Source organism: Pseudoalteromonas sp. G5_S1_14_S5, from assembly GCF_054968605.1.
On the sequence record NZ_JBQKUM010000004.1, the window covers coordinates 57,672 to 106,617 of the forward strand.

Consider the following 48,946-nt stretch of genomic DNA (forward strand, 5'->3'; position numbering starts at 1 on the left):
TCGATAAAGCAATTGAAGTCGTTAAAGAAGCCGGTGTTCCCTTTCAAGTCGGTGCGATGGAAACGACCATGAAAGGCGAACTCAATCAATTACTCGATATCATCAAAAATGCTGAGCAGGCTTGTTACGATGCTGGTGCCATAGAGGTCATCACAAACATAAAGATTCATAGCAAAACCGCCGCTGCCGATGATACATTTTACACGTATCATCGTGGTGTGACGAAAGCGAATCATATGTTTGTGTAAGAAAGTTCTGTTAAAGAAAGACTCTACATAGTCAGTGATGTTATTGAAAAGGCACGTCGGAAAGGTGAGACAGTATCTCCATGCGCTCTTCTTCTGACATGGTATGCCAGTCACGCGCGCTTTCCTCGGGGTCATCTGTCGCCCCCAATCGCTTTCTATCCAAAGCTTTAACTGGTTTCTTGTTGAGTTTAACGTCCTTTTTATTCATACCGACACCACTCCTCTGGTACAAAGGTACCTATCTTAATATTACACCCCAACCATTATGTAAAGTAATAGTTACTGCGGAGTTAGATAAAATCTTAATACTTCCTCTTTAGCCGAAAAGATCTCTTTGGGGACTTGTACTTACCTCTTCTTCTACCGGCTGACCAACTAAGTTGTTTTGCTTCATTATTTTTCTTCTGTAACGCTGACGACATAGCTTGATGACGTGTAATTGCTCTGCGGGAGTCATCGACATCCAACTAAAACGTTCGTCTCTTTTTCTCATACACCCATTGCAATAACCTTTGTCATCGCTAGAGCAAACTCCAACGCAAGGGCTTGGAACTTGGAAAAACTCTAACTGCTCCACCACGCCTCCTTACACATCCAAAATTACGCTTACTATCTCAAAAATAAGCGATTGATTTGTCGCCACGCCTACGAAAACCATACTAACCTATGACTTTACACTGACACATATAGTGTTTTGTAAACTATACTTTTAACCCATAAAGTTACAGGTTTTCGGTAACTTCGTTTTTTCCACTGGAGCCATATAATATGAAGTTTAGTTCAAAAAAGTTACTAGCAGTAGCCGCTTTACCTATGATGCTAGCAGCATGCACAACAACGGGTGATATCGCGATGCAAGTAACACCAAGCGATCTACAGCACCATAATTGGGAACTTGCGCAAATTGATGGCAAGAACATTGAGAAAAGCGAACACCAAGCGGCACCTCGTCTAGAAATCGGTGAAGAGATGACTGCAAATGGCGTAGCTGGATGTAACAACTTCTTTGGCCAAGGTGAACTGAAAGACGGTCAATTCCGCATTAAGCAAATGGGCATGACTATGAAAATGTGTCACGGCTCAGCAATGGACATCGAGCAATCAGTTTCTGCTACTCTAAGTGAGTGGAGCGATGTAACCCTAACCAAAGATACGCTAGTACTTAAAAACGATGTACACACGCTAACGTATACAATTCGTGACTGGGTAAACTAAGCTTTCATCAACATTAAATACCGAAAAGGAGCCTTCATAGCTCCTTTTTATTATCTGCTTCAAAGCTGAATCTACTCAAAACGACTCTTCATACCAGCTTTTCATGTCAAGCTCCGATAAATCATAAAAAACTTCATTTAGATGCAATTAATTCGCAGCTTTAACGGTCTGTTGCTAGGATGGCAAAAGCCCAGAGTCTGTTGAATGGCACATATAGCTGCGCATTGAACAAAACTCAACCAAGAACTTCCGGCATCTTCTCAAGTAATTGATTGAATTTACTGTTGAATTAGAATTTATTTGAGAAACAGATAGAATAACTATTAAGCCATGTTGATCTTTCGTTAGTCACGAAAGGTCAACACGCCCTAGGGAATTCGAAAACACAATGCTCTTGCCCGTTCACTACAAAATGGAAAAGTTTATGAACAAGATAGTAAGTTTATTAGGAATCATGGCAACCGTTGCCTACAGCGCAACCATTTATGCTGATGAAGTAACATCCACCGATAGCTGGAATCAAATAGAACAGCAGGCAGAAGGACAAACTGTCTACTTTCACGCTTGGGGCGGAAGCCAAGAGATCAACCGTTACCTACAATGGGCAGGCAAGAAGTTACAAAGTGATTATGGCGTAACGTTAAAACATGTAAAAGTCACAGATATCGCTGAAACAGCGACTCGCCTACTTGCGGAGAAGGCCGCAGGTAAGAATAGCGAAGGCAGTGTCGATATCGTTTGGATCAACGGCGAGAACTTCCGTTCGATGAAAGATAACAAACTGTTGTTTGGCCCATTCACAGAATCCCTTCCTAACTGGAAGTACGTCGATAAGTCTTTACCCATTGATGTCGACTTTTCTGAGCCAACGGAAGGTCTAGAAGCACCTTGGGGCGTTGGGCAATTAGTGTTCATTCATGACCAAGAAACACTGCACAATCCACCACAATCGTTTTCAGAGATGTTGAGCTACGCTCAGGCATTCCCTAACCGTTTGAGCTACCCTCGCCCACCAGAATTTCACGGCACCAGCTTTATTAAGTCTTTACTGATTGAGCTAACCAACAACAGCCCTGAACTCGCAAAGCCGGTTTCAGAAGAGAACTTTCAAGCGATCACTGCACCATTATGGGCTTACTTAGATAAATTCCACAAAGTTGCATGGCGCGGTGGTAAACAATTCCCGGCAGGCACATCAGAAAGTATTCAGCTTTTGGATGACGGACAACTCGACCTCGCGATTACGTTCAATCCAAACTCTGTGTATTCAGCCCAATCAAGTGGCCGTTTAGCGGAAACAACCAAAGCCTATGCGATGGAAAACGGTGCTTTATCTAACATCCACTTCCTTGCGATCCCTTGGAATGCGAATGCTACCGCTGGCGCACAAGTGACCATCAACTTCTTGTTAAGCCCAGAAGCACAATCGCGTAAAGGTGACCTGAATGTTTGGGGTGACCCTTCAGTATTGAGCAGTATGTACCTAACTGGTAGTGCTAAGAATACTCAGCAATTTAAATCGATTGATGAACCACACCCAAGCTGGCAAAACGCACTCGAGAAAGAGTGGCTAAAACGATACGGTAACTAAGCTCGATGCTACGTGCTCTATATTTTGTCGTTATAGTAGTATGCATTATCCCAACAATTCCTGGGGTAGCGGGAGTAGTGGCTTCGTCACTGAGTTATATCCCGCCCCTAGGGTTGATGGAGCCCTCTCTCAACGGTGTTAGCCAAGTATTCCAATGGGAAGGCGCTTGGCACTCTATTGGTTTGAGTCTTTGTTCTGCGATTGCGAGCAGCTACATCGCGTGCTTTCTTACTTTTTGTATTCTCCAAGCTTCATGGGGAAACCGGTTCTGGAGAAAGATCGAACTGACCCTTTCACCTATGCTGGCTATTCCCCACGTGGCTTTCGCCATTGGCTTTGCTTTTCTATTTAGCCCGACAGGTCTCGGAGCGAGAGCTGCACACCATTTGCTGGGTGAATCCGCGACCAGTTCCGATTTAGCGCTGCTCGTAAAAGATCCTTATGCATTGGGCTTGATCATTATGTTGTCACTCAAAGAAGTACCTTTCTTATTGCTTATGAGTATATCGATACTTCAGCAAATTGATGTAGAGCGTATTTCTAAGGTCAGTGCTTCATTGGGCTATAGTCGCTCACAGATATGGTGGAAGTGCATTTTTCCACAATGGTTCACCAAGCTTCGCTTCCCAATGTTGGCGGTGCTCGCCTACAGCTTATCAGTTGTCGATATTGCGCTAATCATTGGCCCAACTAACCCGCCTACTTTTGCCATTTTAGTTTGGCAATGGTTCAACGATCCCGATCTGAACCTACTGCCGAGAGCAGCGGCTGGCGCTATCGTTTTGTTCGGATTAGCGTCGTTGATCATCGCCTTAGCCCGCTTCATTGAATGGGCTGTCTTGAAGTTCTTTAGAGCTTGGCAATATTCGGGGCGAACAGGCATTAAACTACCTGGAAAAACCGTATTCACAGCTTTGGCAGCACTATCACTCGCAATCATTCCTTTGATGATGATTTGGAGCGTGGCTCAACGTTGGCGATTCCCTGACTTACTTCCGAGTCGCTACAGCATGCGCTTTTGGGAATTTGAATGGGATGGCATCATGAGTATCATTGGTCAAAGCTTATGGATTGGTCTGATCGCTGCTTCAGTTGCGCTGGTCCTTGCACTGATTGCTCATGAGTACCGAATCAAATACAAGTGGCAAGTACCTGGTTTTGTTATCGCGATTCCGATGTTGATCCCACAGCTATCGGTATTATTCGGTATGCAGGTCACCACGCTGTATGTAGGAAGCAACGCCTATGAATTCTGGGTGATTTGGGCACACGTATTCTTCGCCTTCCCATTTGTCTACTTATCGTTAGATGGATCATGGAAAAGCTTCAACGATGGGCTCATTAAAGCATCACTCAGCTTGGGTAAATCACCATTTCAAAGCTGGTACTCCATCAAACTGCCTATATTGTTGCCAGCTATTGCCTTTGCGTGGGCCGTTGGTATCAGCGTGAGTTTGGCTCAATACTTACCAACATTGATGCTAGGCGCAGGGCGAATTAGTACCATCACGACAGAAGCTGTCGCCCTAACGAGCGGTTTCGACCGTAGAGTGACCGCCATTTATGCAATTTGGCAGGCCTTGTTGCCTCTGTTCTTCTTCTCTTTAGCGATATTAGTCAGCCGACTTCAACTCAGATATCGCCGTCTTACTTTCAAAGGTTTCTTAAGTAATGAGTCTGTACCTCAACGACCTCGCCATCCGTAAAACCGATGGCGACTCGCTGTTTTCAGCGCTGAATGTAACATTAGAATCGGGCCAGATACTGGCATTGATGGGACCGAGCGGTTGTGGTAAATCCACCTTATTGGACGCCATCGCAGGCCACTTGAATGAAGAGTTTTCTTATTCTGGAAGCGTTGTTTTGAATGATATTCAACTGGACAATCTCCCATCACATCAACGTGAGGTCGGTATTCTTTTTCAAGATGACCTATTGTTCCCTCACCTAAAAGTATGGGAAAACTTGGCATTCTCACTACCCAATTCGATTAAAGGCTCTGCTCGCCAACAGCAAGCCACTGCAGCGTTAAAGGACATTGAACTGACACACTTAGCAGAGTCTTTTCCTGATCAGATTTCTGGTGGTCAACGAGCGAGAATCAGTTTAACTCGTATGTTATTGGCGAAGCCTAAATTGGCTCTACTTGACGAACCGTTCAGTAAGTTAGACCAAGAGCTCAGAGCACAATTTCGAGAATGGGTCTTTGAGCAATTAACCAAAGCCGATATCCCAACCCTGATGGTGACGCACGACGAAGCGGATGTGCCTCAAGGGGCTCAAGTGCTCTCTTGGCCATGGAGAAGCAACCATGCTGGATAAATACTCTATAAAGGTCATCAAGTGGCCATTAAACCAATCTGCCAAAGTACTGAATCGAGTCGGTATTACCGCCAATCAAACCACCCTATTCGGTTTTTTGGTCGGCTGTTTAGCGTTTCCGACGTTGGCGCTTGAGCAATATGAGTTGGCGTTAGGTTTCATCATCTTCAACAGAGTTTGTGATGGACTTGATGGCGCCTTAGCCCGAATCCAAGGCATCAGTGATGCGGGCGGCTTTCTCGATATCAGTTTAGATTTCCTTTTCTATTCACTGATCCCTTTTGGTTTTGTGATTGCCAATCCAGAACACAACGCCATTGCCGGTGCATTTTTGATCTTCTCTTTTATCGGCACAGGCAGTAGCTTTTTGGCGTTTGCAGTCATGGCGGGCAAACGAGGTATTGAGAATCCAGTGTACAAGTACAAGTCTCTCTACTACATGTCTGGCCTAACCGAAGGGACAGAGACCATCGCCTGTTTCATTGCCTTTTGTATTTGGCCACAACACTTTTCTGTTATCGCCTATACCTTTGGTGCTGCGTGTTGGCTCACCACGTTTATGCGTATCTATTTTGGGTTCCAAACTCTTAAGATCCAGCAGGAAAGTTAGTGGTCTAACGACACCAACAAGATACAAAAACGCCACTCAATATGAGTGGCGTTTTCTTTTCTAATGCTGACGTTAGATTAAGCATCAGCAGGTGTGTTAATTCTAAACCTCAGTACTTTGAGGCTTGAATCAAGATCGACATCAACAAACTCAGGTGGGTTGTCTAAGCGTTCAATAAACTCAACGTTTGGCGCTTCTTCTGCCATCGTCTCGATAAGGAAGTTAGGTGACACTGCAGGTGAGTTCACACATGCGATCACTTCACCGCCTTCCGTTAGAAGCTCTGGCAAACGACGTAAGATCTTTTTGTAGTCTTTAGTTAGGGCGAAGCTGCCTTTTTGGAACGAAGGTGGGTCAATGATCACCAACTCATAAGGACCGCCCTTCTTGATTTTTCCCCACGACTTAAAGATGTCGTAACCAAGGAAATTCACCGAGCGCATGTCATGCTCGTTCAAACGGTGGTTATCACGCCCCTTGTTCAGTGAGCCACGCGACATATCAACGTTCAAGCATTGACGAGCGCCACCCGCAATTGCAGCCACAGAGAAGCCACAAGTGTATGCGAACAAATTAAGTACGTTCTTACCCTTTGCAATGCCTTGCACCCATTGACGGCCATTACGCATGTCTAGGAACAGACCAAAGTTCTGGTTACGGCCAATGTCTAACTGATACTTAAGTCCATGCTCAACAACCACTGGAGAGTCGTTAAGCTCACCCCATAGCACTTCCGAAGGTGCGCCTTCAGCATAACGGTGTTGAAGCACAATACTTGTACCTTGTTTGGTTTGCCAAATATCTTTGTTAGTCAGCGCTAGCAAACCGTCTTTAAGCGATGACAAAAACGCGTCATCAACCTCTTTAAACACATTGACCAATAATTGGCCACCGACCCAATCACATGTGATCTGTTCCAGGCCAGGCCAAAACTTACCGCGGCCATGAAAAATACGACGTAGCTCGTTAGGTACTTCGTTTAGCTGTTGTTCGATATGTTCAAAAAATACCGGTAAAGCAGATGCTTCCATTATTTCACTCACTTAGTGTTTAGCTTTGGCCACGCGAGTGACCAAGGTTCAAGCCAACCGTCCAAACCGTTAGATACGCTCTCTTGGTTCCACTTCTCGCCTAAAGAGTCTAGTCTCCTTGGGTCACAGACAAATTGGTAGGCTTGTGATTGATAAGTAAATCGAATCGCGAAGGCATGCAGATAACCTCTGTCGGCCTCACTCGATGGATTATAAATTGGGTCACCAACGATAGCTGAGCCTATCGACTTCATCGCCACGCGGATCTGGTGCGTACGCCCTGTATAGGGTTTGCATAAAAGAAGTCGCTCACCGGGTTCAGCCGCTGCTGATAAAAATTGAGTTATTGCTGGGTTTTCTTTGGTTGTTAAGAGTTTCCAGCTAGATCGTCGAGATCGCTCCATATCCCCAGAAATCAAACCCTGTTTTTTCTTCGGCTTCTTAGAGCCAACCGCCAAGTAGTACTTCTCCACTTCGCGCTTAGCAAATAGCTGTGAAAGCTCACTCGATGCTGATGCACTCTTGGCTAATAACAGAATGCCTGAAGTCATTTTATCGAGACGATGAACGAGATACAGCTTAGGCTCATTGATTGCCTTAGCCACTTCTTGAAGCAGCATGGTATCGCCATCGTCTTTGTGGACGCTGACTCCAGGGTGCTTATTGATGAGTAAAAAATCAGAGTGATTGAGAAGAATATCGAACATGTAAAGGCTAGCTCCGTTATATAGGGTGGAGTATACCGTGTCTGAATCCAGATTCCAGCCACGAAAAAGCCCAACTCACTCAATAAAGGTTGAATCGTTGGGCTTGTTCCTCGTTGTCTGCATTCAGGAGGGAGTTTTTACCCCCTATGAATAGGATCTAAGCGAGCTTGAACTTACCAACCAAAGCTTCTAGCTCCGCAACTTTACCGTTCAAACCTGAAGTATTTTCTGAGCTACGCGTTACCAGTTGCAAGAAATGCTCCGAGATATCGCTGATCGCCGTGATATCTGAAGCAATTTCTTTGGTCACAGCGGTCTGCTCTTCTGCTGCGGTAGCAATTGAGTTAACCATACTTTGTACATTGCCTGCGCCGCTCACAATCGCTTCTAGATCAGAAACAGCACCAGAACTTTGATCAACACCAATTTCGACCAAACGGCCGTTATCTTAGGTATAAATCACCGCTTCTTGAGTACCAGACTGAATCGATTGAATAATACCAGACACTTCTTGTCTCGCTTTGGTTACTCTCTCTACCACTATTCACACTTCAACAGTAAGATCATGCCCAAAATCGCGTACACGTGCCAGTTCACTCGCCTTAACGAAATCACTCTTATTAGTGTGAAAGTCATTCAGTGCGTTATCATCCAGAACGATTGCACCAAGCGCATATCGGTATACATCACACGCTTAATCAATCAGTACAAAACAGCTAACAGTGCTCGGACATCGTCCATTCTTATTTCTTCTGCGCTTTTGTGGGCATCAATGACTTCAAACCAGACGATGGTAACTAAGGTAACAAGCACCGCCAAAATTGAGCCAAACCCGGCATAAAGCTTTTTTCTGACAGGATAGTTTCACACAACACCTCCCTAAATAAACAACGGCCTGTATAGCTTAGCATTTACAGTTAATACGCCAGATGGATAACTTTAGTGAATATTAGTGGTCATTTTTTAGCAATGATTAAGTTGCAGACATAAAAAAACGGGAGCCATTGCTCCCGTTCTTTCGTTACTTAACTAACTTGCGATTATAGCTTCTTAGAGATAAGCGCAGAGCCAGCGATAATACCAATACCTAGTAACATGATTGCACCTTTACCGCTGTCGAAGCCAGAAGAGATACCCATGAACGCAACGATTGCGATAGCTACTGGGATGATGTACTTAACTAGTGCGTACCATAGGCCGAATAGTGGGAAAGATACTTCACCGTCGTTAGTGATTTCTTTCTCTAAGTCTGCACGGTTTAGTCTCCAACCAGCGAAGATACATACCAACATACCGCCAACAGCTAGGAAGATCTTATCTGTTAGTAGGTCGAAGATATCAAATGCACCCGTGTCGAATAGTGTTGGACCAAGGCCACCAAGAGATAGAGAAGCGAAGATACATAGCGCAGCCATTACAACACTTGCAGACAGTACTGCAGTTACACGCTTCATACCTTTCTCATCGATTAAGTAAGAAACCACAACCTCTAGTAGAGAAACAGAAGATGTTAGAGCAGCAACACTTAGACCAATGAAGAACATAAGTGCGAATAGAAGGCCAATTACGCCGCCCATCTCAGCAAATAGCTGAGGAACAACAACGAATACTAGACCAGGACCTGCTGCTGGTTCCATACCGAATGCGAACATTGCTGGGAACATTGCAACACCAGCTAGGATAGCAACACCTGTATCCATTGCTGTAACCATAGCGGTAGTTTGAACTAGGTTTTCTTTCTTCTTAAGGTAAGAACCGTAAGTCAACATGCACCCCATACCTAAAGATAGTGAGAAGAATGCTTGGCCAAGTGCAGCTAGAATTACGTTGCTGTCTACCTTCGAGAAGTCAGGGCTGAATAGGAACTCAAGACCAGCCATAGAACCGGGAAGAGTCAGACCTTTAATCGATACCACGATAAGGATCAGGAATAGCAGTGGCATTAGAACCTTACCCGCTTTCTCGATACCGCCCGAAATACCTTTCATAACGATAACAACGTTAAGAAGTAGGTATAGACCCATCCACATTAGTGGTTGAACTGGGTTAGAGATGAAACCACCGAAGCTGTCACCGATTGCTTCAGGTGCGTCTAGAAGACCACCAGCAATCTTACCGATGTATGCGATAGACCAACCACCTACTACAGGGTAGAAACCCATGATAAGTAGACCACTTACTACGCCAATAACACCAGCGAACGTCCAACGACGGTCAGTTGATTTGAATGCACCTACTGCTGATTTTTGCGTATGACGGCCAATAGCAAATTCAGTCAGCATTACACTGAAACCGATAAAAATTACAAAAAACAGGTAAATTGCAACGAATGCACCACCGCCACTCTCGCCTGCTGTGTATGGGAATTTCCAAATGTTACCTAAGCCAACAGCAGAACCTGCTGCAGCCATTACGAATCCTAACTTCGAACCCCAGGTATCACGGGGTGTTGTGGTTGTATTACTAGTAGCCACGTTTACTCCAAAATTTGTGTTGTGTGATGTTGTGTTTTGCTTTGGGTGGCGTCTTTAAAAGATAAGGTGTACAAACGGTTTTACACACCTAGAAGATTTGATTGACGCTCTGTGTATAGCAAGTAAACCAGTTTAAGAATAAAATTGGAAGCCCGAACCGTACATATTTCGTTACCAATGTAAATTTTTATTGTTAAATGCCGCCTTTTTAAACAAAACAATCGTTTTCGTCTTAAGTTAACCAAAACTTAACAACTAAAACCTGTTTATAGCTTTTGCTCTAATTTGTAAATAGTTGATTCCTTAAATTCCCATATCCAAAAAATAGCATTACTATCTAAGTGTCTCTTTTTTCGAGTATTCAATGTGGAAAAGCTCTACCATTTTTTAACTTTAGCCTCTGTCGTCTTGTACTGGGTCCTTGTAGCCGGTGTAACACTGCGTGTTGTACTAAAACGACGCTCTGTCAGCGTTTCTCTCGCCTGGCTTATGGTTATCTACATTCTCCCAATTGTAGGTGTGGCTTGTTACTTCCTTTTTGGTGAACTGAACCTTGGTAGAACAAGGGCTGAGCGTGCACATCGCATGTTTACTCCCTTTGGAGATTGGTTCCGTCAATTGAATGATTGCCAACTTCACCAACCGGGGAAAGTCGGCTCCCCTATCCATAAGATTGATGAGCTTTGTAACAATCGAATGGGCATTCCTGCGCTCAGCGGAAACACTCTATCCCTGCAATCTTCACCAAACGAGATCCTACACGCTATCATCGAAGATATAGAAAATGCCCAAACCAGTATTAAGATGGTTTTCTATATTTGGCACCCAGGCGGCCTAACAGATTCAGTGGCCTCAGCTCTGATTCGCGCAGCAAAACGTGGCGTAGATGTTAAAGTTTTGCTCGATTCTGCGGGTAGCCCGCGCTTTTTCAAAAGCCATTGGCTACCAATGATGAAAGATGCCGGTGTGCAGGTTGTACAAGCTCTGGAAGTAAGCCCGTGGCGTATTTTCTTGCGACGCCTTGATCTAAGGCAGCACCGTAAGATCATCGTGATTGATGAGACTATTGCCTACACAGGCTCAATGAATATGGTTGACCCTGCTCATTTCAAACAAAGCTCAGGAGTTGGTCAGTGGATTGATGTCATGGTCCGTGTGACAGGCCCAACCGTTAACGTGCTCTCTGCAATCCATGGTTGGGACTGGGAAGTAGAAACTGGAGATCGCATTCTGCCTGAACTGCCTGAATGTTCTGTTGAAGAAGCGGTGACGCATCATCCCGTACAAGTTGTGCCGTCAGGCCCAGGTATGCCGGAGTATTTGATCCTGCAGGTTCTGACTATTGCGATCAATCAGGCTAACCATACCGTACGTATTACGACCCCTTACTTTGTGCCGAGTGCGGACTTATTAGAAACGCTTAAGATGACGGCTCAACGTGGTGTCAACGTAGAACTCATCATTCCCCATAACAATGATTCGTTGATGGTAAAATGGGCCTCTCGCGCTTTCTATACCGAATTGCTCGAAGCCGGCGTTAAGATTTACGAATTCTATGGTGGTCTTCTTCATACCAAGTCGGTAGTCATCGATGAAGAGTTCTGCTTGATTGGAACGGTTAATATCGACATGCGCAGTTTATGGCTCAACTTTGAAGTGACGCTAGCGGTGGATGAAGTACATTTCACTCAGAAACTCTCTAAACTGCAGAAATCTTACATCGATTCATCCCACTCAGTTGACTTAGAGCAATGGGAGCAAAGAAGTTTACGCAACCGCTTCTTTGAAAGACTGTTCTATCTGTTCAATCCTCTTCTGTAATTTAATCGGTAAGATGTAATAGCTCACTGTTTCCCCATCGATCATTTTTAATCTTTCACTCTTTACTGAGTGAAAGATTAAAAATCTCAAGAAAAGCGTAAAAATCCCCGCTCCGCTCTTGCTTTGAACACTCTTGGCATGTTTTAAATAGGACATAACCGACTGATAAGGAATTCACAACATGTCCGAAAACAAAACCACTAAACTGATCACAGCCGGTCGTGATAAGAAGTGGACCAATGGTGTTGTTAACCCACCAGTACAACGCGCTTCAACTGTCGTATTTAACTCAGTAGAAGAGAAGCGTAAAGCGACGATTAACCGCGCTAACAAGACCCTTTTTTACGGACGTCGTGGAACCAACACCCATTTTGCCTTCCAAGATGCGATGGTTGAAGTGGAAGGCGGCGCAGGCTGTGCACTCTTCCCTTGTGGAACGGCAGCTATCTCCAATGCGATCCTTTCTTTTGTAGAAACAGGCGACCATATTCTGATGGTTGACACTTGCTACGAGCCAACTCGCGATTTCTGTGACACCATCATGAAAAAGATGGGCGTAGAAACCACCTACTACGAACCAACAATTGGCGAAGGCATCAAAGAGCTTATCAAGCCAAACACTAAGGTGTTATTTACCGAGTCGCCGGGTTCAATCACCATGGAAATTCAAGATGTCCCTACACTCGCGCGCATTGCTCACGAGCATGACATCATCGTGATGTTAGACAACACGTGGGCTGCTGGTGTTAATTTTTCTCCATTTGATTTTGGTGTTGATATCTCGATTCAAGCGGCGACTAAATACATCGTCGGTCACTCTGATGTAATGTTAGGAACTGCAGTCGCTAATGAAAAGTGCTGGGATCAACTAAGAGAGCAAAGCTACTTAATGGGCCAATGTGTTTCACCAGATGACGCTTACCTTGGCCTACGTGGCATTCGTACCTTAGATGTAAGACTACGCCAACATGCAGAAAGCAGCTTAAAAGTCGCGAAGTGGTTAGAAACTCGGCCTGAAGTAGACCACGTTCGGCACCCTGCTCTTGAATCATGCCCTGGTCATGAGTTTTTTAAACGAGACTTCACCGGTGGTAATGGCCTGTTCTCGTTTGTGCTAAAGAGTTCGAATACACAAGCAACTACAGCACTGCTTGATGGTATGAAACACTTCAGTATGGGTTACTCATGGGGTGGATTTGAGAGCTTAATTCTAGCGAACGAGCCGAGCAACTTTAACAGCCTAAGAACGGTAGCAAATCCAAACTTCGACGGCACTTTAATTCGTGTACATATCGGCTTAGAAGATGTTGATGATTTGATTGCAGATCTAGAGGCAGGATTAGATCGCTACAGCGCTCTGGTTTAACTAGAACTGTATATTCAACATACAAAAAAGGCAGGGTACTCCTGCCTTTTTCTGTTCTGTGCATCAGTAGCCTATAACTCCACAACTGACGCAAAGTGCTTTAAAGTTCATTTATTGAACTTTAAAGCATGTCCAATTAAAGATTTCAGAGCGGTTCTCATTAAACAGATACAGGGACTGCTCCTTCTCCAAAATCGAGTAATCAATGGTCACTCCTTTGTAATCACTGTATTCCTGATTAATGATCGGATCATGAAATGGAGTTGCGGTTCTTACGTCAATAATGCTCAACGACAAATGATCACCGTCCAAACCATAGTAACCAGAATAAAGGTTTTCCATTGTGCCTTCGGTACCGTCTTTCTCAGTGATCGTCACAAACTCTCTCATGCTATAAGTTTGGTCAGACTGAAAAGTAAAGATTATTCGCTCATAAAGTGATTGGTACGGTTGATATGCCTGAGATAAGAAATCCGTTTTTAGTGTTTTACAATGCCATCGAGTACCTGCCAGTATGTTCTGGTCTAGAAAAAAGCTCATCGATGCAATTGCCAATAAAATGAGTAAACCAATTAATCGCAAAAGTAGCCCCTCTTTTCCATATAGGCAGCAAACGAGTCAAAAGACGTTTCTACATTGAAAATTGTCGCCCCGTAATTGAGAGCCTCGCCATCCTTCTTTTGAACTAACATGTACAAAGCATCGCTCTCTGGTTGGTCGACAGATGGATAAATACGAACAAACACATCCACATTACAGTGGCTAGGTATCACACTGGTCAGCTTTTCTGTTATCACTGGTAGCGAATAAGAATCTCCTTGAACAATATGGAAAAAGTAGTGGTTAGTATTGTCTGTGTAACTATCTCGATATTCCGACTTATCAATAAAGTAAGGCGTTGGCTTGTAGTAACTTTGGAGTAGATTGAACGCAGTAACGAGAACACAAATAAGTGCGAATGTATAGCCCGCTATTACCGCGTGCTTATTGCTAGTGATATTTGATAAACCAAGTGCAACCGAACCGTGCGCTTGATTTGAAGTTATAGAGTCCGAAGTGATAGTTGAAGAATTCTTTACAGGCTCTTGGCTTGATGTTGATTCTCTTTCTGCTGGTGCAATTAGCTCTTCTTGAATAGTAGACTTTGTTGCTATAGCCGCTGCAGATGCAGACTGGGCTTCACCAACATCTGCTTGTGGCACAGCTTGGTTGTTTAAGCTTATCTTTTTCGACTCGTCGATTTCAAGGGAATAGCCGGTTTTACTGACAGTGCGGATCGTTGCGCAGCCACAGGTTACCCTGGATAATGTTTTTCTGATCTTTGAAATTACATTGGTAAGCGCTTGTTCCGAGACAATCACATTGCCCCAGCATCTATCAAATATCAGACCTCGTTCGATGCACTCGCCCACATTTTCAAGCAAGAGAAGGAATACCTTGCCTTCTAGTGGCGAGATAGTTTCTACGTGTCCATCTTCACGCACAAACTGCCTAAGCAAAGGATCATAACTAGCATCACATATTTGGTAGTTTTGTTGTTTCACTATCGTTTTCTATCTTTAAACTCGGTCACATATAATATTAAATAGTTTATAAATGGCTAGTGCTTTTTTGTCATTTATAAGTAACTATTTTCGCGATAATAAATAACCTACCTGTGGGGACAGCACACCATATGGTCATTAACCATACCGGTAGCTTGCATGAACGCATAACAGATTGTTTCACCTACAAACTTGAAGCCTCGATTTTTTAAAAACTTACTCATTGCTTTAGATTGCTCAGTAGAAGCAGGGACTTGTGACATCTCTGTCCACTGATTTTCGACCACCTTGTTATCGACAAATTGCCATAAGGCATTAGATAAAGAGCCGAACTCTTTTTGAAGTTTCAGCGCTGCACGAGCATTGTTGTATACGGAAGCAATCTTGCTCTTATGCTTTACCACATCATAGTTTTCAATGATATTGGCTACATTGTCTTCATTGAGTTCTGCTAATTTGTGTAAGTCGTAGTTCTCAAATGCCGCACGATAGCCCTCTCGTTTTTTTAGTATCGTAATCCAACTAAGACCCGCTTGAGCTCCCTCTAGTGTGATGAATTCAAACAGCACCTGATCATCATAGACGGGGACGCCCCATTCAGTATCGTGGTATACCCTTTCAAGTTCATGCTTAAGTGCCCATGCACAAGTTCTCTCAGTAGCATTCGCTTTCATTTCGATAATCTCACTTAAATATAGTACATAAAAATAATGCCCCAGTTAGGGGCATTATTTCAAAGGTAAATTGACGTTATGCTACGTCAATTTTATGGAACAGGCGGTACAGTACCGGTACAACGATAAGCGTCAGTACCGTCGCAAAACCCAAACCAAACATAATGGTTACCGCCATTGGCTTGAAGAAGATATCAGGCAATAGCGGAATCATACCAAGAATCGTCGTAATCGCTGCCATACATACCGGGCGAACACGGCTTAGTGCAGCATCAACAACAGCCACATAAGGGGCCTTACCTGACTTCATCTCAATCTCGATTTGGTCAAGCAGTACGATACCGTTCTTCAAAAGCATCCCGGATAGGCTCAAGAAGCCTAACAGAGCCATAAAGCCAAATGGGGTGTTTAAGGCTAACAAGCCAGTCGTCACACCAATTAAAGCTAGAGGTACCGTTAACCACACAATCAGTGGCTCTTTTACTGAGTTAAACAGAAACACAGTGATCAAGAACATAAACAAATAGCCAAGAGGCATGGTTGTAAACAGAGATGCCTGCGCTTTAGCTGATGATTCATATTCTCCTCCCCACTCAAGAGAATAACCTGACGGCATCTTAATCGCTTCAATTTGCGGTTGCAGGCGCTTCTGTAGCGTAGACGCCGTTTCTTCGCCCAGTAGGTCTGGATCCGCCATTACTGTCAGCATACGCTTACGGTTTTTACGGATGATCAGTGGATCTTCCCATTCCAACTCGTAACCTAACGTTACTTGTTGTAGAGGGATGTATTCACTTAGCGCAGGGCTCCAGATCTTCATACCTTCGATGTTACGAATATCAACACGCTCATCTTCCGGTAAACGAGCCACAATTGGCATCAGCGTTGTACCATCACGATACACACCAATCGACTTACCAGAGAAAGACATCGCGAGGAAATCATCAACATCAGACTTGGTGATACCGTAACGACGAGCTTGGCTTTCATTGAACTGAGGCTCTAGCACCTTAGTTCTTTCACGCCAGTCGTGGCGAACGTTAAACGCTCCGCTATCAGCACGCATTACATCCATCACTTGTGCTGCGATTGAACGTAATACCGTTGGATCAGAGCCTACGATACGAGCTTCAATCTTCGCACCACCACCAGGACCTAACTCGATCTGTTTTAGCTTGTAGTCGATCTCAGGGAACTGACCGTTAACATGGTCACGGAAGCGCTTCATTAGCCCTTCAAGCACTTCGTAGCTCTTAACGCGAACCGTTATCTCGCCGTAAGCACTATAACTTTTCTCTGGTGCGTAAGTCAGCATGAAACGTTGCAAGCCCTTACCTGCGGTCGTCGTGATGTGTTCAACTTCGTCCTGTTCAGCTAACCAGCTTTCAAGCACTTTAAGCTTAGTGTTGGTCGCTCGAATATCGGTCCCTTCCGGCATCCAAACATCAACTTGGAACATCGGCGTTGTCGATGACGGGAAGAAAGCTTGTTTTACAAAACCAAAGCCGTAAACACTCGCACCTAGACCAATAACCAGAACAATCATGGTTAGCCACGCACGCTTCATACAGAATTCTAGGAAGTTTTTGTAGACAACAAAAACCATCCCGTTGTACGGGTCTTTGCCTTCATTATCTGCATCGACCTTCTGACCTTTAAAGAAGATATCGGCAAAAAATGGCGTAATTGAGATAGCCGTAAACCAGCTCAACATTAGCGAGATAAGTAGAACCGTGAACAAGGTGCCACAGTACTCACCCGTCGAGTCTTCAGACAAACCGATAGGCGCAAATGCCGTTACCGCGATAACCGTTGCCCCCAGCAATGGCCATTTAGTCTGAGTTACGATATCAGTGGCGGCCTGCATCCTGGTTCGCCCCTTCTGCGTGCCGATCAATATCCCTTCAACCACCACTATGGCGTTATCCACTAGCATCCCCAGTGCGATAACCAATGCACCCAGTGAGATACGTTGTAGGTCGATTTTGAAGTACTGCATGAAAATGAAGGTACCAAACACGGTCAGTAGCAGTATCAAGCCAATCAAAAGACCGGAACGCAGACCCATGAAGAACAGCAGCACCACGATTACGATTGCAACAGCCTGCCCTAAGCTCACCACGAAGCCACTCACTGACTTATCTACTTCTTTAGGTTGGTTATAAACCTCTGAAATGTAGATGCCTACTGGCTGTTGGTATTTCAATTCAGCAAGTCTTCGGTCAAACGCTTCACCCACCGCGACCACGTTTACGCCTTGAGCAAAGGACACCCCCAGGTTAAGCGCTAGTTTGCCATTGTAGCCAATAATGTTAGTCGGTACTTCAACATAACCGCGGGTTACCTCTGCCACATCTTTTAGATAAATAAGGCCTTGAGCGCCACCTTCGGTCAGAATCAAGTCACCCAGTTGCTCTACATTCTGAAATTCGCCCGTAGGATGGATACGAATGTATTCGTCACCAATTCTCACAGCGCCTGCACTGGAAACAATGTTTTGAGTCGATAAAAGATTAAATACCGTGCTCGGCGAAATACCCAAAGAACTGATCCGTTTCATCGAGATTTCGATGAATACTTGTTCTTGCTGCTGACCAGAAACAGAAACTTTACTGACCCCCTCAACCAGTTCCAGCTCACGCCTTAGATAATCAATATAATCCAACAGTTCTTTATAGCTGTAGCCATCACCGGTTACCGCGAGCAAAATACCGTAAACATCACCAAAATCATCAATGACTTGTGGGTCGTTCACACCAGGCGGTAGTGACACTTTCAAGTCATTTACTTTTCGACGAAGTTCATCCCAAATCTGCGGCAGATCGTCTGGGCCATAGTTATTCTTCATCGTTACCGTTACCTGAGACAGGTCTCGGCTGGAGATAGAGTTAACCTCGTCAACATAGGTAAGTTGTTGAATCGCTTTCTCTAGTGGATAGGTTACTTCCTCTTCCACTTGCTGAGGTGTCGCACCTGGGTAAGAGGTGACAACCATCGCATCTTTGATAGTAAAGGCCGGGTCTTCTAGACGACCCAAACCAAAGAAGGCAGACACACCACCAATCAGGAAGATTAACGAGAGCATCCAACTGATAACTTTATTGCGAATAAAATAAGCTGCTACGCCCGTGATCTGATCATCACCTTGTTGAAAGTCATTCTGGGGCTTGTTATTTGCTTCACTCATTGTTCGCCTCCTGAGATAATACTTCCACTGTCATCCCATCTCGCAATCGCGATACGCCCGCTACAACTATATGTTGCCCCATCTCTAATCCTTTGATTATTTGCAACGTTTTCTGGTTGGCTTTACCTAATACCACTTTCTGCTTTGAAACTGTGTTGTCGTCATTAATGACCCAAACGAATGAGTTCTTTCGAGTAAGTTCATCGCCGTCAGCATTGAATACCGCCTCAATAGGCACTAAAACACCAGCTCTCAGTTCTAAACCAATATCTCGACCATGTGAGGTAACGTCGACCGCCATACCATCCAGAATCAGATCGTCTTCGGGCATCGGCAGTGCCAAGGTCACAGTAAAGGTTCCGGTACTCGGATCGGGCTCTGTTGTGAACTCTTTAATGCCTGCTGGGTACTCATTACCGCTTGGAACTCGTACCAAGGCCGTCACATTTTCAAGGATCGTCTCGCTAGGCTGATTAACGTAAATTTGATCAGGTAGCTGAATCACCACCTCAACATCATCAACGCTGTGAATATTCACGATTTGCTGACCCACTTGAATGTTCTCAAATTGATCGACACTGACACGGGAAATGATGCCATCAACGGGAGCTTTGAGCTTAGTGAAAGACAAGCGAAGCTTCGCCAGTTCCAACTCGGCGTATGCGATCTGACGTTGAGCGGCAATCTCATCAAACTGAGACTTCGCGAGTAAGCCCTTTTTCACTAGAGGTTCTGAACGCCTGAACTGGCTGTTCACCACAGTATATCGAGCTTGGGCATTATCGACGTCTAATTGATAGTCTGTAGGATCAAGCTCAGCTATCACATCCCCAGCCTCAACTCGTTCGCCTTCTTTGACATCGAGCCTGTATATCTCGCCCGCCACACGAAAGCTCAGATGTGCTTTTTCTGCCGCATTGGCAACGGCTGGGAAATAGAGTTTGTCATTGAAATCTAATACTGAAATCTCAATCGCTTTAACCAATGGAATGTTCTCAGCTTCTACTTGAGGCTCTTCTCCACAAGCGGTCAGCAAAGCTAAACATGACAGTCCTGTAGCTAATTTGAATGCACTCATGTTATAGCCCCCTTTCCTTGATCCACTCTCGAACCTTAACCCCGGATTCAAGGCCATTCACACCAGACGTTACGATGCGGTCGCCATCGTTTAAGCCCGAGACAATGTGACGTTTTTCATCAATTATAATCGCCACTTTTTCAACGATACCATCACTATTCACTCGCCAAACTGAGACATCATCGCCATCAGTCATCATGGCAGAGGCCGGGATTTTGGTTGCAGCTGCTTGGGCCGACACAAGATTCACGGTACCAGACATGCCTGGCAAGATGCCGATATCGGTTGGTCTTTCCATCACCATGGTCACTTTATATGAACCAGTTTTTGGGTCAGCTTCTGTATCGACCTCTTGGAACGTCAGTACGTAGGAGTTTTCAGGAAACGCATCAAATACCATGGTCGCATCGGTTTCAAACCCAGAAGAAAAACGCGTAATAAGTTGGTCGGGCAATAAGAAAACGACTTTAAGAATCTGATTGGTTTGAATATTCATGACGCCTTCTTTAGCGGCAATGTATTCATGATTTTCAGCTGGAATAATGGAAATGGTGCCATCATAAGGGGCAACTAAAGTGGTGTAGCGAAGATTCGCATTCGCTTGATTAAGCATCGCACGAGCCGAATTGTGGTTCGCTTTCGCTTGGTCGAAATCTTGCTCTGACACTACGCGGTCTTCACGCAGTTTAATCGCACGTTGGTACTGCACATCGGCAAGCTGAAAGTTCGCTTTTGCTTGCTTCTCTAGCAGTTGATATTCATCAGGGTTTAACATGGCGAGTTTATCGCCTTTCGAAACATGCTGCCCAGCAGCCACATCGATGCTCTGTAATAATCCGGGAACGCGGAATGCGAGTAACGCTCTATCACCAGCTTCAGTTGTAGCAGGGAAATTACGCTCAAAAGTATTATTACCGACGGAGACGGTAAAGAGTTTGGCGGGTCTAGATTCAGGTTCAGGTACGGGAGGAAGCTCCTTACCACACCCAGACAACCCAGCTAGGGCCGTCAATAGGACAAGGGAGGCTCGATACATTGGTGATCATCCATATCTATAAATATTTTTATAACATAGAATAATCGCATGCAACTTACCAGTCGGCGTAAGATTTATTTAGATAAAATTATTAAAAAAAATAACGGCTTGGAAAAAATTTTTCTAAACCGTCATCTTATATTTTTTAGGTTTTTCGCTACATGTTCTTGAATTCGCGGTTCACTTTAAACGTATCAGATGTGACATAAGCTTCCATGTTGCGGACACTGGTCTCTAACTTCTGGAAATCACTCTCTAAAGTGTTCAATAGCGACTCTGCAGTTTGCCCTTTTTCCCAAGGCTTTTGCTTGAGCGTGTGCTCTTGTTTAACCTTCATTTGGTCGACATACTGAGGTGGTTGTTTTTCAAGCATAAATGTCAAAGCAATATACGCCAATAACACCAAAAAACTACCACCGAGCAGTGCAGCAGAGATAACCATGATACGAACCAGCCAAACTTCAAGACCGAAATAATTCGCCAACCCTGCACACACGCCAGACAACTGACCGTTAATTGGATCGCGATACAGATCTCTACTCATAGTCTCGTCTCCAGTTAGGTGACTCCGCATCCAGTATTTTTTCTAGCGTTGTTACACGATCTTGCATCGTCTCTGCTTGTGCTGAAAGCTTATGCAGGCGTTGAAGATCCGTTTCCGATAGCCCATTACTGGATTTCTTCTTGCTGCGGTAATGTAAGAATAACCATAGCGGTGCCACGAAGATCAAAAAGACAATCAGTGGACCTGCAATTAGAAATGTGGACATAGACAACTCCTGAATTATTTATCGCGGTTTTCAACTTGCTGCTTCAGTTTCGCTAGCTCTTTTTCAATTTCATCTTGAGCTTGTAGCTCTGCAAATTCTTGGTCTAACGATTTTGCATTGCCTGTCTTCGCGTAAACATCCGCTTCAGCTTCTAATTCATCCACTTTACGCGAGAATTGCTCAAACTTCGCCATTGCTTCACTAGTTTTGCTTGAGTGCAGGTGTTTTTGCACATCACGACGGTTGCTTGCTGCGTTGTTGCGGATCATCAGTGCTTGTTGCTTGGCACGTGTTTCCGCAATCTTAGTTTCAAGCTTACCAATCTCATTCGTTAGTTTCTCAATCGTTTCATGCACTAACGTTTGCTCTGTGTGTAGACTCTTGATGATGTCTTCAAGCTTTTGCTTTTCGATCAGCGCCGCTCTCGCTAGATCTTCACGTTGCTTAGTGAGTGCCAGTGTCGCTTTATTCTGCCAATCAAGAATCTGAGTTTCGATAGCTTCAACTTTACGAGCGAGTTCTTTCTTGTCCGCGATAGCTTTTGCTGAGTTAGTGCGAACCTCTACCAATGTATCTTCCATTTCTTGGATGATCAGGCGAATCATTTTTTCAGGATCTTCAGCCTTGTCTAACAATGCGCTGATGTTTGAATTTACGATGTCTGCAAAGCGAGAAAAAATACCCATGAGGAACTCCTAATTACAATTGAAGGCAAATGCGTTTTAAATCGTTGTGCGACTCATCACCACTTGCTCGCTAATTTACATTTTTTGTTAAACCTGCCATAAGTAATCCAAGTAGCGTGCCAACTTTTAAGACATTAATTATCAGTCACTTACAATATGATGGCGATTCACCTGAACCATGCTATGATGAATTTAACCAAGTATTGGTATTTTTCACCATTACAGCCCTTAGATGACCTCCACCAGCGCTCAGCTACTACAAGGACCCGCTATGCAGCAGAATCTCATTGGTGAATCACCTAGCTTTCTTTCTGTGTTGGACAAAGTTTCTCAACTGGCTCCAATAGAGAGACCTATTCTGATCATTGGCGAACGTGGTACAGGTAAAGAGTTGATTGCACAAAGGCTTCATTACCTCTCAAAGCGTTGGGACAAGCCACTGATCTCGCTAAACTGTTCAACACTGAGCGAAGGCTTAATTGATTCAGAGCTGTTTGGTCATGAGTCAGGCTCCTTTACCGGTTCAAAAGGTCGTCACCATGGCCGATTTGAAAGAGCAGAGGGCGGCACACTATTTCTTGATGAACTCGCGACAACGCCCCTTGCAGTTCAAGAGAAACTATTGCGGGTTATCGAATACGGACAATATGAACGTGTTGGTGGACAAAAAGCACTGAGTGCAAATGTAAGGCTGGTGTGTGCGACCAATGCAGACCTTCCAGAGATGGCATCTAAGGGCAGATTCAGAGCTGACTTATTAGATAGACTCGCTTTTGATGTGATTACTATTCCCCCGCTTCGTGAGCGGAAAGAAGACATCATATTACTGGCCGAATACTACGCTATCAAGATGTGCCGTGAATTAGAGCTTGAGCTATTTGTTGGCTTTGCACCATCAGCCATTGAATCCTTATTGGCAAACTCTTGGCCAGGTAATGTCAGAGAGCTCAAAAACGTCATCGAGCGTGCCATCTACCAACATGGCAATAACCCATATCCTATTGAATCTTTGGTATTTAACCCGTTCAAGCCAGCATGGGACACGAATCAAGAATCCTCTCAAGAAATTGGCAATGCCCCATCCAACAGCCATACTTCTACTGAGAACTCGATATCTTTGCCTCTTGACTACAAAGCATGGCAAGAACAACAAGACATCAAACTACTCAATCAAGCCTTAAAACAGAGTAAGTACAACCAAAAACAAGCCGCCGAATTACTCGGGCTCACCTACAACCAATTAAGAGGAATGGTGAGGAAGTACGCGATTGTCGGACAAGGCAGTGAGAAATAGCCACAGTCATAGGATTATTATTTGGAGCCGAATAAATAAAATGTTAAATTATCCGGATCTTGAAGGCTCCTCTAACGCCTCGTTTAGAAAAGTATTTCTTTTTATGAAAGCACTAATAAGACTATCACTGAGCATCTGCACGCTGAGCTTTTTAGCCGGATGTGGTGAGAGTGTGAATCACGAGCAAATTCGTGAAAAAGGCTTCATTTATTGCGGCCAAGGTAATCCTAGTACCTTCAACCCTCAATTGGTTGATAGTGGAATTACAGCAGAATCGCTGAGCCCTCAAATCTTCGACACGCTGCTCACACTTGATCCTATGACCTATCGACCACAACAGAACTTGGCAACAAGCTGGTCTGTCGATAAATCAGGTACTGAATACACTTTCAAACTGCGCCCTAACGTTGCGTTCCAGACCACAGACTGGTTTACGCCAACCCGTTCTATGAACGCGCAAGATGTGGTTTTTAGTTTCGAACGTATCATTGATAGCTCAAACCCATTCCACTATGTGGGCGGTGGTCTATATCCATGGTTTGCTGGCATCGACCTCAAGAACTTGATTGTCGATATCACGGCAGTGGATGACTTAACCGTTAAATTCAAATTAAGTCGACCAGATAATTCTTTTTTAAATAACATCGCGACCAGTTACGCGGTGATTCACTCTAAAGAGTACGCAAACCAACTCGTGGCTGCTGATGAGAAGAATGACATCGACTCAAAGCCAGTTGGTACAGGCCCATTTTATCTGGATGAATATCAAATCAACGACTTGGTGCGTCTTAAAAAGAACAAGCATTACTGGAAAAGTGATGTGCAAATGGACCAAGTGGTTTTCGATACCTCACAACGAGGAACTGGCACACTCGCTAAGTTGCTGCGCAATGAATGTGATGTATTGATCTCGCCGATTTCTAGCCAGATTCCAATCATTCAAGCACATGAAGAGCTGCAGATATCCGCGACACCAGCGGTGAATGTCTCTTTCATCGCCCTTAATACTGAGCACCCTGCCCTGCGTGATTCTCGTGTACGTAAAGCGCTGAACTTGGCCATCAACCGCCAGAATATTCTTGATTCGGTATACTACGGTACAGGTACCAAGGCTTATACGCTGCTGCCTCCAACATCTTGGGCTCATCAGAAAGACAAAGTTCAAGTACGCTACGACCGAAACTATGCGATAGCCCTTCTCAAAGAAGCCGGCGTAGAGCCAGGATTAGAGCTTTCAATGTGGGTACCGCTAGAACCAAGAGCGTACAACCCAAGCCCGCGTAAGACCGCTGAGCTTATACAAGCTAACTTAGCGGACATCGGCATCGAATTGAAACTTTACACTGACGATCGATTCGACCGTACAAAGCTGTCTTCAATCGCCTCAACAGATCTGCTACTAACAGGTTGGATCGGCAATACTGGTGACCCTGATAACTTCTTGCGTCCGCTACTCTCGTGCAGCTCTGAGCGCGTAGGACTCAACGTATCGATGTGGTGTAATTCAGATTTCGATTTCCTTCTGGATTTAGCCTTAGAGATCAACCAACAAAGGCACCGTGTAAACTTGTATCGCCAAGCCCAAAACATTCTCAACGAGGAAGTACCTGTGATCCCTCTGGCTCACGGAGTGCAGTTCCGCGTTCATGATCGTTCACTAACCGGCTTTAAACAAAGTCCGTTCAATGCCCAACCTTTTGATCAAGTCAGAAGAGAGGTGCACTGATGTTTTGGTATACATTAAGACGTATTAACTTGTTCTTTATCACGCTCGCGATCCTGACGATGGTCGGCTTTTCGTTACTGCGACTCGACCAAACCTCACCGTGGGCGATTCAAGATTTCTGGCCGGGCTGGATAAGCTACGTCACTGAATTGTCGACGCTGAATTTTGGCTTGAGCAAACACGGCACCCCTATCATTGAGGAGCTTGTGGTTGTGTTCCCAGCCACATTAGAACTGTGTTTCTTTGCGTTTGTGTTAGCGCTTTTGATTGGCATCCCCTTTGGGACCATCGCAGGCATGAGACAAGGTAAATTTGTCGACACCACTATCTCGTTCACCTCGATGGCCGGTTACTCAGCACCAATATTCTGGGTCGCACTCTTGATGATCATGGTGTTCTCTCTGCATTTTGAGATGTTCCCTGTTGGCGGTCGATACGATCTACTTTATGAGATTGAACACGTGACAGGCTTTGCGATCATCGATGCCTTTTTTGCTGAAGGTCGCTACCGCGCGCACGCTTTGCAAAGTGTCATCGAGCACATGGCGCTGCCGTGTCTTGTTTTAGCATTGGCACCGACGACTCAGGTTATCCGTTTAATGCGAGCGTCTGTGGCTGAAGTGATGACGCAGAACTACATCCGTGCAGCACGTATTAAAGGTCTATCAACAAGAGAGATCGTGACTCAACACGTATTACGAAATGCGATTCCACCGATTATTCCTAAGGTCGGTGTTCAACTGTCGAGTATGTTAACGCTTGCGATCATTACCGAGTCAATCTTTAACTGGCCGGGGATTGGGCGCTGGTTACTGGACGCTTTATCGAATCAAGATTACGTTTCTATTCAAGCTGGCGTAATAGTGGTGGCAACTCTGGTTTTGACTGCAAATATTCTGTCTGATCTGTTAGGCGCAATGGTCAACCCACTGGTAAGGAAGGAATGGTATGCTAACAAATAACGTCTACCAGGAAGAACAGGTTCCTACCCAGTTTGAGCGTTTCTGGCGTAGCTTCCGCTCTAACAACCTTGCGATGTTTGGCTTGTGGTGTTTGATATTGATCATTCTGGTGACGATCACTTCTCCGTGGTTAGCGCCCCATGATGCACAAGAGCAAACAGGTCATCTTTTAACACCGCCATCTTGGGAGCCAGCAGGTACTGTTGAATACTTCTTAGGTACAGACGATCTAGGTCGAGATATTCTTTCTCGCTTGATCATTGGCTCTCAGCTTACCTTTGGCGCTGCGGTCGTGATTACCTTCATTGCGGCTGTCATTGGCTGTCTCATTGGCGTACTTGCGGGCATGACGCGCGGTTTGCTATCAAGTACTCTAAACCACCTGCTTGATACAGTGATGTCGATTCCGTCTCTGCTACTAGCCATCATCTTTGTAGCATTCCTTGGCTTTGGCGAGTTCAATATCTTGCTAGCCTTGTGTTTGGCATTGATTCCGCGTTTTATTCGCTCTGTCTACATTGCTGTGCATGCCGAGGTGGAGAAAGACTATATCCTTGCTTCTCGTCTTGATGGTGCGAACGACTTCTACCTGCTGTGGAATTCGATTCTTCCAAATATTCTTACTGTGGTGGCACTAGAAATTACGCTGGCGTTATCGGTCGCAATTCTTGATATTACTGCTTTAGGCTTCCTTGGTCTTGGCGCTCAAGCACCAAGCACCGAATGGGGCTCTATCCTCGGTGATTCTGTAGAACTTATTTATCTCGCACCATGGACAGTAACCCTACCAGGCCTAGCCATTATGTTTGCAGTGATTGTGATTAACCTCGTCGGTGAAGGTGTTCGCCAAGCGCTAAATGCAGGAATCGAATAATGCCGTTACTTGATATTCGACATCTAACCATTGAAATTGAGACCCCTCAAGGGATGGTTAAAGCGGTAGATCGAATGAGTATTACCCTCAATGAAGGGGAAATTCGTGGTTTAGTAGGTGAATCAGGCTCTGGTAAAAGCTTGGTTGCTAAAGCGATCGTTGGTGTTTGTAAAGAAAACTGGAAGGTATCCGCTGACCGTATGCGACTGGGGAATATTGACCTGCTTCAACTGACACCGAAAGAGCGCAGACGTGTTATTGCTCGTGACATCGCGATGATTTTCCAAGAACCATCGACGTGTCTTGATCCTTCGGAAAAAGTGGGCAATCAACTGCTCGAAGCCATTCCCTCACACGCCTTTGAAGGTCGGTGGTGGCAACGATTTAAGTGGCGCAAGAAACAAGCCATCGCTCTATTGCACAAAGTCGGCATCAAAGATCACTCGCGTCTAATGGACAGCTACTCTTATGAGCTTACCGATGGTGAGTGTCAAAAGGTGATGATCGCGATGGCGATTGCTGCCAAGCCGAAAGTCTTGATTGCCGATGAACCGACCAACGACTTGGACCCGATTACCCAGTCTCAGATCTTACGATTATTGAGCCGAATGAATCAGCTCCATAATACGACCATCATCCTGATCGGCCATGACTTAACGACCATCACTCAATGGGCGACTCGAATTACTGTTATGTACTGTGGCCAGTCTGTTGAATCTGCGGATACGCAAAAACTGTTGGATGCCCCAAAGCACCCATACACTGTGGCTCTGTTGAAAGCTATGCCAGACTTTAACGACTGGATCCCACACAAAGAGAAGCTTCAATCACTGCCAGGGTCGATTCCTCCACTACAGCATCTTCCTATTGGTTGTCGATTAGGTCCACGTTGCCCTTATGCGCAAAGACAGTGTGTGGAAATCCCACATACCAAGCGAATTAAGAACCATAAGTTTAACTGCCACTTCCCTCTGAATATGGAGAAGAAAAAGAAATCATGAGTGCATTATTAGAAGTCAGTGAATTATCCAAAGACTTTACGACTCGCTCTGGTCTTTTCCGTAAAAAAATTCATCAAGCGGTGAAGCCGGTAAGCTTTACGCTTGAAGCAGGCCAAACGATCGGCTTTATTGGTCAGAACGGCTCTGGGAAATCGACGTTAGCAAGAATGCTAGCAGGCATGGTAGAACCGACTGCTGGTGAAATTCGTGTAAACGGTGAAAAGCTTGAACACAAAGACTACTCAACTCGCTGTAAGTTAATTCGCATGATCTTCCAAGATCCCAACACATCGCTTAACCCGCGCATCCAGATTGGTCGTATTCTGGAAGGCCCTTTAAAGCGAAACACCAACATGACGCCAGAAGCTCGTATGCGCCGTGTAAAGGACACACTATTACGTGTAGGCCTTCTACCAGAGCATGCTTATTTCTACCCTCAGATGCTTGCTGCAGGTCAGAAACAAAGGGTTTGTCTAGCTCGTGCCTTGATACTTCAGCCATCAATCATTGTCGCTGACGAAGCTTTGAACGGTCTTGATATGGCAATGCGTTCTCAGATCATCAACCTGTTCTTAGAACTGCAAGAAGAGATGGGCGTATCCTTCGTCTACGTATCTCAACACCTTGGCATTGTTAAACACATCACCGACAAAATCATTGTGATGCACGAAGGCGATGTGGTTGAGAGCGGGGAAACCGATGAAGTATTAACCAACCCAAGCCACCAAATCACCCAAAGACTGGTTGAGAGCCATTTCTCCAAAGCGCCAAATCACTAAGCTGAAAACACACTATGTTGAGTAAGAGGGAAAGTATGTTACGAACCGCTACAATATTTCCCCTCTTGCTTGTTAGTCTCTCGTTAAAAGTGGTAGCTACGCCGCTTACTTGGTTAGATAGAACCTTCATAGAGGCCGCATTTTATAACGTGGCATTGCAACACGAATATTCCTCAGGGCCTAAACCACTCGCCAAATGGCAGCAATCGATCAAAATTTGGATTGACCATCGTGTCGGTGATCAAGAGCTTCATCAAGCCCCACAGAGCTGCATACACAGCACTTAGCTCAAGTGACCCAACCCCCATCTCACACGTCAATAAAGAGTCTGAAGCGAACGTTAAGTGGATATACACCAGACAAAGCAAGTAGATTTCGGAATCCAAACGCGTACTCAATCTCAAATAGGCGGAGCACTAAAACAGTGCGATTTGCACAGCGGGCTATCGAACTAACACTAAAGGTTAAATTGTGTATGCAAGAATCATTATTCCTGTTGATCAGGCAAGATCAAGAGAAAGGCTTGTCGCCTGTATCGTAAAAGAAGTCAAACAAGTTCTTGGGCTACCCAATGATTTAGATACAACCTACCCTTCCATCTTCAACGATCATACGCCAGAAGATCTACTTTCACCGTTAGATGTGGTGCTACTTCAATTACTCTACGAATCAGAGTTAAAATCTGGAATAACCACAGCACAAGTAAAGCCCATTGTGCGAAAAGTTTAAAAAGGTAACAAGAGGCGGGTGTACTTAAACGAGCACCAAAGGCAGCACAACAAGCACCTTTGTATCAGTTGATTGGATATTAGTACGTGAGATAGTGGTTGTGTTGTTTGGGGAGCGCTGGGGCAGCATACAGAATGAAAGCGTTGCCTAACAGAAGGCAACGCTGAATTATGATGTAACGAGAAGATTAACGCTTAGCAGCCTGTTTCTTCAGCTCAAAGTCGAATTCATCAGGGAACAGGATAACGCCTTCTTCTTGCTCATTAGGGAATATAACCACAGCAAGTTCATCGTCTTCTAGACCGATCGTCCAGCGGCTGTGCCATTTATTTAATGAGATAGACTCAGCCTTACACTCAGCCCAGTCACCTGTCGCCCATGACTCAGCAAACTCTTGGTTTGGCCATACAGGAACGCAGTCTTCGTCTTCTGTGTTTAGCATTACACAACCGTGCTCATCGGTTAAGATCCATACTTCACGGTTTGCTACGATTTCTTTCACACAGTACTTTAGGCGTTGCTCACCCGTGTACTTATTGATTTCAGCGATTCTTTTATCGTCTAGCTGTGTAGTCATCTTAATTTCCTACTTTAGTCAGTAACTTTGCGCTTAAAGTTATTTTATGCGGAGTCCTTTTAACTGCAAATATTATCGATGAAGAAAAGTGCTTACTTCAAAGCAAAACGCCTGCTAACTTAGCAGGCGTTTATTATTAAGTGACTTGATTAAACAAGCTCACCTTGTAGCCAAGGCCAACCTTGCTTCTTACGACTTAATGTATTTTCCATCATTAGCATGCCGTCTTTTTCGTGCTTAACCAATTTCTCAGCCCACTCACCTTTGTAAAGTAGACGAGTTTGAGCAGTAGTGATGTCAGTAAGCATTACAGCAGCGAATGCTAGACCGTCTTTCTCACAACGCTCTTCAAGATCCGCTTCAAGTGCTTCGATCATGCCATCTACTTGCTCAAGAGTTGCAAGTTCAACTTGACCAACAACAACATCGCGACCGTTAAATGGGTAGCCTTTAAGGTCTTTTTCTACTAGCTGTGCAGCAGATAGGCCTTCGATGTTTGTTTTAGCGATTAGAAGTGCTTTGATGAATGCATCAACGTTGTCTACGCCAGCGATTTCAGCAAGTTCAGCAACAGCGTCTTTATCTTTTTGAGTACAAGTTGGAGATGCGAAACCAACAGTGTCTGAAAGGATTGCAGACATCATTAGCTTAGCGATTTGTTGAGAGATAGCGTGACCTTCAATCTTGAACATGTTGAAAAGTACTGTATTAGTACAACCAACAGGCCAGATCCAAGCTTCCATTGGGTTAACTGTCATCACGTCGCCTAGACGGTGGTGATCGACAATACCTAGGATCTCTGCGTCAGCAACATCGTCTGGCGCTTGTGCTAGATCTGAGTAGTCTACTAGCCAGATTTTCTCACCAGCAACAGAAGTACGAAGTTCTGGCATTTCTGCACCAGCAACTTCAAGAATGTGTTGAGTTTCGCGGTTGATCTCGCCTTGGCGAATTGGTGTCGCTTCCTCGCCACGAGCTTTAAGAAGCTCTGTTGCAACTAACGCACTACAAATACTGTCACTATCAGGGTTTTTGTGACCAACAACTAAAATCATGTTTCTTCCTATTACACTAACAATTACGACTCTACCTATAGAGCCTCTCTTTATTAAGCACACTTTACCTTATTTTTTTAGTTTGGTCATGTTTCGTCGATTTTCCCCACCTCAAGAATAGAGAAAAAAACCACGAATGCAATTGATAATTGTTATCATTCGTATATATTAATCATTAGACACCTATTTTTGAGTAACACCTATGGATCGACTAATCTCATTTTTACCAAGCAGTAGCACTGCGAAAACCACTCAGTTTTCACTCTCTTTCAAACGACTGCTTTTGCCGATTTCACTTGCCGCTCTTGTCGCAGCACCGGCTACGCGAGAGCTTACGGTAACCACCTTATCTGACGCATTCTGGGCCGTATCTTGTTATGTTGCTCTAACCTTAGCTGTCTACCACTGGCTAGCACTCTACATCAACAAAGACAACGTATTCAGTAAGTTAGTCCATCAATCCCGCTCTAACCAAGTTGTATTTGCCGCCCTTATGGGTGCGCTGCCCGGTTGTGGTGGTGCTATCGTGGTAACCACACAATTTATCTCGGGTAAGCTCGGTTTCGGTGCTGTTGTCGCTGTGTTGGTTTCCACTATGGGCGATGCGGCCTTTCTTCTTATCGCCAGCGAACCGAAAACAGGTCTCGCTATGATGGCGATGGGTGTCATTGTCGGCACGGCTTCAGGTCGAATCATCAACCTATTCCACGCCGATGACTTTTTACGCCCTAAACAAGTTGAGAATAATGAACCTGTTAGAAGCTGTTCATCGCAATCACAAGACAAAGAAGCCGTTTCTAAAAAAGCGATCAATTTGCAAGGTTACTTGTGGTCAGTATTGATTATCCCAGGCGCTGCGGTTGCCCTACTCGGCTCATTTCAAGTCGATGTCAATCAACTGCTCACTTTACCAGAGATGTCGATGGAATGGCTTGGCGCTATAATATTGATTAGCTCAATGTTTTTGTGGGGTCTTACTCGTGAGATTAAAGACTACAAATCAGCGGTAAGTGAGGACGAAAAGTGTCTAGGCTCTCACCCACTACAAAAAACAGCGCAGGATACGAACTTCGTTACGGCCTGGGTCGTGGTTGCTTTTCTGTTTTTTGAGTTCGGCTCTGTGATAGCAAATGTTGATTTTGCTACGCTATTCTCAAACTGGGGAATTATGCTCCCCCTGGCTGGGGTCCTGATGGGTTTGCTTCCGGGCTGTGGACCACAATTATTGGTCACTAGTCTTTACCTTTCTGGCGCACTTCCTCTATCAGCTCAGGTAGGCAATGCAATTTCAAATGATGGTGATGCCCTGTTCCCTGCCATTGCGATGGCACCTAAAGCCGCACTAGTCGCGACCTTGTACTCAAGTATACCCGCTTTACTCTGTGCATACGGTTATTGGTTTATGCTCGAGATTTAAATCTCGCAGCTCGATAGGTTTCTATTAGGTCGGTACTTGGTATCGACCCTTTTACTTTGTCATCCTAATTACCACTTACAGCAACTCTTAACTATCAACACACTCTAGCCTGGAAGCTTAACTTTCTTTCCTCTATCCATACTCTTCCGGATGCGATCCAAAGGCGTTTAACCATGAATACTTATACGTAATTGTCAAAATCAAAAAAGCCCCTGTGAGCTTGGCTTACAGGGGCTTTAACTTAAACTTGGCTGCTTAAGTAATTTGTTTAAGATGCATCAATAGGTCCGCCAAAAGCAGTAACTGGAGGTGCCTTACCAACAAACTTCTCAAAGTCCACAATACATGTGTGCGCAGAAGTAGCCTGTGCTAGCTCAGAAGAGCCGATATCTTGAGTAAGTGTGTTAGGGTCACCATAAGTACAAATTGCACCTACTTTTTCGTTTAGAGGGCCATACCAAGCACCTTCTTCGATACGGACAACTCCACGTGGGTAGCTGTCAGTAAGTACGGCACCAGCAAGAAGCTGACCACGGTCGTTAAATACACGCACCAAGTCGCCGTCTTTAATGCCTTTTGCTTTTGCATCAACTGGGTTGATGTACACAGGCTCACGACCTTGAACAGCGTAAGTAGCACGGAAATCTTCAGATTCACACATCTGAGAGTGCAGACGCTTGTCCGGGTGGCACGATTGTAGCCAGTACGGGTGTTTGTCAGATCCAGGACCACCGTGTGAACGTTCTGATTTCTCAAACCACATAGGGTGTTCTTGACAGTGTTCGTAACCGTAACGACCGATCTTACGAGAAGTGATCTCGATGAAGCCAGAAGGTGTACCCAGTGGGTTAATTTCTGGGTCTTGGCGAAAGTCAGCGTGACGCACCCAAGGCTTACCTTGACCGAAGTCTAGTACACTCTTTTCCCAGAACTCATTAAACTCTGGCATTTCGAACTTCCCGTCGTTCGCTTTCTTACAATCGTTGTAAAGACTGCTAATCCACTCCATCTCACTCATACCACGAGTGTATTCCTCGCGACGACCAAAGCGTTGAGTAAGTTCGCTCATGATCTGAAAATCAGACTTAGAATGGAATAATGGATCAACCAGGCGATGCATCGCAATCAGACCTTTGCTTGAATAAGATCCGTATACGTCAATATCATTTCGCTCCCACTGCGTACAAGCAGGCAGAACGATATCAGAGAAACGACAAGTTGCTGTCCATGCAAAATCAATAGTGACGACAGTTTGCAGCTTTTGAAACGCTTGCTTCATTCGGTTTCGATCTTGGTGATGGTGCCATGGGTTATTTCCTGAAATAACCATCATTTTGAAACCAGGCAGTTTAACTTTACTCCCGTTGTAATTGATCTCTTTGCCAGGTTCTAGCAAACTGTCGACCCATCTTGCAACCGGTATAGTGCGGCTGTAGCCATTAAAGTTACTATTATCCCATTTAGGTTTCATACCTGTATCTAGGTTTCGAGGAAAACCACCGGGCCCCGCGAAGCCAGTTGAAGGTACACCAATACTTGAGTAGTGATGACCGTAAGAGATGCCACCACCAGGTAGGCCGATTTGACCAACCATTGCTGCCACTACTGCTGCCGCCCAGTATGGCTGCTCACCATGCTCTTGACGTTGGATACACCACCCCATAAGGATTTGTGTACGACCGTTCACTAGCATACGTGCGAATTCACGAATCTTATCCGCTTGCACGCCACAGATAGGTGCAGCCCACTCAGGTGTCTTAACAACTTTATCTTTCGTTTCACCTTGAACGTACTTGATGAAATCTTCGAAACCTAGACAGTAAGTTTCAATGAACTTCTTATCGTACAGGTCTTCGTTGTACAGCACGTGGGCAACAGCAAGCATGAATGCTACGTCTGTTAGCGGGTTAATGTATAAGTGATCGTTCTCTAGGTAACGTTGAGTCTTGTTCTTAACTGGGTCGACAGAAAGAACATTGATCTCGCCTTTCGCTACTTTTTCCTTTAACTGCGCTAGATAGTTGAAAGATTCGTGAGTTTCACAGTTCCAACCTACTTGTAGGTTTTTCACTGGATCGTTTGCCCAAAGAATGATGTTGTCTGAATTCTCTAGGATTTCAGACCAAGACGTACCTTGTGCATAAACTTCAGTTGAACCTAGTACGTAAGGCATGATGGTTTGACCTGCACCAGTTGAGTAGTCACCTACTTTAGTGATGAAGTTACCGTGCATACCTACAGCACGTTGCATGTGTGCAGTACAGTTGTTGAACGCACCAGTTTGGTTCCAACCAGTTTGACCTGCGTGTAAAGCCCATGGACCGTATTCTTTCTGAACACGCTCTAGCTCACGGTAAAACAGGTCTAGTGCCTCATCCCAAGTTACACGGATGAAACGGTTGTTACCGCGCGTCTCAGCGCTGTATTTGTGTTTCTTCAGCCAATCTAGACGAACCATTGGGTAACGAACACGTGATGGGCTGTAAATGATGCCCTTGATGCCGTTCAACATTTCTGTTGGGTTCTGGTCTAGTTCTAGCGGTTTGATCTCTTGAACTTTACCCGCATAGATGTGGGCGCGGAACGCGCCCCAGTGTGACCCTGTTACTTTCCAAGTACCTGTAGACTCAGCTGCGTTTGCGGATGCTGAAGCCAATAAGCTTGGACCGATAACTGACGCTGCACTTGTGGTTGCTACACCTTTAAGAAAACTTCTTCGTGTAATAGCCATTTATTTTTACTCCAATCCGACGCTTATTAGTGGTGACCTTCAGCATAATCTGAAGAGTGTTTCTGTAGGTACTTCAAGATCAGGGCTTCACTATCTGTATCTAGGTTAACGAACGCTAGCATACCGTCGAACATACCTGGCCATGTGTTCGCATCGAAGTGCGCTTCAGCTGGTTGTGTGTGACATACAGAACAGTTAGTTTTATAAGCTTCTTTCGATTTTTCCCATACAGGGTTGATGTCATTCAGCATAGATTCTTTCTTGATCCATACTGTCGCAGCTACTTTCTCCCAAGGAAGACCAGTTAGCTCATCAACTTTCTTCTCACCAGTCGTAACAACGTTCGCGTCTGTTGATGCTTCTTTCATTAGAGATGCTACTGCGATGTTTTTACCGAAGTCTTCTTGAATTACACGACCGAAGCCTTTCGCTTTACGCCAGCCGTCGATTTCAATTTCAACGAAGTCACCTTTGTCTTCAAGAACTTTTACAGTTGATGCTGGGTTTAGTAAACCCGCTTCTTTAGCACCTTTGTCATCAAAGTAGATTGGCAAGTGACGAACACTTACTAGTTGCTGACCTACACCGTAATCAGTGTTTGAGGTCATACCTTCAAGATCACCAACAATACCACCGATGCTATCCATGCCCGCAGGTAAATGGTGGGCGATACCTTTATGACAATCAACACAACTCTGATCTTTCTCTGCTGCTTGTTTCATCTGAATTCGAGCCGTTGGGGACATCTGGTTAAAATCCATCGAGTCATAGTTATGACAGTTTTTACACTCTAAAGATTTATTCGCCGAGAAGCGGTCCCACTCGTGCTTGGCAAGCTCAATGCGGCGTTCTTCGAAAACACCCGGTTCACCATAGTTACCAAATACCTGTGCAAACACTTCTTTTGAAGCTTGCATTTTACGGGCAATCTTATCAGTCCAATTATGAGGTACGTGACAATCAGGGCAAGTAGCTCGAACCCCCGAGTGGTTTTTCCAGTGAACCGTTTCCTGAAGTTCAACGTATACGTTATCACGCATGGTGTGACAGCTGATGCAGAACTTTTCAGTGTTTGTAGCTTCTAGGGCTGTGTTAAAACCACCCCAGAAAATAACACCAGCTATAAATCCACCCATGGTAAGCACACCAAGGCTAATGTGGACGGCTGGGCGAGACATAGTTCGCCACAGTTTAATGATTAACGATTTCATTTTTTACTCTCTTAAACTTTAAATGCTAATGAGGCTTGATAGGAGTTAAGCGCCATGCGCACCAGGAGGACCGAAGAAAAATACCTGAAGTGCCCAGACGATAAACCCATACCCACCTACAAACGCTACACTCAATACTGGAAAGAGAACTACCGCGATAAAGAGGAATGACTTCCACTCTAGCGAGCGTTTTTCGCCCGCTTCAACTTTTTTAACATCACTCATACACTGTGCCTATTTTGTATTTAGTAATTCCGATTAACCCGTTTGCGGAGCTAATTTACTGGGAACATTTTCTTAGCTACCTACTCACGAATATTAAACCATACACAAAGTGTGGTTCAACGAAATCCATACTTTAATTGTTGTTAATCAATACTTTTTTGAGTTCATCCAGTTTTGTTTTCAGTTAAAGAAACATATTAAAAATCATTAACAAATATGAAGAATTAAGTACACCTCAAAAGCATCAAACGCTAACACTTATGAAACTGTGCTGTAACCAAATTTAACGTTCTACTTACTAAGTAGTACCTAACAATACCTAAAATAACCAATATTTTGGGCTGTAATTTTTAAAGCTATTGCGTAACAATTGAAGAAAAAACTGGCGTACTGAAATTCATCATTTGGCACTTTCAGATATGATGTGTGTCCAATAAAAAGGAAGCACTATGCAAGATGTTATCGACATATCTTGGTGGCAGTTACTGCTATTTAGCTCACTTCTCCTCTTACCAATCACCATTAATCACAAACTGAAATTAGGTCTAGGCAAAGAGGCTTCTATTAGTATTGTGCGTATGGCTGTACAGCTCTTTCTGGTAGGGCTTTATCTAGAGTACCTATTTACTCTAAATAGCTTATGGGTCAACTTACTGTGGTTATTTGCCATGATAGTCGTCGGAGCAAGTTCGATTGTCGAAAAATCCAAGCTACCTAAAAAGCTGCTACTTGGCCCAGTTGCTGTTGGTCTTGCTGTAACGTGCGTACCCATTGTTTTGTTTATCTGCTTCTTTATCATCAAGCCGACACCCTTGTTTAGTGCACAATACCTTATCCCCATTGCAGGGATGCTATTAGGTAATAGTTTAAGCAGTAATATAGTGGCATTACAGAACTTGTTTGGCGCTTTCGAAACACAGAAATCAGAATATGAAGCAGCTATAGCTCTAGGAGCCACACCGAGTTACGCAGCCGCACCATTTGTACGCAACGCAATAGGGAAAGCGATGTCACCAATTATGGCGTCGATGGCCACTACAGGCTTAGTCACGCTCCCAGGAATGATGACTGGGCAAATTCTAGGTGGGGCTTCACCAATGATCGCTATTAAATATCAACTGATGATCATGCTGGCTATTTTTGTCATGATGAGTTGCTCTTTGGCACTTGCGTTACACCTATCTTTGAAGACATCACTGACCAAAGAAGGTCGAGTTCTTGCACAAAATCAGGCTTCTAAATAGCCGCTCCCCTACCGTGAGCTCTGGTTACTCACTGAATTTGAGACAGGTTATCCACAGAAACTGTGGATAACCAAATCAATATAGATCCTTTTTTATTCAGTTCACCCTCCCAAAAGATCATTACCTTTGATCCGTGGTTAATTTCAACGAGATATACACATCTGTAAATCGTAGTTACGAAGCCTTCTGCTACTCAAGAAAGAACCCTATGGCATGGTTTTCCACACATAAAAAACGGCCTGCGATGCAGGCCGTCTTTTTAGTGTCGCAGTCAGTTCGGCGCAATCACCGAATTTGAATTAGTCACGCAGATAAATCATCCAATACCACATGCCTACAAAGATACCACCACCGATGATATTACCTAGAGTCACAGGAAGAAGGTTATTGGTCAGAAAGTCCATCATGTTAAGGTCAACATAGTCCGCAGGGTTAGCGCCAGTCATCGTCCAGAACTCAGCAGGAGCGAACATCTTAATACCAACAGCAAGCGGTACTTGGAACATATTCGCAATACAGTGCTCAAAGCCTGATGATACAAACATCGCAACTGGCAAAATCATTACCGCGATTTTATCAGTCAGCGTGCGCCCACTGAAGGTCATCCACACTGCAATACAAACCAACACGTTACACATGATGCCTAGTGCGACAGCTTGGATAAAATCGTGATGCATCTTGTGTTGAGAAATCGCCATCGCGTTCAAACCAACTTGCCCATGATCAAACATGTATTGCTTAGTCAATAGCATACAAGTTACGAGCAATAGTGCCCCAATCAGGTTACCAATATAAACCGTCGCCCAGTTCTTAATCAGTGTTTTCCAAGTGATTTTACCACTTGCACGAGCCACCAAAGTAAGTACTGAACTTGTAAACAGTTCACCACCAGTGACAACAACAAGAATTAAGCCCAAGCTAAATGCTAGACCACCCAATAGGCGAGTGATACCCCATGGCAAATCGCCAGCACCGGTAGTAACGATAGTGTAAAACACAAACGCAATTCCGATATGAATACCAGCTGAAATCGCTAGTAGAAAAGATTTGATTGGATCTTTAGTTGCTTTACCTACGCCAATATCTGCAGCGCGCTCTGCCATTTGTGGCGGTAATAATGAGTCGAATTGGTTTAGATTCATGATGATTTACATTTTGAAACATGTCGTCGGGAGCGCGATAATCCTCTCTTTCATTTCTGAATTCAAGAGCTATTTTTGACTCAAATTCCGCTCAACAACCAAAAATATGCAAAACTCACAATGATATTGAAATTTCATACGACTTTAGTAGTAAAAGCAAAATTGTGATGAATGAAAACCTGTTACCAACAAAAACAAAACACCCATAAATATCAACCAGTTACGATAAGCCAATAAACATATCGTACACTAAAAACATATTTTTAGGGCTTTTGCATCCAGATTTTGACATAGATCAACAGAACGTAAAAAAGCGCTCTCAGGCGCTTTTAACTCAGTCGCAGATTAAGAGATTAGTTGTCCTAAACCGACGGGTCAACCACTTCATCTGATACCGATTCTAACCTGGTATCTTCAAGCTCTGATTCAGTGTTAGTGGGCATCAGTTCAGAATCACTTTCATTAGCAACCTTCCCGCCTGGAGTCTTCAAACTATCCACTAGCTCTTCCAAGCTCTTAATATGTGCCTCACTCTTTGCTACTTGTTCGTCTAGAAGTTGACTACGTTTTGTTGCCTCAGACAATTGTTGCGCCTGTAGCTGGTTTTCTCTTTCTAACTGCGCGAGCTGCCCAGTTAAAGATTCAATCTCAGATTTAAGCATGGCTGTCATATCTGAGCTTTTAAGCTCATTGATACTTGAGACAATCTTCTGAGACTGAAGGCGCAGTACTACGTCACGATAATCTTCTTCATTGATCGCCTGTGAGATGCTTAATAACTGATTCTCAGCATTCAGCACCGATTGTTCGAACTTGTCCCCTTTAACACTCGCAAGTACTTTTACTTCATGAGCAACGCTTCGTACGTGGTCCAACTCAAACTCTGCGGCTTTTGCTGCGTCTTCGATAATGGACTTTTCACGAGGGCTCGCTTTGACCTGATTCTCAGCTAATGCAATTTGTGCAGCGGCCTTAGCAAAGGTCAACGGTACAACATCATCAAAGTCTTCATCTTCTAAATACTCTAATTCGTCTTTGAGCGGTTCGATATATTTCTTGTGTGCGACTTTCACTTCCAACAAGCGTGCATTATTAAGGAACTCAACTTGAGCTTCTTGAGCGTCCTCTAGTTCATCGACTAACACATACTCAAATAGCTCGCTGTATTCTGAATACAATCGTTTGTAACTCGAAGCGAACATAGTGTCAGCACCAAGATCTTTGAGGTACCCCATTTGCACGATCGAATCGGCAAGTACCCTATCCGCCTTTTCCTTAAGTACGAGAATCGCATCATAGTTTGATTTGATTAACGCGATCTTCTCATCGAAGGCTTCAGCATAAGTTAAGCTCGAGAAGATTGAATAACTCTTAGTAAGACGCGTCTCGTCTTTGAGTAAATCGGCATAAATACTTTCCGCGTCTTCCCATGCATCGAGCAGTTCATTGTAATTCTCAGGAGCATAAATAGACAATTGAGTGTGGTCTTCCAACTTTGACTGCCACTCTGTATAGACACCTTGTACAGAATGAAACGAACGGATCTCTACTGCAGATTCATTGTTGTTTGTGGTTTGACTTGCGTCTGTATGCTCTGAGGGTGTGCTTTGACAACCTGAGATTGCAAATAGCATACTAATTACTAACGCTAATTTGTTCGCTCTCACCTGATGCATTTCCTTTTTTGTACCATATTAGCCGAATGCAGTATATTTCTAGTCACACAATATATTACAACCACTTAGCAATAAACATCATTCGCCATTTAAGTGGGCACAAATTGCTCAATGCACCCAAAATAAGTTCACCATACGACAATTAATCATTCAATTTGGTATCAGTTATCAAATCTATTTATTTGCTGTTGTCTGAGCCGAGAATGCGCACTAAGGTGAAGGTAGAGAACGTTATGAATATATAGGTTAATTATGAAGTACACCGCTGAACATATTGCTGATTTAAACCTCCTTCTTCAATTTGATGTAAGTAGCGCGGCTACAGGTATTAAAGTTCATCAAGAGGCTAGCCAAGAAACTCAAGACGCTGTTAAGCGCCTGTTCGAAAAGAACCTTTGTACTCAACCAGACGGCGGTTACCTGACCGATGAAGGTATTGAGATGGCAGAGCGTGCAGACAAGCTACTTCGCGTACTTAAATAAAACGCGACGGTTATAGTAAAAACTCCACTCGCTTCGGCCGTGGAGTTTTTTCATTTTTGACCAAAGGTTTGTTAGGCTTATTAAATCCATAGCTTGTCTTTGTGAGGAACAGATGGCTTCTATATTTATTGTTGGTGCTGGATGGGTAGGCGCAACTTTATCTGAACACCTAGAGAGACATAGTAACCGCGTCGTCGTCACTAAAACGACCCAAGCAGGTGCAGATACGATCAGTAGTGAACGTATTCCCTGCGAAGTATTCAGCTTTGATTCGTCAAACCCAGAGCAAACCGTCGGAAAACTCTATTCTTTATTTCTCGAACACAATTCCGAGATCGTGATAGGTAGCTTCCCCCCTGGTTTTAGAAAAGGCGCAGGAAAAGAGTATGCCGACTATTGGCTGCTACTTACGAAAGCTTGTCAGCAAGCCAATATTAAGAAACTGATTATGGTCAGTTCAACAACGGTGTATCCAACCAAGCCAGGTATCTTATACGAGCAGGATGCATCACTTGCGCTTGCGAACGCTGACAGCGATGACGCTTGCACATTCTCCGATAACGCGCGAATTATGCTTCAAGCTGAACATTCAGTGATGGATTCTGATATTGATTACACCATTCTTCGCTTTAGTGGATTAATTGGTCCTAATCGCCACCCATCGCGCTTTGCCAGTAAACTAAAACAAGTGAGCAACCAAGCCCCTGCGAATATGCTGCACCTTGATGACGCCATTGGCGCGGTTGATTTTGCGATTAACCACCTACATAACGAAATCGCAAATGTGACGACACCAAACACGGTAAGCAAAGCTGAGTTCTACGCTGCCGCTTTAAAAAGCGCCAACAGTAATGAGCCACTCCCACCTGTCGTTAATGAACCAGATAAACTGATTTCTTCGAAAAAGATCCTCGATTTAGGTTATTCATTTAAATTTGAATCCACATTGGACGCTCTTCATGACTAAGCAATCCCCAAAGAATCTTCACCGCTCAATCGATACCCTTTGGAATTTCATGTCGATGGGACACGAGGTTGAGCCCTCAGATTGTATTTTTGTATTGTGCAGTAACGACACTCGCGTTGCTGAATATGCAGCGGAGCTCTACCAACAGAAAGTCGCACCTTATATCGTGTTTTCTGGAGGCGTCGGACGATTTACTGAAGGCAGTTTTGAACGCTCAGAAGCAGAAACTTTTGCAGCCATTGCTAGAGACTGTGGTGTGCCTGATTCTGATATCGTCATCGAAAAACACGCGACAAATACTGGAGAAAATGTCCGTTTCACACACGAGCGACTTACTGAGTTAGGATTATCTCCTAAAAGACTGACCTTAGTGCAGAAGCCCTTTATGGAGAAAAGAACCTACGCGACCTTCAGTAAACAATGGCCTGAAGAGACAACGCAAATAACCGTAACCTCCAAATGGCAGGACTGGGTCGATTACTTTAATGAGGAGTTGCCATTAGATATGGTGCTAGGCGCGTTGGTAGCGGATTTTGAACGCATCAAATCGTACCCCGCTAAAGGTTTTCAGATAGAAATGCCTATCCCTGAGGAAGTAGATAACGCCTATCAAGCGATTAAGAAGCTCGGCTTTGAATAGATCGCGACAACCAATAAGAAAACAAAACGGTGACACTAAGCCACCGTTTCTTTTTTATCACTTTGCCTTTCAGCTATTGCCACAGGACTTAAGACGTGTTTATTTACCAAGCGCCTCTTTGTAGTGAAGACGACAAACAGACACGTATTTGTCGTTGCCACCAATTGCAACTTGATCACCTTCCGCGATCGCGACACCGTGCTCATCAGTACGAATTACCATGTTAGCTTTGCGCCCACAGTGACAGATAGTTTTAAGCTCAACCAGTTTATCAGCCCAAGACAGCAAATAACGGCTGCCTTCAAATAACTCACCTAGGAAGTCGGTACGTAAACCGTAGCACAGTACAGGAATATGGAGTTTATCAACCACTTCAGTTAACTGATATACCTGCTCTTTCGACAAGAACTGACACTCATCAATCAGTACACAGTGACGCTTTTCTTGCTCGTTCAGCTCGTTAATCGCCTCGAAAAGATTCGTGTCATTCTTAAAAAGCTGCGCTTCAGATTGCAGACCAATTCGAGAACTCACTTTACCAATACCGTAGCGATCATCGAGTGCTGCTGTAAAGATAACTGGCGTCATGCCGCGCTCTTGGTAGTTGAATGAAGATTGAAGAAGCGTTGTCGACTTACCCGCATTCATTGCTGAGTAATAAAAATACATCTGAGCCACAGAAATATTCCTGTTTAGTAAAGTTGAATATTGAAAAGATGAAATTCGAGAATTTTTGCTAGAAAAAAGGGCTGAAAATCAGCCCTTTTTTATAAGATTTACTTGCGACGCCAAGTCGTACCTTCTGGGCCGTCTTCCAGAACGATACCTAATTCGTTTAACTTATCACGTGCAAGGTCGGCATTTGCCCAATCCTTAGAAGCACGAGAATCGTTACGCAATTTGATCAGCGCTTCGATTTCAGCCACTTCGTCATCGTTACCTGCAGCATCACCTTGTAAGAAAGCTTCTGGATCTTGGTGAAGAATACCGATGATATCCGCAAGCTCACGCATCAATGCACCAAGTCCACTCGCTTTTTCAATACTTTCTGTCTTGATACGGTTGATTTCACGCGCCATTTCAAACAGCACTGAGTATGCTTCTGGCGTATTGAAGTCATCGTTCATCGCTGCGGTAAAGCGTGAAACGTACTCTTCGCCACCAGCAGGTGCTGCAGTAAGATCTAGACCACGAAGTGATGTGTACAGACGCTCAAGTGATGCACGAGCTTGGTTTAAGTTGTCTTCGCTGTAGTTAAGTTGGCTACGGTAGTGACCAGACATTAGGAAGTAACGAACCGTTTCCGCATCGTAGTGTGCCAGGACATCACGGATAGTGAAGAAGTTACCTAGAGACTTAGACATCTTCTCTCTGTCTACCATCACCATGCCACTGTGCATCCATGTGTTTACATAGTCAGTACCGTGTGCACAGCAAGATTGCGCGATTTCGTTTTCGTGGTGTGGGAACTGCAGATCCGAACCGCCACCGTGGATATCGAAGTGATTACCAAGAATAGACGAGTTCATTGCTGAACATTCAATGTGCCAACCTGGACGACCTGGGCCCCATGGTGATTCCCATGTTGGTTCACCCGGCTTAGACATTTTCCAAACCACGAAATCTAGCGGGCTACGTTTTGCAGAGTCAACATCAACACGAGCACCAGCTTGAAGCTGATCTAGGTCTTGCTTAGAAAGCTTGCCGTATTCGTCAAACTTCTTAACTTCAAACATTACATCGCCGTTGCTTGCAACATAAGCAAAACCACGTTCAATCAGCTTTTCTACAAGCTCAATGATCTCAGTAATGAATTCCGTTGCACGAGGCTCAACGTCTGGACGCTTCATGTTTAACGCATCGAAGTCAGCGTGCATTTCACCGATTAAGCGCTCAGTCAGAGAATCGCAAGACTCACCGTTTTCGTTCGCACGCTTGATGATTTTGTCATCGATATCTGTGATGTTACGAACAAACGTTAGGTCGTAACCTAAGTAGCGCAGGTAACGAGTTACAACGTCGAAAGAAACGAACGTACGGCCATGACCAATATGACAGAGATCGTATATGGTTACCCCACAGACATACATGCCGACTTTGCCAGCTGTAATTGGTTTGAATTCCTCTTTCTGTCTTGTGAGCGTGTTATATATCTTTAGCATGATCTCTATCTATTTTATGGATTAATCAAAATAAGCTCGCAGTATAACAAGTCATACCTTAATAGGTAATACCTTTCACCATCAAATCAGCTAAACTCCTTGCTATCTATTGACGATTTCGTATTTTGAAACTCAATCAAACTAGGCTAGAATCGCCTTTCATATTAAAAAAACACTAAGGTAACAATCATGATCATCCTTCACACAAATTTTGGTGACATCAAAGTTCAACTAAACGAAGAAAAAGCACCAGAAACAAGCGCAAACTTCCTACAGTATTGCCGTGACGGTTTCTACGACAACACACTATTCCACCGTGTTATCGATGGTTTCATGATTCAAGGCGGCGGCATGACTTCTGGCCTTAAAGAAAAAGCAACTCGCGCGACTATCAAGAATGAAGCAAACAATGGTCTAGCAAACAAAGTTGGTACGCTAGCAATGGCTCGTACTATGGAACCGCACTCAGCGAGCTCTCAATTCTTCATCAACGTAAACGACAACTCTTTCCTTAACTTCCGCAGCGAAAGCCTAGACGGTTGGGGTTACTGTGTATTCGCAGAAGTTGTAGAAGGCATGGACGTAGTAAACAAGATCAAAGGTGTTAGCACTGGTTCTATGGGTATGCACCAAGACGTACCACTAGAAGAAGTGATCATTACTGGTACTACAATCGAAGCTTAATTACTTTCTTTCGATTCGCATTCACCATTGATACAATCAATAATTAGGATAAGGGAGCACTCGCTCCCTTTTTTTAAAACTGTATGAAAACATATTTTATATCAGACCTTCACCTTGCTCCGTCACGACAAGACATCACGGACTGCTTCCTAACCTTCATGAAAAATGAAGCGGTAGAAGCGGATGCACTCTACGTATTGGGTGATCTGTTTGAGTTCTGGATTGGTGACGACGATAAAAGTGAATTCGCCAATTCTATTCGCCAAGCATTTATCGATTTGGTGAAAGCTGGTGTCCCTTGTTACTTCACGCAAGGTAACCGTGACTTTTTGGTTGGGAAAAGATTTGCCAAGCAGACTGGTGTGAAGCTTCTAGACGAAGTGACGACTATCGATATCTACGGGCAAAAAGCCGTGGTACTGCATGGTGACACTCTATGTACTGAAGACGTAAAGTACCTCGCTTTCCGTGAGAAAGTACATCAACCTTGGCTACAGTGGGTCTTCAACAGAATTCCATTCTTTATTAAAAAGAAAATCGTGTCAAAAGTTCAGTCTGATATTAAAGATGATAAGCAGACTAAGTCGCTAGAAATCATGGATGTGACACAGCAAGAGGTCGAAAACGTGATGGAGAAAAACAATGTTGACCTCATGATCCACGGCCATACCCATCGTCCAAACATCCACACTTTTGATGCTAACAATTGCACTAAAACTCGTATTGTACTTGGTGATTGGTATATACAAGGCTCTGTATTGGTGTTTACTCCGCAAAGTTTTGAACTACAGAATCGAGCGTTTAGCAATAGCTTTCAACAACAGCCTTAAACTTTCAATTTGATTATTATAGTGGGTCAGACTTTCTTAGATTGTGTATGGTAATTTCTAGTGAATTAGCTATTATCTCTTCATCTTAAATAAACCGAACACAGTACCAAGTTGAAATATTCATACGTAGCGCGTCAACCAATACTCGATGCAGACAAGAAAACCATAGGTTACGAGTTGCTATTCAGGGATGGTCCTAAAAACACTTTCCCTGAAGTAGAACCGGAACTCGCTACTAGTCGTTTGCTATCTGACCACTTCTTATCGACTCACTACAATACATTGGGTGATAAGCTTGGTTTCGTTAACTTCCCTTATGCAAGCCTAATCAACTTAGTCCCTACTCTGTTCCCCAAAGAAAGCTTAGTCGTTGAAGTTCTAGAAGACTGCGAACCAACTGACGAGTTACTTGAGGCGATCAAGGCCATCTATGATGCTGGTTACACGATTGCATTAGATGACTTTGTGCCAAGTAAAGCTTGGAAGCGTTTCCTACCTTACGTATCGATTATCAAATTCGATATTCGTTTAGTCTCTATTGAAAAAGCTTCGATGTTCATGAGCTCATTGAAAGGGTTAGATATTAAGTTTCTTGCTGAAAAAGTAGAGACTTATGAGGAATATCAAGAAGCAAATAGAGTGGGTTTCAGCTACTTCCAAGGCTACTTTTTTAGCAAGCCAAAAATGATTCAAACTCGAGCACTCAATCCTGCTTTTTTAACTATCGTGCAACTGTTGAAAGAGATCGCCATCGATCCTATTGATTTTGGCGAAGTAGAGCGCCTGATCACCTTAGATGTTACGCTTTCATATAAGCTGCTTACCTACGTGAACTCGGCAGGCGGCTCAGCAACGACCATCCGCTCTTTCCGACAAGCATTAGTTTACCTAGGAGAGCAGAAGCTGCGTAAATTTGTTTCTCTTGTAGCGATTGCGTCTGCGAAGGAGGACAAACCTGACTCACTTTACGGCTTAGCTGTCATTCGCGCTCGCCAGTGTGAACTGTTAGTCGAAAAGATGAACGTTAAAGTGGAGCCAGGACAAGCTTTCTTAACTGGTATGTTCTCGTTATTAGATTCATTGTTCGATCAACCGTTAAAACAGGTTCTGGATTCTGTGCCAATTGACGAAGAGATAAAGCAAGCACTAATACTGCGCAAAGGTGTATTAGGTGCGGTCTTAGCCATGGTTGTTGCTTACGAACAAGCTCGATGGGAAGAAGCGACCCGCATTCGTAAACTCCTCAAACTCAGTGAAGCTCAACTCGGCCTCGCCTATGACGAAGCGACAGCTTGGGCGCAAGATTTGTTAGCTCCTGCTTAATCAACCATTGGCTTGCTAGAAACGTCCTCTTTAGTGGACCTTAATTTCTTGTTAAACTCCAACGCATTCATTTATGGCCTCTTACTCAGAGGCCATTTTTACAGGATCTGATTATGTCTTTATGCCCATGTGGTAGCAACAATACTTACCCTCAGTGCTGTGAATCAGCACACCTTGATCACAGTTCAGTTGAAACCCCAGAGCAGTTGATGCGCTCGCGTTATTCCGCGCATGTTTTAGGGTTGGTCGATTATGTAGTTGCTACCTACCATCCTAGCTGCAATGCTGAAGCACAAAGAGAAGGCATTGCTGATTCGATCAACAGTGATTGGGTAGGCTTAGAAGTTATCGACACTGCTGCTGGTTCCCACGAAAACGAGGGCTATGTTGAATTTAAAGTCTATTTTAATGAAGATGGCTCGCAATACTGTATGCAAGAACGCTCTCGTTTCGTTCATGAAAACGGCCTTTGGTTCTATATCGATGGTGAGTTTCCAGAACAGAGCCAACCTGAGCCTGATATTGACCCTCGCCTAAACCAAACCGTAGAGAGCTTTAAGATCGGCCGCAATGACCCGTGTATTTGCGGCAGCGGTAAGAAATACAAGAAGTGCTGCGGCTAACTCGTACGCATAGGAAGTCAGATTAGAAGAAGAGATTCCTGATGTCGCTTAGGCTTCTCGGAATGATGAGGCCTAAATGTGAAAAAGACACACATGATAGAACACTAAAAAAGCCCCGTAAACATAGTTGTTTACAGGGCTTTAGATTATCTAGATGTATCTGAAAGATAGCTTACTTAACCTGAGCTCCGGATAAAAATTGAATAAATAATGAACTAAAAGCTCGTTTGT

48 protein-coding genes (1 of these 48 running past the window's edge) are annotated in these 48,946 nt (G+C 44.2%); 24 read left to right on the forward strand and 24 right to left on the reverse strand.

The window, feature by feature from the left end; translation table 11 throughout:
- Positions 1 to 248, forward strand: partial view of a thiamine-binding protein gene (locus ACTRWI_RS02285; RefSeq protein WP_499129007.1) — the 3' portion only. The gene continues 85 nt to the left of window position 1, outside the view; the window shows 248 of its 333 coding nt (coding positions 86-333); its start codon lies beyond the left edge, outside the window; the stop codon is at positions 246 to 248.
- Positions 249 to 288: 40 nt separating this feature from the next.
- Here ACTRWI_RS02285 and ACTRWI_RS02290 read toward each other — a convergent pair whose 3' ends face one another.
- A complete protein-coding gene (locus ACTRWI_RS02290; RefSeq protein ID WP_499129009.1) occupies positions 289 to 456 on the reverse strand; it encodes a hypothetical protein in 168 nt (55 codons plus the stop codon).
- A 108-nt stretch (positions 457 to 564) separates the two neighbouring features.
- Positions 565 to 825: a DUF1289 domain-containing protein gene (locus ACTRWI_RS02295; protein WP_499129010.1), complete on the reverse strand. Its 261-nt coding sequence runs from the start codon at positions 823 to 825 to the stop codon at positions 565 to 567.
- Positions 826 to 1,016: 191 nt separating this feature from the next.
- On the opposite strand from ACTRWI_RS02295, the gene ACTRWI_RS02300 reads away from it, so the two are divergent.
- From ACTRWI_RS02300 to ACTRWI_RS02320, 5 genes are all read left to right on the forward strand, one after another.
- Entirely contained in the window at positions 1,017 to 1,463 is a 447-nt protein-coding gene (locus tag ACTRWI_RS02300) for an META domain-containing protein (protein ID WP_499129012.1), read from the forward strand.
- A gap of 424 nt (positions 1,464 to 1,887) precedes the next feature.
- Positions 1,888 to 3,054, forward strand: a complete 1,167-nt coding sequence (locus ACTRWI_RS02305) for an ABC transporter substrate-binding protein (protein WP_499129013.1) — start codon at positions 1,888 to 1,890, stop codon at positions 3,052 to 3,054.
- Positions 3,055 to 3,131: 77 nt separating this feature from the next.
- Positions 3,132 to 4,760 (forward strand): ABC transporter permease, encoded by a 1,629-nt coding sequence (locus ACTRWI_RS02310; RefSeq protein WP_499129015.1) that lies wholly within the window; start codon positions 3,132 to 3,134, stop codon positions 4,758 to 4,760.
- Positions 4,726 to 5,376 (forward strand): ATP-binding cassette domain-containing protein, encoded by a 651-nt coding sequence (locus tag ACTRWI_RS02315; RefSeq protein ID WP_499129016.1) that lies wholly within the window; start codon positions 4,726 to 4,728, stop codon positions 5,374 to 5,376. The genes ACTRWI_RS02310 and ACTRWI_RS02315 overlap by 35 nt, the downstream gene beginning before the upstream one ends.
- Positions 5,366 to 5,986 carry a CDP-alcohol phosphatidyltransferase family protein gene (locus ACTRWI_RS02320; protein WP_499129018.1) on the forward strand — a complete coding sequence of 207 codons (621 nt, stop codon included), beginning with the start codon at positions 5,366 to 5,368 and terminating at the stop codon, positions 5,984 to 5,986. The genes ACTRWI_RS02315 and ACTRWI_RS02320 overlap by 11 nt, the downstream gene beginning before the upstream one ends.
- Positions 5,987 to 6,063: 77 nt before the next feature.
- On the opposite strand, the gene ACTRWI_RS02325 is transcribed toward ACTRWI_RS02320, so the two are convergent.
- The 4 genes from ACTRWI_RS02325 to ACTRWI_RS02340 form a co-directional block, all read right to left on the reverse strand.
- Positions 6,064 to 7,017 (reverse strand): class I SAM-dependent methyltransferase, encoded by a 954-nt coding sequence (locus ACTRWI_RS02325; protein ID WP_499129020.1) that lies wholly within the window; start codon positions 7,015 to 7,017, stop codon positions 6,064 to 6,066.
- Between the two features lie 8 nt (positions 7,018 to 7,025).
- Positions 7,026 to 7,724 carry a TIGR01621 family pseudouridine synthase gene (locus ACTRWI_RS02330; protein WP_499129021.1) on the reverse strand — a complete coding sequence of 233 codons (699 nt, stop codon included), beginning with the start codon at positions 7,722 to 7,724 and terminating at the stop codon, positions 7,026 to 7,028.
- Between the two features lie 157 nt (positions 7,725 to 7,881).
- Positions 7,882 to 8,160 (reverse strand): hypothetical protein, encoded by a 279-nt coding sequence (locus ACTRWI_RS02335; RefSeq protein ID WP_499129023.1) that lies wholly within the window; start codon positions 8,158 to 8,160, stop codon positions 7,882 to 7,884.
- Positions 8,161 to 8,764: 604 nt separating this feature from the next.
- Complete coding sequence (locus ACTRWI_RS02340) at positions 8,765 to 10,198, reverse strand: sodium-dependent transporter (protein WP_499129025.1); 1,434 nt, start codon at positions 10,196 to 10,198, stop codon at positions 8,765 to 8,767.
- A 366-nt stretch (positions 10,199 to 10,564) separates the two neighbouring features.
- Between ACTRWI_RS02340 and cls the strand changes: the two genes are divergently transcribed.
- Together cls and ACTRWI_RS02350 are read left to right on the forward strand one after the other, a co-directional pair.
- On the forward strand, positions 10,565 to 12,019 hold the full coding sequence (gene cls / locus ACTRWI_RS02345; protein ID WP_499129027.1) for a cardiolipin synthase: 1,455 nt from the start codon (positions 10,565 to 10,567) through the stop codon (positions 12,017 to 12,019).
- Positions 12,020 to 12,200: 181 nt separating this feature from the next.
- Positions 12,201 to 13,385 carry a cystathionine beta-lyase gene (locus tag ACTRWI_RS02350; protein WP_499129029.1) on the forward strand — a complete coding sequence of 395 codons (1,185 nt, stop codon included), beginning with the start codon at positions 12,201 to 12,203 and terminating at the stop codon, positions 13,383 to 13,385.
- A gap of 111 nt (positions 13,386 to 13,496) precedes the next feature.
- Here the strand turns inward: ACTRWI_RS02350 and ACTRWI_RS02355 are convergent, their stop codons facing one another.
- The 9 genes from ACTRWI_RS02355 to pspA form a co-directional block, all read right to left on the reverse strand.
- A complete protein-coding gene (locus ACTRWI_RS02355; protein WP_499129031.1) occupies positions 13,497 to 13,925 on the reverse strand; it encodes a hypothetical protein in 429 nt (142 codons plus the stop codon).
- Positions 13,926 to 13,957: 32 nt separating this feature from the next.
- Entirely contained in the window at positions 13,958 to 14,929 is a 972-nt protein-coding gene (locus tag ACTRWI_RS02360; protein ID WP_499129033.1) for a winged helix-turn-helix domain-containing protein, read from the reverse strand.
- A 107-nt stretch (positions 14,930 to 15,036) separates the two neighbouring features.
- A complete protein-coding gene (locus ACTRWI_RS02365; RefSeq protein WP_499129034.1) occupies positions 15,037 to 15,603 on the reverse strand; it encodes a DNA-3-methyladenine glycosylase I in 567 nt (188 codons plus the stop codon).
- A gap of 76 nt (positions 15,604 to 15,679) precedes the next feature.
- Entirely contained in the window at positions 15,680 to 18,790 is a 3,111-nt protein-coding gene (locus tag ACTRWI_RS02370; protein ID WP_499129036.1) for an efflux RND transporter permease subunit, read from the reverse strand.
- Positions 18,783 to 19,868: an efflux RND transporter periplasmic adaptor subunit gene (locus ACTRWI_RS02375; RefSeq protein WP_499129038.1), complete on the reverse strand. Its 1,086-nt coding sequence runs from the start codon at positions 19,866 to 19,868 to the stop codon at positions 18,783 to 18,785. Before ACTRWI_RS02375 ends, ACTRWI_RS02370 begins: the two co-directional genes overlap by 8 nt.
- A 1-nt stretch (position 19,869) precedes the next feature.
- Complete coding sequence (locus tag ACTRWI_RS02380; RefSeq protein WP_499129040.1) at positions 19,870 to 20,904, reverse strand: efflux RND transporter periplasmic adaptor subunit; 1,035 nt, start codon at positions 20,902 to 20,904, stop codon at positions 19,870 to 19,872.
- 157 nt (positions 20,905 to 21,061) lie between these two features.
- Entirely contained in the window at positions 21,062 to 21,448 is a 387-nt protein-coding gene (gene pspC / locus ACTRWI_RS02385; RefSeq protein WP_499129042.1) for an envelope stress response membrane protein PspC, read from the reverse strand.
- Positions 21,441 to 21,674, reverse strand: a complete 234-nt coding sequence (pspB, locus tag ACTRWI_RS02390; protein ID WP_499129043.1) for an envelope stress response membrane protein PspB — start codon at positions 21,672 to 21,674, stop codon at positions 21,441 to 21,443. The genes pspC and pspB overlap by 8 nt, the downstream gene beginning before the upstream one ends.
- 14 nt (positions 21,675 to 21,688) lie before the next feature.
- The gene (gene pspA / locus ACTRWI_RS02395) at positions 21,689 to 22,360 is read right to left on the reverse strand and encodes a phage shock protein PspA (RefSeq protein ID WP_063522377.1); all 672 of its coding nucleotides are present in this window, start codon (positions 22,358 to 22,360) and stop codon (positions 21,689 to 21,691) included.
- Between the two features lie 271 nt (positions 22,361 to 22,631).
- On the opposite strand from pspA, the gene pspF reads away from it, so the two are divergent.
- The 7 genes from pspF (at position 22,632) to ACTRWI_RS02430 (ending at position 29,725) form a co-directional block, all read left to right on the forward strand.
- Entirely contained in the window at positions 22,632 to 23,654 is a 1,023-nt protein-coding gene (pspF, locus tag ACTRWI_RS02400) for a phage shock protein operon transcriptional activator (protein ID WP_499129045.1), read from the forward strand.
- Positions 23,655 to 23,757: 103 nt separating this feature from the next.
- Positions 23,758 to 25,380, forward strand: a complete 1,623-nt coding sequence (sapA, locus tag ACTRWI_RS02405) for an ABC transporter substrate-binding protein SapA (protein WP_499129047.1) — start codon at positions 23,758 to 23,760, stop codon at positions 25,378 to 25,380.
- Complete coding sequence (locus tag ACTRWI_RS02410; RefSeq protein ID WP_499129049.1) at positions 25,380 to 26,342, forward strand: ABC transporter permease; 963 nt, start codon at positions 25,380 to 25,382, stop codon at positions 26,340 to 26,342. Before sapA ends, ACTRWI_RS02410 begins: the two co-directional genes overlap by 1 nt.
- A complete protein-coding gene (sapC, locus tag ACTRWI_RS02415) occupies positions 26,329 to 27,216 on the forward strand; it encodes a putrescine export ABC transporter permease SapC (protein ID WP_499129051.1) in 888 nt (295 codons plus the stop codon). The genes ACTRWI_RS02410 and sapC overlap by 14 nt, the downstream gene beginning before the upstream one ends.
- Positions 27,216 to 28,217, forward strand: coding sequence for a peptide ABC transporter ATP-binding protein (locus ACTRWI_RS02420; protein ID WP_499129053.1), 1,002 nt, complete (start codon positions 27,216 to 27,218; stop codon positions 28,215 to 28,217). Before sapC ends, ACTRWI_RS02420 begins: the two co-directional genes overlap by 1 nt.
- The gene (locus ACTRWI_RS02425) at positions 28,214 to 28,996 is read left to right on the forward strand and encodes a peptide ABC transporter ATP-binding protein (protein WP_499129055.1); all 783 of its coding nucleotides are present in this window, start codon (positions 28,214 to 28,216) and stop codon (positions 28,994 to 28,996) included. Before ACTRWI_RS02420 ends, ACTRWI_RS02425 begins: the two co-directional genes overlap by 4 nt.
- A gap of 471 nt (positions 28,997 to 29,467) precedes the next feature.
- Positions 29,468 to 29,725: a DUF2927 domain-containing protein gene (locus ACTRWI_RS02430; RefSeq protein WP_499129057.1), complete on the forward strand. Its 258-nt coding sequence runs from the start codon at positions 29,468 to 29,470 to the stop codon at positions 29,723 to 29,725.
- A gap of 187 nt (positions 29,726 to 29,912) precedes the next feature.
- On the opposite strand, the gene ACTRWI_RS02435 is transcribed toward ACTRWI_RS02430, so the two are convergent.
- A complete protein-coding gene (locus ACTRWI_RS02435) occupies positions 29,913 to 30,302 on the reverse strand; it encodes a DUF2750 domain-containing protein (protein WP_499129059.1) in 390 nt (129 codons plus the stop codon).
- 149 nt (positions 30,303 to 30,451) lie between these two features.
- Positions 30,452 to 31,357, reverse strand: a complete 906-nt coding sequence (locus ACTRWI_RS02440; RefSeq protein ID WP_499129061.1) for a manganese-dependent inorganic pyrophosphatase — start codon at positions 31,355 to 31,357, stop codon at positions 30,452 to 30,454.
- A gap of 202 nt (positions 31,358 to 31,559) precedes the next feature.
- Between ACTRWI_RS02440 and ACTRWI_RS02445 the strand changes: the two genes are divergently transcribed.
- Positions 31,560 to 32,774, forward strand: a complete 1,215-nt coding sequence (locus tag ACTRWI_RS02445) for a putative manganese transporter (protein ID WP_499129063.1) — start codon at positions 31,560 to 31,562, stop codon at positions 32,772 to 32,774.
- A gap of 268 nt (positions 32,775 to 33,042) precedes the next feature.
- On the opposite strand, the gene torA is transcribed toward ACTRWI_RS02445, so the two are convergent.
- From torA to torE, 3 genes are read right to left on the reverse strand one after another with little or no spacing between them, the layout of a single operon-like run.
- Positions 33,043 to 35,505, reverse strand: a complete 2,463-nt coding sequence (torA, locus tag ACTRWI_RS02450) for a trimethylamine-N-oxide reductase TorA (protein ID WP_499129064.1) — start codon at positions 35,503 to 35,505, stop codon at positions 33,043 to 33,045.
- Positions 35,506 to 35,531: 26 nt separating this feature from the next.
- Positions 35,532 to 36,716, reverse strand: coding sequence for a pentaheme c-type cytochrome TorC (torC, locus tag ACTRWI_RS02455; protein ID WP_499129066.1), 1,185 nt, complete (start codon positions 36,714 to 36,716; stop codon positions 35,532 to 35,534).
- Between the two features lie 45 nt (positions 36,717 to 36,761).
- Positions 36,762 to 36,941 (reverse strand): trimethylamine N-oxide reductase system protein TorE, encoded by a 180-nt coding sequence (torE, locus tag ACTRWI_RS02460; protein ID WP_105024636.1) that lies wholly within the window; start codon positions 36,939 to 36,941, stop codon positions 36,762 to 36,764.
- 449 nt (positions 36,942 to 37,390) lie between these two features.
- On the opposite strand from torE, the gene ACTRWI_RS02465 reads away from it, so the two are divergent.
- Complete coding sequence (locus ACTRWI_RS02465; protein WP_499129068.1) at positions 37,391 to 38,185, forward strand: ABC transporter permease; 795 nt, start codon at positions 37,391 to 37,393, stop codon at positions 38,183 to 38,185.
- A gap of 299 nt (positions 38,186 to 38,484) precedes the next feature.
- On the opposite strand, the gene focA is transcribed toward ACTRWI_RS02465, so the two are convergent.
- Together focA and ACTRWI_RS02475 are read right to left on the reverse strand one after the other, a co-directional pair.
- Positions 38,485 to 39,327 (reverse strand): formate transporter FocA, encoded by an 843-nt coding sequence (focA, locus tag ACTRWI_RS02470; RefSeq protein WP_499129070.1) that lies wholly within the window; start codon positions 39,325 to 39,327, stop codon positions 38,485 to 38,487.
- Positions 39,328 to 39,689: 362 nt separating this feature from the next.
- Positions 39,690 to 40,961, reverse strand: a complete 1,272-nt coding sequence (locus ACTRWI_RS02475; RefSeq protein ID WP_499129071.1) for a hypothetical protein — start codon at positions 40,959 to 40,961, stop codon at positions 39,690 to 39,692.
- A gap of 294 nt (positions 40,962 to 41,255) precedes the next feature.
- Here ACTRWI_RS02475 and ACTRWI_RS02480 point away from each other — a divergent pair, with 294 nt between their 5' ends.
- The 3 genes from ACTRWI_RS02480 (at position 41,256) to ACTRWI_RS02490 (ending at position 43,093) form a co-directional block, all read left to right on the forward strand.
- Positions 41,256 to 41,486 carry a TIGR02647 family protein gene (locus ACTRWI_RS02480; protein ID WP_004742038.1) on the forward strand — a complete coding sequence of 77 codons (231 nt, stop codon included), beginning with the start codon at positions 41,256 to 41,258 and terminating at the stop codon, positions 41,484 to 41,486.
- 112 nt (positions 41,487 to 41,598) lie between these two features.
- Entirely contained in the window at positions 41,599 to 42,453 is an 855-nt protein-coding gene (locus tag ACTRWI_RS02485) for an NAD(P)H-binding protein (RefSeq protein WP_499129073.1), read from the forward strand.
- A complete protein-coding gene (locus ACTRWI_RS02490; RefSeq protein WP_499129075.1) occupies positions 42,446 to 43,093 on the forward strand; it encodes a YdcF family protein in 648 nt (215 codons plus the stop codon). The genes ACTRWI_RS02485 and ACTRWI_RS02490 overlap by 8 nt, the downstream gene beginning before the upstream one ends.
- Positions 43,094 to 43,192: 99 nt before the next feature.
- Here ACTRWI_RS02490 and ACTRWI_RS02495 read toward each other — a convergent pair whose 3' ends face one another.
- The gene (locus ACTRWI_RS02495) at positions 43,193 to 43,771 is read right to left on the reverse strand and encodes a thymidine kinase (RefSeq protein WP_499129077.1); all 579 of its coding nucleotides are present in this window, start codon (positions 43,769 to 43,771) and stop codon (positions 43,193 to 43,195) included.
- Between the two features lie 98 nt (positions 43,772 to 43,869).
- Positions 43,870 to 45,255 carry a cysteine--tRNA ligase gene (gene cysS, locus ACTRWI_RS02500; protein WP_499129079.1) on the reverse strand — a complete coding sequence of 462 codons (1,386 nt, stop codon included), beginning with the start codon at positions 45,253 to 45,255 and terminating at the stop codon, positions 43,870 to 43,872.
- Positions 45,256 to 45,444: 189 nt separating this feature from the next.
- On the opposite strand from cysS, the gene ACTRWI_RS02505 reads away from it, so the two are divergent.
- From ACTRWI_RS02505 to ACTRWI_RS02520, 4 genes are all read left to right on the forward strand, one after another.
- Entirely contained in the window at positions 45,445 to 45,939 is a 495-nt protein-coding gene (locus ACTRWI_RS02505; RefSeq protein WP_004742032.1) for a peptidylprolyl isomerase, read from the forward strand.
- A gap of 83 nt (positions 45,940 to 46,022) precedes the next feature.
- Positions 46,023 to 46,769, forward strand: coding sequence for a UDP-2,3-diacylglucosamine diphosphatase (gene lpxH, locus ACTRWI_RS02510; protein WP_499129082.1), 747 nt, complete (start codon positions 46,023 to 46,025; stop codon positions 46,767 to 46,769).
- A 111-nt stretch (positions 46,770 to 46,880) separates the two neighbouring features.
- The gene (locus ACTRWI_RS02515) at positions 46,881 to 48,092 is read left to right on the forward strand and encodes an EAL and HDOD domain-containing protein (RefSeq protein WP_499129084.1); all 1,212 of its coding nucleotides are present in this window, start codon (positions 46,881 to 46,883) and stop codon (positions 48,090 to 48,092) included.
- A gap of 113 nt (positions 48,093 to 48,205) precedes the next feature.
- Positions 48,206 to 48,715: a YchJ family protein gene (locus ACTRWI_RS02520; protein ID WP_499129086.1), complete on the forward strand. Its 510-nt coding sequence runs from the start codon at positions 48,206 to 48,208 to the stop codon at positions 48,713 to 48,715.
- Positions 48,716 to 48,946 lie beyond the last annotated feature (231 nt).

What these genes read in the sequence shown, in the direction of transcription:
- ACTRWI_RS02290 (WP_499129009.1), bottom strand. Translation starts at nt 456, where the DNA reads ATGAATAAAAAGGACGTTAAACTCAACAAGAAACCAGTTAAAGCTTTG.
- ACTRWI_RS02300 (WP_499129012.1), top strand. Translation starts at nt 1,017, where the DNA reads ATGAAGTTTAGTTCAAAAAAGTTACTAGCAGTAGCCGCTTTACCTATG.
- ACTRWI_RS02305 (WP_499129013.1), top strand. Translation starts at nt 1,888, where the DNA reads ATGAACAAGATAGTAAGTTTATTAGGAATCATGGCAACCGTTGCCTAC.
- ACTRWI_RS02315 (WP_499129016.1), top strand. Translation starts at nt 4,726, where the DNA reads ATGAGTCTGTACCTCAACGACCTCGCCATCCGTAAAACCGATGGCGAC.
- ACTRWI_RS02320 (WP_499129018.1), top strand. Translation starts at nt 5,366, where the DNA reads ATGCTGGATAAATACTCTATAAAGGTCATCAAGTGGCCATTAAACCAA.
- ACTRWI_RS02325 (WP_499129020.1), bottom strand. Translation starts at nt 7,017, where the DNA reads ATGGAAGCATCTGCTTTACCGGTATTTTTTGAACATATCGAACAACAG.
- ACTRWI_RS02330 (WP_499129021.1), bottom strand. Translation starts at nt 7,724, where the DNA reads ATGTTCGATATTCTTCTCAATCACTCTGATTTTTTACTCATCAATAAG.
- ACTRWI_RS02350 (WP_499129029.1), top strand. Translation starts at nt 12,201, where the DNA reads ATGTCCGAAAACAAAACCACTAAACTGATCACAGCCGGTCGTGATAAG.
- ACTRWI_RS02355 (WP_499129031.1), bottom strand. Translation starts at nt 13,925, where the DNA reads ATGAGCTTTTTTCTAGACCAGAACATACTGGCAGGTACTCGATGGCAT.
- ACTRWI_RS02365 (WP_499129034.1), bottom strand. Translation starts at nt 15,603, where the DNA reads ATGAAAGCGAATGCTACTGAGAGAACTTGTGCATGGGCACTTAAGCAT.
- ACTRWI_RS02370 (WP_499129036.1), bottom strand. Translation starts at nt 18,790, where the DNA reads ATGAGTGAAGCAAATAACAAGCCCCAGAATGACTTTCAACAAGGTGAT.
- ACTRWI_RS02375 (WP_499129038.1), bottom strand. Translation starts at nt 19,868, where the DNA reads ATGAGTGCATTCAAATTAGCTACAGGACTGTCATGTTTAGCTTTGCTG.
- ACTRWI_RS02380 (WP_499129040.1), bottom strand. Translation starts at nt 20,904, where the DNA reads ATGTATCGAGCCTCCCTTGTCCTATTGACGGCCCTAGCTGGGTTGTCT.
- pspC (WP_499129042.1), bottom strand. Translation starts at nt 21,448, where the DNA reads ATGAGTAGAGATCTGTATCGCGATCCAATTAACGGTCAGTTGTCTGGC.
- pspB (WP_499129043.1), bottom strand. Translation starts at nt 21,674, where the DNA reads ATGTCCACATTTCTAATTGCAGGTCCACTGATTGTCTTTTTGATCTTC.
- pspA (WP_063522377.1), bottom strand. Translation starts at nt 22,360, where the DNA reads ATGGGTATTTTTTCTCGCTTTGCAGACATCGTAAATTCAAACATCAGC.
- pspF (WP_499129045.1), top strand. Translation starts at nt 22,632, where the DNA reads ATGCAGCAGAATCTCATTGGTGAATCACCTAGCTTTCTTTCTGTGTTG.
- sapA (WP_499129047.1), top strand. Translation starts at nt 23,758, where the DNA reads ATGAAAGCACTAATAAGACTATCACTGAGCATCTGCACGCTGAGCTTT.
- ACTRWI_RS02410 (WP_499129049.1), top strand. Translation starts at nt 25,380, where the DNA reads ATGTTTTGGTATACATTAAGACGTATTAACTTGTTCTTTATCACGCTC.
- sapC (WP_499129051.1), top strand. Translation starts at nt 26,329, where the DNA reads ATGCTAACAAATAACGTCTACCAGGAAGAACAGGTTCCTACCCAGTTT.
- ACTRWI_RS02420 (WP_499129053.1), top strand. Translation starts at nt 27,216, where the DNA reads ATGCCGTTACTTGATATTCGACATCTAACCATTGAAATTGAGACCCCT.
- ACTRWI_RS02425 (WP_499129055.1), top strand. Translation starts at nt 28,214, where the DNA reads ATGAGTGCATTATTAGAAGTCAGTGAATTATCCAAAGACTTTACGACT.
- ACTRWI_RS02435 (WP_499129059.1), bottom strand. Translation starts at nt 30,302, where the DNA reads ATGACTACACAGCTAGACGATAAAAGAATCGCTGAAATCAATAAGTAC.
- ACTRWI_RS02440 (WP_499129061.1), bottom strand. Translation starts at nt 31,357, where the DNA reads ATGATTTTAGTTGTTGGTCACAAAAACCCTGATAGTGACAGTATTTGT.
- ACTRWI_RS02445 (WP_499129063.1), top strand. Translation starts at nt 31,560, where the DNA reads ATGGATCGACTAATCTCATTTTTACCAAGCAGTAGCACTGCGAAAACC.
- torA (WP_499129064.1), bottom strand. Translation starts at nt 35,505, where the DNA reads ATGGCTATTACACGAAGAAGTTTTCTTAAAGGTGTAGCAACCACAAGT.
- torC (WP_499129066.1), bottom strand. Translation starts at nt 36,716, where the DNA reads ATGAAATCGTTAATCATTAAACTGTGGCGAACTATGTCTCGCCCAGCC.
- torE (WP_105024636.1), bottom strand. Translation starts at nt 36,941, where the DNA reads ATGAGTGATGTTAAAAAAGTTGAAGCGGGCGAAAAACGCTCGCTAGAG.
- ACTRWI_RS02465 (WP_499129068.1), top strand. Translation starts at nt 37,391, where the DNA reads ATGCAAGATGTTATCGACATATCTTGGTGGCAGTTACTGCTATTTAGC.
- focA (WP_499129070.1), bottom strand. Translation starts at nt 39,327, where the DNA reads ATGAATCTAAACCAATTCGACTCATTATTACCGCCACAAATGGCAGAG.
- ACTRWI_RS02475 (WP_499129071.1), bottom strand. Translation starts at nt 40,961, where the DNA reads ATGCTATTTGCAATCTCAGGTTGTCAAAGCACACCCTCAGAGCATACA.
- ACTRWI_RS02480 (WP_004742038.1), top strand. Translation starts at nt 41,256, where the DNA reads ATGAAGTACACCGCTGAACATATTGCTGATTTAAACCTCCTTCTTCAA.
- ACTRWI_RS02485 (WP_499129073.1), top strand. Translation starts at nt 41,599, where the DNA reads ATGGCTTCTATATTTATTGTTGGTGCTGGATGGGTAGGCGCAACTTTA.
- ACTRWI_RS02490 (WP_499129075.1), top strand. Translation starts at nt 42,446, where the DNA reads ATGACTAAGCAATCCCCAAAGAATCTTCACCGCTCAATCGATACCCTT.
- cysS (WP_499129079.1), bottom strand. Translation starts at nt 45,255, where the DNA reads ATGCTAAAGATATATAACACGCTCACAAGACAGAAAGAGGAATTCAAA.
- ACTRWI_RS02505 (WP_004742032.1), top strand. Translation starts at nt 45,445, where the DNA reads ATGATCATCCTTCACACAAATTTTGGTGACATCAAAGTTCAACTAAAC.
- lpxH (WP_499129082.1), top strand. Translation starts at nt 46,023, where the DNA reads ATGAAAACATATTTTATATCAGACCTTCACCTTGCTCCGTCACGACAA.
- ACTRWI_RS02520 (WP_499129086.1), top strand. Translation starts at nt 48,206, where the DNA reads ATGTCTTTATGCCCATGTGGTAGCAACAATACTTACCCTCAGTGCTGT.